Genomic DNA, 57,671 nt, shown 5'->3' on the forward strand with positions numbered 1-57,671 from the left:
TACTCACTTATCAAAAATTGATACTTCTGTAAATAGCTTCGAACTAGAGTTAAATCATCTGTATTTATACGCATAACAAAATATAAGATTTTGTCAACGAATTAGTTAACCTTTACAGTAATGACGTAAAAAAATATAGGGTGAGGTTTGTGACTGTGTGTATAGAAAAATGTTTGTTTAACAAACATTTTTACTGCACTTATGCTACATTGTTGGTATCGCCTACAATATCGTAATCTACACCATCTGGTCCATCTCCTATCTTATAGGTACTTACATCAAATAAGCCTTGACCTTCACAGTCTGGATTACACGGCAAACCTCCTTCATTTAATACTACAGAATCTGCCTGTAACACGGTTAACGTTGTTGGTACACGAGTTTCCCAAGCACCTTCTACTTCACCTTCAATAGTTTGCATTTCTTCTGCAACAGAAACATATAAATCGTCATCCATATCGGTAACCATTCCTTGACCATTCCAAATTTCACCAGTTTTCATATACCAGTTTACAGCTTCTTCAAAACCTGGACGTACCGGTACTACTGATCTTGCCATACCACTTTGTAAAAAGGCTTGAAAAATAGGATCGCTACCTTCGTTGTACTCAAAATTAGCATCCCAACTACCTTCTGCTCCATAGAAATAAGGATAGAATGTATACGCCATAATTTCCCAATCAAATGCTTGTTCAAAAAACTTAACTGTTTCAGCGTGCTTTTGAAATTTAGCCGTTCTTACAACATGTTTGGCATCCACTTCTTTACCTTCTTCTTTATAATTATCTTGAGCGGTAACAACATCAAAAGGTTTTGTCATTAAATCGATAGCAATACGTTTTAATTCACGCTTTTCAATACTACGGTTTATTTGAGAACTTAGTTCTTTTTTCTTTTCATTAGGCTCTTTTTCAGTTTCTTGAGATTTTTTTAAATCTTCATATTCTTTTAAACGCTCATTATAAGCATCTATAATAGCTTTATAAGTTTCATTTTGCCATTTTTCAATACCTTTTCTATCTACCCTACACTTTATAACTACATTTAAACTACCTGTAAAAAAATCAACTTGTGTAGCAGAAACAGCAACATTACCTGTATGTCCTGACATTGTTCTAGTAACCTCTTTATGCAACTTCGGTTGATTTTCTCTATCTGTTATTTTAATGCTTCCTACATTAATAAAGAACCCTTTTGCATTTGCAGCTTTATCATCCTCCACACCTGTATAACTTACATTAACTTCAACCGACTCATAACCCTCAGGTAATTTTACATCCCCTTCAATTGAAGATGATTCATAAGCGTTAATAGTTTTAGTCGAATCTAATTTAAAAGATTCACTAACATAAATCTCATTAACTGGTGCGGTTTCAACCTCTGCATTATAAATCGAAGCTAAATACTGATAATTGTTTTGGTTTAATTCTTTTGAGTTATTAATCGCATACATTCTTAAACCACTTGGATGAACAGGTTTTCCCAAAATATCAAATCCTGTTGGTGTTTTTTCATTTTCTCCGCCATTTTTCAAATATGATTCAATATAAAACTTCGCAGGTTCTGGTAACGCAAATTCATACATTAAGCGTTTACCATAATTTATCAACTTATTCTTATAAATCTTATCTACCCAACGATACACTCCTGTAACGTGTTTATCTCCTTTACGGTTATCAAATCCATGAGTATTATTCTCTTCATATTCTCGTAATATACGAGACGTACGTTTGGTACTAATTTTCTGAACCACACGTTCTAAAGCTCTTTCTGTTACCTCCTGAGCATACGTTTGCGCTTGTAAATTAGAATCAGAAGCAGAAGTTGATGAAGAGTTATTATAATTAGCTCCTGCAGAAAATCTAGTTTTAGCAAATTCAGCAGACACACTTGCATTTGCTCCAAAACTAGTAGCATTATCACTATTTACAATAGACGACGCTTCGTTTTGCATTTCATTACGTTCTGTTGAGGTAGTGTCCGTCAAGTTTTCTACTTCTTTTTCTGTTGTTGTTTCCGTAGTTGTTTCTGAAACTCTTAAGTCCCTAGTAGAACGTTCTTTATATTCGCGTGCCATGATATTTTCTATGTGCGACACTTCTCCGGGCACATAGCAACACACTTCTTGTTCTACTCGCCTAAAATCTGCTACTCCTAATTGAGATATTCCATAAAGAACATCTTTTCCATCATTACTTGTATCCCCTGAAGCATTACCACTAACTATACATTGACCAACAAAATTGTTAGTTATTTCATAGTACCCATCATCAAACTTAACCTGAAACATAATGTTTTTAAACTCTAACGACACTCCGTTACTTAAAACAAAACTACCGTTCAAACCAAATACAGGTCCTGAAATTAACTGTTGTAAATTTTCTGGAAATAACTCAATTCGTAACAACGTATCATCAAAACTAGCAGGACTACTCTTAAATGAAGTACCAGTATACGGTACCTGAGCATCAACATCATCTAAAGTATAACTTGCCTGTGTTACTCTTACATTAGTAGAATCTTCAACCTTTAAAAACATAATAATTTTTGATCCTTTCCCCATTTGACCAAAAACATCTCCCGAATAAGAGTACAGTGGTGTACTTTTACTAAGGTTATAATTTAGAGTACCTCCTTGAATAGAAACAGCTCTCACTTTTTCTGGAGTGTTTTCTAAAATTTTCTGATTCTCTTCTTTTATTTTTTGTCTAAGAACCGTTTTTGCCTCATAAAAATTATCATATAATTTGAGTCCTTCAGAATTTAATAAATCTTTAGTCCCTTCTGAATACTGAAAAGTAGTTGTCGTTGTACCGTCCGCAGCTCTACTAATCTCTTCTGCTTTTTCAAATTCAAACTTAGGCAATTCTAAATCTGGATATATTTCTAATCTTTTTTCAAATCCTGATTTAGCGTCTACAATTGTTTGAATCGTTGGTTGAGCTGCGTTTTTTATATCTTCTACAGCTAATTCATGAGCTTGTAAAGCTTCTTTATATCGTACCTGCTCACTTTTATTATAAACATACTCAGCTTTTTCAATTTCCTTTAAACCTAGTTCATATTGTTGTAAACGTGTTTTAGCCATCTCAACCTGTAAACTAGATGTCAAATACTCTGATGAACTAGGACTTATGTTTGTAGCTCCTCCTTCAAATTGTTGATCTGAAATAACCACTTCTTTAGGCACAATAACACTTGCATTCGCTCTACGTACAAATTCTTTTTCATTTTCTTCTGTAAAAACAATTTCCCCCTCTGTTTCTTGTGAAAAGCTGTTAGTAAATACATTAAATGCTTTTAAAAACTTATTCGCTACCAACATTTGAATCAGTCCTTCTCGAACAATAGCCGATTCCTTATTAATGGTTTGATGAAATAAGTTTTCCCATAAAACTAACTCTTCATCAACAGTAAGTTCTTGTGCTGCATATAAATTAGCATCAATACCAGCATACGATAATACTGTCTTATTGCGCACTAACCATCCAGAAAACTGATATAACGCTTCGTGTAAATTTTTAATCTCTACCCTACTAGCTATTGGTGTAAAATTCGTACTATAAGCTCCTTTTAATGCTGTTTTTCTTTCTTCATCTGTAGTAGCTCCTTGTATTGCTTGAAAAGCTAAACTTTCTGCTTTTTTTTCTTCTGGAAAGGAAACAAATCCAGTTTCTTTGTCTTCAATTAATTGTGGACTACGTAATGTTACAAACCTAAATAGGTTTGATTTGATTGGTTTTTTACTCATTTTTATAAAATTTAATTAATTTTTTAATCAAGCTCAAAAAGAGCCCTGTTTAGTTGCTTTTCTAACAGTTCTTTTTTCTTGATTTTGGTTTTATTCAAAAAAATGTTTGAATAAACGAGTATAGATTTCAAAAAAGTGAAGAAAATCAAGTTGAAATCTTAAAAACACAATCGCTAAAACCACACAAATGTTTGATTATTACAATTTTTTTGTATATTAGCAATTCATTAACGAGGCAAATATAAAACATATTACACATTCAAACAAACAAAAGTTTAATTATTTTTGCAATATGTAAAAACATAAAATGTTATGGGAATTTCCGAAAAAATAGCAGCAATTAGAGATGCTTTTAACTTAAATAACTTTTCTTTTTCAAAAAAAATAGGTGTTACTGGAACTACTATAGATAGCATTATTAATGGGAGACCTCAATCTGACGGTAGTAGAAAAAAAACAAAACCTGGTTACGATGTTCTTACTTCTATTATTAATGAATTTAACATTAATCCTGATTATTTATTTGGAAAAAGTGATATAATGCTAAAAACAAAACCTACAGATATTCAAACATATTCTGGAGTTCCTCAGGTTGTTTCTGTGAATTCTTCAGGTAATGAAAACGTGGTTTATGTTCCTATACAAGCAAGAGCTGGTTATTTAAATGGTTATGGAGATTCAAATTATATAGAACAACTTCCTTCTTTTAATATGCCTCATCTTAACAATGGCACCTTTCGTTGTTTTGAAGTACAAGGAAACTCTATGGTGCGTACTTTTTTTGATGGAGATTTAGTTTTTGGAAAGTATGTTGAGAATTTACATGATATTAAAGATGGTCGTGTATATATAATTGTAAGTAAAAATGATGGTATTGTTTTAAAACGTGTAATTAATAGAATAGAAGAAAGAGGTAAACTTATTTTAAAAAGTGATAATAAAGATGGTAACTACCCTACTTATACCATAAATGCTGAGGAAATTATGGAAGTTTGGTATGTAACTATGTTCGCCTCTAAACAAATGCCTGAACCTATTGATGTTTATGATAGATTACACGATTTAGAAAGTAAAATTGTTGAATTAGAAGAGCAAATTAGCAGTAAAAATTAATTTTTATGCTTAAAAAACTGCTTTTTTTAGTTCTTTTACTGCCTTTTTATACCACTGCACAATCCAACTGGCAACAATTTAAAAAATTACAAGGAGCTCAAAAAACATGGGTACTACTCCATCCTTTTAAAGCAAAAAAAGCTTTTATTGTTTCACGTGAAGCATCAAGAGTAAGTGACTCTCTAAGAGTTTCTCCCTTGTTAGATGGCGATCATGCAGGTGGACAAGTAGATGCATTTCGTCATGCTTTTTGGATGGCTTTATTAAAACAATCAATTGGTGAAAATGCTGCTCGTTCACTTGGCAAAGCTCACGAAAAAGACAACTACAAAACCTACAAAGAACGAAAGTTAGAAGATGGTGTTATTCCTGATCAAATTTCTTCAGAAATGGATTTATTTAACAACGAAGTTGGTTTAACACTTTCCAAAAAAGGTGGTAACCTTTCTAAAAATGGATTAATTTACAGAGTAATCAACGCTATTCATCAAGGAAAATTAAAAATTATTAAAAAAGATAAAAACGGTAATTTTCTAACTTGTAATAATGAGATGATTCCTAAAAAAACATTAATTGGCAAGTGGAAGAATAACAAATGTTTGGTTAGTTCTAATTATAATAGATAAATGCAAAAAGTATATGTAATTTCAGGCACCATGTGTACGGTAGATTTATGGCAATATGTTTTTCCTAAACTAAAAAACATACTTCTAGTCCATATTGATATTACTCCTGCTAATTCTTTTGAGGAAATTAATCAAATTATACTGAATCACATTGAAGAACCAGCCACTATCATTGGGTTTTCTTTAGGTGGGTTTTCTGCTATGAACTTTAGTGTTCATTATCCTGAAAAAGTGAAAAAATTAGTTATAGTTGTTGCTAACACTGATGGGTTGAATGAGTCGGAAATTCAATTACGAAAAAGCACTATTGACTTTTTAGAAAAACACACCTACAAAGGAATCTCTCAAGCAAGAATTCAACAATTTTTACACCCAGATAATCACTGTAATTCCGAAATTATTTCTGTTATAAAAAAAATGGATGCTGACTTAGGAAAAGACGTACTACTTCGTCAGTTAAAAGCAACTTCAACTAGATTAAATATTTCACAAGAAGTTTTAAATTTAAACATCCCTATCTTTTTTATTGCTGCCGAAAATGATGCGCTTATCAACCCAAAAAAACTAAAAGAGTTTGCCAATAAAACTGAAAGAGGAACATACGTAATGATTAAGAATTGTGGTCATATGGTTCCTCTTGAAAAACCTGAAGAACTGGCATCAATAATGAACCTAACCATCAACGAATAATATAAAATGTCAACCAGCCTTAATAATGTTATCAGTTACAACCCTAATTTTTTAACTGAAAAAGATGCTACAGAGTTATTTAAACAATTAATAAGCCTGTCTGAACTTACAAAAATGATGGAAATGAGACTTTCATCTGATGAGGTAATTAAATACAACTTTGGTAAATTAATGTTTATTGACCCTGATTTAATGGAGAAAAATATTTTTCAAAAATCAGCTTGGGGAAACACTATGATATGGCCAAAATATATGCTTCCTTTAAAAAAGCAAGTTGAAGAACACACTAGACAAGAATTTAAAACTTGTGTATGTATTTATTATCCTAATGGAAATTCTGGCATTGATTATCATTCAGATAAAGTTGCTTTTGGAAATACTGATATTATTCCTTCCCTTAGTTTAGGTGAAGAACGTATGTTTTATCTTCGAGAAAATAAAACTATGATTGAAAACAAGATACTTCTGGAGCATGGGAGTTTATTAGTTATGAAAAAAGATTGTCAAGAATACTACGAACACAGCCTACCCAAAAATCCTGAATATTTAAAACCAAGAGTCAATTTAACATTCAGAAAATATGGTTTTTGAAACCCCATACATCAAAAAAAGCTTAAATTCACTCTCATTTTTTCCTCTACAAATATCAAAAAAACTGTTTTCTTAATTCACTATTTAAACCCATTCTAAATATTTAAGAAAACAATTCGTAAAGTTTGTTCAAGTACTGTCATCCTCTTAAATTTGTGCTATTATTTAATCAATCAACAAAATAATGAGCGGATTACTAAAATCTTCTATCGGAAGAAAGTTTGCCATGGCACTTTCGGCATTCTTCCTGATGTTTTTCTTATTACAACATTTTGCAATTAACATCACCTCAATTTTTCCAGATAATGGAGCAACATTTAACAAATTGTCGCACTTTATGGGAACTAACGGTTTGGTACAGTATGTAATGCAACCAATCTTAATTTTTGGTGTTGTTTTTCACTTTGTAATGGGATTCATCTTAGAAATGAAAAACAACAGTGCACGTAAAGTAAGTTATGCTAAAAATAACGGAGCTGCGAACTCTACTTGGATGAGTAGAAACATGATTTATAGTGGAGCCGCTATTTTAGCGTTTATTGTTTTACACTTTATCGATTTTTGGTTTCCAGAAATCAACACCAAATTCATTCAAGGTGATATGTCTGGTTTAATAGACCCATACAACTCAGAAAGTGGGTTAAGATATTTTGAAGAATTACAACACAAATTTGTAAATCCACTTAGAGTAGGTGCTTATGTAATTGCTTTTGTTTTCTTAGCATTACATTTATTACACGGATTTAATTCTGCTTTCCAATCTGTGGGAGCAAATAATAAATATACTAAAGGATTGAAAACTTTTGGTAAGCTTTACGCAATCTTAATTCCGTTAGGATTCGTAATTATTGCATTATTTCATCATTTCAATCACTAATACGCAACAAGTATGGCAACTTTAGATTCAAAAATTCCAAAAGGTCCATTAAAAGATAAATGGACAACTTATAAAGATAAAATTGACTTGGTAAACCCTGCTAACAAACGTTTAATTGACGTTATTGTAGTGGGTACTGGTTTAGCGGGTGGTTCTGCTTCTGCAACGTTAGCAGAATTAGGATATAACGTTAAAGCTTTTGCTTACCAAGATTCACCTCGTCGTGCACACTCTATTGCAGCACAAGGTGGTATTAACGCAGCAAAAAACTATCAAGGTGATGGTGATTCTTTTTACCGTTTATTTTATGATACAGTAAAAGGTGGAGATTACCGTTCTCGTGAAGCAAACGTTTATCGTTTAGCTGAGGTTTCTGCAAATATTATTGACCAATGTGTGGCTCAAGGAGTTCCTTTTGCACGTGATTATGGTGGTCAATTAGATAACCGTTCGTTTGGTGGAGTATTAGTATCTCGTACCTTCTACGCGAAAGGTCAAACTGGTCAGCAGTTATTATTAGGAGCGTATTCGGCAATGAACCGTCAAATTGCTCGTGGTAAGATTGAAATGTTCAATCGCCATGAAATGTTAGATTTGGTAATTGTTGATGGAAAAGCTCGTGGTATTATTGCTCGTAACCTAGTTACTGGTGAAATTGAGCGTCACTCTGCACATGCAGTAGTAATTGCTTCTGGTGGATATGGAAATGTATATTTCTTATCAACCAACGCAATGGGATCTAACGCTACAGCTGCTTGGAAAGTTCACAAAAAAGGAGCATTCTTTGCGAATCCTTGTTACACGCAAATTCACCCAACTTGTATTCCTCGTTCGGGAGACTATCAGTCTAAACTAACCCTAATGTCTGAATCGTTACGTAACGATGGTCGTATTTGGGTTCCTAAGAAAATGGAAGATGTATTAGCTATTAGAGAAGGAAAATTAAAACCAACTCAAATTGCTGAAGAAGATAGAGATTACTACTTAGAAAGAAGATATCCTGCCTTTGGTAACTTAGTACCTCGAGATGTGGCTTCTCGTGCTGCAAAAGAGCGTTGTGATGCCGGTTACGGCGTAAATGCTACTGGTGAAGCTGTTTACTTAGATTTTAAATCTGCTATTGAGCGTTATGGTAAAGAGCAATGTAAATTACATGGAATTAAAAACCCTTCACAAGAGAAAATTATTGCTGAAGGTGAAAAAATAGTAGAAGCTAAGTACGGGAACTTATTTCAAATGTATGAAAAGATTGTAGATGACAATCCATACAAAACACCAATGATGATTTATCCTGCAACTCACTACACCATGGGTGGAATTTGGGTAGATTATAACTTAATGACTACTATTGATGGTTGTTATGCTATTGGTGAAGCAAACTTCTCTGATCACGGTGCTAACCGTTTAGGAGCTTCTGCATTAATGCAAGGTTTGGCTGACGGATACTTTGTGTTACCTTACACAATTGGTGATTATTTATCTAACGATATCCGTACAGGTAAAATTTCAACTGAAACTAAAGAATTTGAAGAAGCTGAAAAAGCGGTTAAAGATCGTATTGATTTCTTCATTAACAATAAAGGAGAGCATTCTGTAGATTACTACCACAAGAAATTAGGAAAAATTATGTGGGAAAAATGTGGAATGGCACGTAACGAACAAGGTTTAAAAGAAGCGATGGCTGAAATTAAAGCGTTACGTGAAGATTTCTGGAAGAATGTAACAGTTCCCGGAGGTGCAAATGAAATGAACCCAGAATTAGAAAAAGCAGGAAGAGTTGCTGATTTCTTAGAGTTAGGAGAGTTATTTGCTAAAGATGCCTTAAACAGAACTGAGTCTTGTGGAGGACACTTTAGAGAAGAGTCTGTTGAATTAGACGGACCTCAAAAAGGAGAAGCAAAACGTGATGATGCAAACTTTGCTTACGTTTCTGCTTGGGAGTATAAAGGAGAACCAGCTGATGCTGTATTACACAAAGAAAAATTAGAGTTTAACGATATTGAACTAAAACAACGTTCATACAAATAAGAAAAGAGATATGAGTAACATGAATCTTACGCTAAAAATTTGGAGACAAAAAGGAGCGAACGATAAAGGGAAAATGGTCGAATATAAGGTGACCGATATTTCCGAGCATATGTCTTTCTTAGAAATGATGGACGTATTAAACGAACAATTAGTTAATGCTGGTGAAGAGCCTGTAGCATTTGACCACGACTGTCGTGAAGGAATTTGCGGTATGTGTTCTATGTACATTAATGGTGAAGCACACGGACCAGATCGTGGAGTAACTACATGTCAGTTGCACATGCGTATGTTTAACGATGGAGATACTATTACAATTGAACCATTTAGAGCTGCTGCTTTTCCAGTAATTAAAGATTTAGTGGTTGATAGAGGTTCTTTTGAAAGAATTCAACAAGCAGGCGGTTATATTTCAGTAAACACATCAGGAAACACCACAGATGCCAATGCTATCTTGGTTCCTAAAGAAAATGCTGATAAAGCAATGGATGCTGCCACATGTATTGGTTGTGGTGCTTGTGTTGCTACTTGTAAAAACTCATCTGCCATGTTATTTGTTGGAGCAAAAGTATCTCAATATGCTTTATTACCTCAAGGACAGGTTGAAGCGACTGAGCGTGTTAAAAACATGGTTGCTCAAATGGATTTAGAAGGTTTTGGTAACTGTACTAATACTGGAGCTTGTGAAATTGAATGCCCGAAAGGAATTTCTTTAGAAAACATTGCTCGTATGAACTCAGAGTTCTTAAAAGCTAGCTTTAAAGGATAAAATAAGACACCTATACATAAAAAAACCGAGGCTAATGCTTCGGTTTTTTTATACCTTCTTTTATACTTAATATTTACACACTTATGCCTTTTTTAAATTTAAAGAAATGAAAAGCATATACATTTGTCTCCGATGATTACAATATGGTAATCCGGGGGGGCTATCTATTACTAAATCAATCATATCTCCAATTAGAGATAAAAAGCCTGAGCTTATAAACTCAGGCTTTTAAATTATTAAACTCTATCTTTTTCTTTCTCTTTTTCAACATGCCCTTTTATTTTTAACATTTTTCTAGATGCTTTAGCATTCGATATAATCGTAATGGCTTTTGAAAACCCTCCTACTCTTCTTGTATCATATGATACTTCTATTTGCCCTTTTTCACCTGGCATAATTGGTTTTTCTGGTTTTTTAGGAACTGTACACCCACAAGTGGATTTAATATCTTTTATAATCAACGGTTCAGTACCAATATTTGTAAACTCAAACACACGAACCCCATCAGCGCCTTGTTTAATTTTTCCGTAATCGATTGATGCTGTTTCAAATTGAAACTCTTGAGCGTTTGCCATAATTGCCATTAATCCTACAATTACACATAATACAGTATTTCTCATTTTTAATATTTTTTAGTTAGTAATAAATATTTTATTTCTTCGAATTTATCTTAATATATCCCCATAAAAAAACTAATCGTATACACTACTTTAAAACATGTACAAACAACTTATAACATGTTATTGATACAAAGAAAAATGTCGTTGGTACTTTCTGCTTTGATTACAGCTTATATTTTGTTTACTTTGAAATACACAATGAACCTTTTAAAAAAACATAGCGCTGAAATTTTAATCCACTTACTTTTTTGGGCTTTATTTATCTTTATCTCACTTTTTGTATTTACCCAATATTATTGGGCAGAAAACCCTTTTTTACAGTACTTTTTTATTCTTATCATTATCGTATATACTAACAATCAACTATTGTTACCGCTATTCGTTAAAAAGAAATGGTATGTGTTATACGGAATTGCTTTTGTTCTTATTTCTGTTTTAGCAACTCAACTATACTGTAATGTTTTTGCACGTTGTGGATGTTCTATTATGAAATGTTTAAGCGATTATTTATGGCAAACTCTAGTACCTCTATTATTTTTCTCTTTTATATGGATGTTGTTTAAGTTTTTAGACGGACAAGAAAAATTAGCACAAACAACCCAAGAACGAACAGAAATGGAGTTGAAGTTTTTAAAATCACAAATAAATCCGCATGTGCTCTTAAATAATTTAAACACGATTTACGCATATTCTATTGACAAACCTAACCAAACCCCTGATTTAATCTTAAAACTCTCAGAAAACCTTAAACATGTCTTATATGAGACAATTTCTGAAAAGGTTTCTCTTGAAAAAGAACTACTTTTCATACAAAACTATATCGATTTTCAAAAAATTCGAACTGAAGGAGTGAAAGAAATTGATTACCATTATAAAACTGATAGTAATCAATACCAAATTGCTCCACTCCTTTTAATTACCATTATTGAAAATGCTTTTAAACATAGCATTGCATATAGTAAGATTGGTATTTTTATCAACGTTACTAACCATCAATTACATTTAATATGTAGTAATCAATTCAATATAAACACAAATAAAAATACCAAAGCCATTGGCTTAGAAAACTTAAAAAAGAGATTGCTATTAATTTATCCAGATAATCATTCTCTTTACATTCATCAAAAAGGAGATGTTTTTACTATAGAACTGAAAATAGATCAATTATGAAATGTATAATTATTGAAGATGAGTTGCCTGCGCAAGCTATTTTGAAAAAGTATATCGGTAAAATTCCAGATACTGAAATTGTACATGCTTTTCAAACAGCTATACAAGCTAATGAGTTTCTGAAAAACAATACTGTTGATGTTATTTTTCTAGATATTAATTTACCTGATATTTCTGGATTAGACTTTATAAAAACAGTTAAAAACCCTCCTAAAATAGTTATTACAACTGCATACCCTGATTATGCAGTAAATAGTTTTGAGTTAGAAACAATTGTTGATTATTTGGTAAAACCCTTTTCTTTTGATCGCTTTTTAAAAGCAATTAGTAAAGTAGAAAGTCAATTATTAAAATCAAAAACTTCAGAAAAAGAAGCTACTTATTTGAATATAGATAAAATTATACATAAAGTATATCTAGCCGATATTTTATACTTAGAATCTGATCGAAACTATGTGCATTTTATCACCTCATCAAAAAAATTGACGATTATAGATTCATTAAAAAACTGGAAGGAAACTCTAAATTCAAACAAATTTGTACAAATACACAAATCATATATTGTAAATTTAGAAAAGATTGAAAAATATACAGGAACTTTTCTTTATGTAGAAAACATCAAAATTCCTATTGGTAGAACTTATAAAAATAACCTATTGACTCTTTTAAAAATTAAGAATCAATAGGTTATTGGGACTACTCCCAAGTATTTTCAGCTGCATCACCATTCCAAATAACCGTAGCTAAATACGGATTATCAATAAACGGATTTCTGTTTCCTTGCGCATTAGCAACTGCGTTGTTACGTTGTATCTCTAAATCAGATACAGGATCTTCAGCATTCCACTGTAACAATAAAGTAACCATATTACTATCAGAAGCTGTAACAGAACCGACAGCTACATTCTTTGGTAAACATCTATCTCCATATCGCAAGTACATGTACATCATCATACGAGCAACATCTCCTTTCCATTCATTACCAGGGTACCAGTTCCCTGAAACGTCTCCGGCATTCCCTGTACCTGCAGCAAATAATTTATTCCCTCTTTGAGAATTAAAAGTTACATCTGAAGGCCTTAAATGATGCGCATCTGCCCCTGGACCTGAAGTTCCTAAATTTGGATTTCCTAATGACTTAGGGTATACATGCTCTCTATTCCAATCTCCTGTATTCCCTCCATTGGCATCTTTACTACGAGTTCTATCTGTTACATAATTACCATCTGTATCGTCATGACCATAAATTAAAACTACTTTGCTATTATCGTTAGGGTCTAAGTCTGATTGTTTTAATACATTCCAAACATCTGGTGTATAATCTAAGAAGGTAGTATGACTATTAATAATTTCAGTAGCTAAAACATCTTTTAAAGAACTTCCTGTTAAGGTAAAGTCTACATCTTTATAATATTCTGATAATTCAGAAGGGATATTAAAACTTCCTGGATTACCATTGGCTGAAGAATTTACATTAATGATTACCGTTGCAATAGAACAATTACTTGGCGTAATTGTACTGCAAATAGTATACTTAAAAGAATCTGTACCTACAAAATCTTGTGCTGGCGTGTATATAAAAGCATTATTGCTCTTAACTATAGTTCCATTTCTTGCAGAACTAGTCTCAAACGTTACTTTTACATTTCCTGAAGTATAAGTATCATTCTCTAAAAAACTAGCTAATACATTCTCTTTATTTTCTTCAGCTTCAAAGGAATCATCAACAGCTACTACTTTATCTTCTGTTGGTACAACATCACTATCACTTCCTCCACAATTAATAAACAACATTAAAATTGTTATTATTCCTATTATTTTCTTCATGATTCTATCTTAAATAATTAGTCTTTTTTATGTTTATCATGCACTTTGGTAGGTACATTATCATTCCATACTGTTAAAATATCTGTCGCTACACTTGCTCCACTTCCTGCTGCAATTGCAAACTGACTTCTCCACCCAGCTAAGGTTCCGCAAACATATAACCCTTCTTTTATTAAGTGGTTGAAATTACGTAACTGAATTCTATCTTTCATAGCATTTGCTCTAATATGACGCTCTACATATTGTTCTAAACCAGCTATTTCAAAAGGTTTTGAATAGTTTAGGGCTATAACAACTTTTTTACTGTAATATTCATTTTTATTAGTGATTATCTTATATCCATTTTCATCATCCAAAACAGCTATCACTTTTTCATTTTCAATTTGAGATACTTCTGGGTATAAATTTTTTAACTGATTTCTACCGCTTTCTAGAATATCTTTTCCTAAAGTTTCTGGAGCTAAGCCTAGAACATTATTAAAGAGAGCATCTTGTAGGTGAGAAGAACGCTGATGCATTATAATTCCAACTGTTTTTCCTTTTGCATATTCTTTAGTAAGTGCAGAACCTAAAACTAAAGCGCATTGCATACCTGATACTCCTCCTCCAACAATAAGTACATCAAAAACCATAGTTAAGCTACTAACATTTTAAAGTTAGCCGCAAATAATTTAACTGCAATAGCTAACAAGATTACACCAAATATTTTTCTTATAATTTTTATTCCGTTTGGTCCAATTACTTTTTCAATTTTTCTGGACGTTTTTAACACAATATAAATTACAATTACATTTAATAAAACGGCTACAATAATATTTTCAAGGTTAAATTCCGCACGTAATGAAAGTAGTGTTGTTAAGCTACCAGGACCTGCTATTAATGGGAAAGCTAAAGGAAAAACAGTTGCACTTAATGCTTCCTCATCATCTTCTTTATAAAGAGTAATTCCTAATATCATTTCTAATGCTAGGAAAAACAAGATAAAAGCACCTGCCACTGCAAATGAGTGTACATCTATACCTATTAAATTTAATAGTCTCTGTCCTAAGAATAAAAACAGAATCATAATAAATCCTGCTATTACAGAAGCTTTTTCTGATTGAATGTGTCCTACTTTTTTACGTAAATCAATAATGATAGGAATGTTTCCAACAATATCAATTACCGCAAATAATACCATAAAGGCTGTGAAGATTTCTTTGAAGTTAAAGTCCATAGTTGCTATATTTTCGCGTGCAAAATTATATAAGTAATGTTACAATCTAGTATTTTTGCATTTAAATTTACAAGAAGTTAATATAAACTTCCCAATATTAAAGACATTTTATGTTTCAATTAGGAAAAACCATCGTTTCAGAAGACCTTATAGAAAAAGAGTTTGTTTGTAACTTATCTGCATGTAAAGGGGCTTGTTGTATAGATGGCGATGCGGGAGCACCCCTTGAAAAAGAGGAAACAATAATTTTAGAAGAAATATACCCAAAAATTAAACCTTTTTTACGAAAAGAAGGAATTGAAGCTATTGAAAAACAAGGTACTTGGGTTACTAGTGATTTTGGTGAACTGGAAACTCCTTTAATTAATGATGCCGATTGTGCTTATGTTATTTTTGATGATAAAGGCACTGCCTTATGTGCCATTGAAGAAGCATATAACCAAGGTATTGTAGATTGGAAAAAACCTGTTTCTTGCCATTTGTATCCTGTTCGTGTAAAGGATTATAGTGAATTTGCTGCCGTAAACTACCACAAATGGGAAATTTGCGACGATGCTTGTTCTTTAGGTAAAGAATTACAAGTTCCTGTATACAAATTTGTAAAACAAGCTTTAATTAGAAAGTTTGGCCAAAACTGGTATGATGAACTTGAAAAAACAGCAGAAAAATATTTAAAAAAATAAGATAAAAAACGACGCTAAATAGCGTCGTTTTTTATCTTATTAGTATATATACTTAACTAATATTTCCCATTATTTTTCTGTGTAAACGAATAGCATATCCATCAGATAAACCTGCAACATAGCTTGAAATTTGCATAATTCTATCATATAAGCTTTCTTTATCTTGTTGATATTCCTGTGGAATTAGATTAAGTACTAACTTATCATAATTAGATTGTTTATCATCAAATTTATTATTTAAAGCAGTTACAAAAACATCTAGAAGATCTGCTATGATTTTATATCCTGCAACTTCTTTTTCAACAACCTCTTTACTTCTGTAAATTTTATCAACACTTAATTTAATAATATCATTAATCTGAGCTTCATATTTACATTTATCTAATAACCCTTTATCAAAGGTTCCATTTAAAATAGCTTTTTCATTATCTAAAAAGATGGCTACTGCTTCATTAATTAATACTCCTATGGCTAAGGCACGTAAATAACTTACACGATCTTTAGTATGCTGTAATGAATGGTATTTTTTACTATCAATCGTATCTTTTACCAACTTAATCATATATTCTAAGGCATAATCTTCTTCAATTAAACCTAGATTGATTCCATCTTCAAAATCGATAATTGTATAACAAATATCATCAGCTGCTTCAACTAAGTATGCTAATGGGTGACGATAATAAGAAACTCCTTCAGATTCTTTTTTCAATAACCCTAAATCTTGCACAACATCTAAAAAAGCATCTTTTTCTGATTGAAAAAAGCCATATTTCTTATCTACTATATGCTTAGTAGGCTTCTTCGGCAAACTCTCTTTAGGGTACTTTAAAAAAGCTCCTAGTGTTGCATATGACAAACGTAAACCTCCTTGAATTCCTTCTCTATTTTCTGTTAGGATTTTAAACCCGTTGGCATTTCCTTCAAAATCTATTAAATCTTGATATTCTAAATCGGTTAATTGGTCTTTATACTGAAGTCCTTTTCCTGTTTTAAAATATTCTCCAATGGCTTTCTCTCCTGAATGTCCGAATGGTGGATTCCCAATATCGTGCATTACTGATGCCGCAGCTACAATAGCTCCAAAATCATTAAAAGTGTATCCTAGTTCTTTTAATTTTGGGTGGCGCTCTAGTAATTCTTTACCTACTCTTCGTCCCAACGTGCGCCCTACAACTGATACTTCTAAACTATGCGTTAAACGTGTATGAACAAAATCGGTTTTTGATAATGGAATTACTTGTGTTTTATCTTGCAAACTACGAAAAGCCGATGAAAATATAATTCTATCAAAATCTACCTCAAAACCTAAACGAGTTTCATCTTGTTTTGCACGTTCACGTTTTTGGGTATCACCAAAACGTTTTAAAGAAAGGAGTTGTTCCCAGTTCATCATTCGTAAATAAAATTTTGTCGAAAATACAAAATCTTTACCCTAAACCTAGTTTTTCTTCTATATCATATTCTCTAATAACCTCTCTATCCGACGCAGCTACTCCTAACCATTCTGTAAAATTTTTCACCTTGTAATGTAAACATCCATCCATATAATAAGCTAATGACCATTCATTATCCTTTCTCTCTTCATGAGTTAACCAACACCATGCTCCTCCGTTTGAGTCTCCTATCATTAAAGAAAGTAAACTTTCTGTCATAATCTTCTCCTCTCCTAAATAAACAAATTCGTTTAAAGTTTTATTGTAATCGTATTCTTTATAAAAGCCTCCATTTTGGATGCTATCTATATTTTGTACAAAAACCCAATCGCCTCCATCTCCAAAATATTTCAGAAATAGTTTATATGACTTTGGGAGTTTTAGATTTAACTTCTCTTCAATCATTTTAATTTCTTCATCAGTTAATGTTTTTCCAACATTCTCATGATAATGGTAGTTTTCTAATAACCTAACTATACTTTTAGAAATAGGATGATTGTAATCAGTAGAATTCCTAAATTTATCTAGCAAACTTTTTGCTTTACTCCTAACAGCTTTTTTCTTTTCTATTTTACCTGAATCAATTCTGTTATTCTTTCTTAAAATAGCAACAGCGGCGGAAAAAATGCCAAGAATTATAAAATATTTTATCTCCATAGACCTCTAAAATATTAAAAAAGAGAAGCCTATCGACTTCTCTTTATCACTTTTAATTTAATTCTAGCTTAAGATCCACACATTAAACAATCGTCTGGTCCTTCTGCATTTTTAGAAGCTTCAACCATCGCTTTGAATTCATCTGTACTCATTGGCTTGTCTTCTTCCTTCTTTTCTATATTTAACGTAAACTGCTTCGCATTTACAGCAGATTTGGTACGTAAATAATACATTCCTGTTTTTAATCCAGATTTCCATGCGTAGAAGTGCATTGAGGTTAACTTCGCATAATCAGGATCTTGCATAAATAAGTTTAACGATTGAGATTGATCGATGAAGTATCCTCTATGACGTGCCATATCGATAATATCTTTCATACTCATTTCCCAAACGGTTTTGTATAAATCTTTTAAGTTTTGTGGAATAGCATCAATATGTTGAATTGATCCGTTGGCACGCATAATATCTTCCTTCATATCATTATCCCATAAACCTAACTCTACTAAATCTTCTAATAAATGTTTATTTACTACGATAAACTCTCCTGATAATACTCTACGTGTGTAGATATTAGAAGTATATGGTTCAAAAGCTTCATTGTTTCCTAATATTTGAGAAGTAGATGCTGTAGGCATTGGCGCTACTAATAATGAGTTACGAACTCCATGTTTTTTTACGTTTTTTCGTAGTTTTTCCCAATCCCAACGACCGCTCAACTCATCGTCTTTGATTCCCCACATATTGTGCTGGAATTCTCCTTGTGACATTGGGGAACCTTCATAAGTTGAATAGGCTCCTTTTGCCTTAGCAACTTCCATTGATGAGGTTACAGCAGCAAAATATAATGTCTCAAAAATTTCTTGGTTAAGCTTCTTCGCTTCTTCTGAAGTAAACGGTAAACGTAACATGATGAAAGTATCTGCTAATCCTTGAATTCCTAATCCTACTGGACGGTGACGGAAATTAGAGTTTTCTGCTTCTTTTACAGGATAATAGTTACGATCGATTACTGTATCTAAATTACGGATTACTTTTTTCGTTACTTTAAATAACTTTTGATGATCGAAGAACTTATTTCCGTTTTCATCTTCTGCAACAAACATTGGTATTGCTATTGATGCTAAGTTACATACTGCCACTTCATCTTCAGCAGTATACTCCATAATCTCAGTACATAAATTTGAAGATCGAATCGTTCCTAAATTCTTTTGATTTGACTTACGGTTTGCTGCATCTTTATACAACATGTACGGAGTACCTGTTTCTATTTGTGATTCTAAGATTTTCTCCCATAAATCACGTGCTTTAATAGTTTTTCTTCCTTTCCCAGCAGCTTCATAACTTGTATACAAACGCTCAAACTCTTCACCATACGTATCGTATAAATGAGGGCACTCATGTGGACACATTAACGTCCAATCAGCATCTTCTTGCACACGCTTCATGAATAAGTCTGAAATCCACATTGCATAGAATAAATCACGCGCACGCATTTCTTCTTTACCGTGGTTTTTCTTCAAGTCTAAAAAGTCAAAAATATCTGCATGCCAAGGCTCTAAATACATTGCAAAAGACCCCTTACGTTTTCCTCCTCCTTGATCTACATAACGTGCTGTATCGTTAAATACACGTAACATTGGTACAATACCATTTGAGGTTCCGTTAGTACCTGCAATATAACTTCCCGTAGCACGGATATTGTGAATAGATAAACCTATACCTCCTGCAGATTGTGAAATTTTAGCTGTCTGTTTTAAAGTATCATAAATTCCATCAATACTATCGTCTTGCATTTGTAGCAAGAAACAAGATGACATTTGTGGTTTTGGCGTACCTGAGTTAAATAATGTTGGTGTTGCATGGGTAAAATATTTTTTACTCATCAATTCGTATGTAGCAATTGCCTCGTCAATATCTTCCTTGTGAATACCTATCGCAACACGCATTAACATTTGTTGTGGACGTTCAACAATGTTTCCGTTTAACTTTAATAAATAAGAACGTTCTAATGTTTTAAAACCAAAATAATCGTAATTAAAATCACGACTGTAGATAATTGTTGAATCTAATTTATCGGCATTATTCATGATAATTTTGTACACATCATCTGCTAGTAAAGGAGCTTTATTTCCTGTACGTGGATTGATATATTCGTACAAATCGGTCATTGTTTCCGAAAACGATTTTTTGGTATTCTTATGTAAGTTAGATACGGCAATTCTCGCTGCTAATTTCGCATAATCAGGATGAGCAGTTGTCATTGTCGCAGCAATTTCTGCTGCTAAATTATCTAATTCAGAAGTAGTTACCCCATCATACAGTCCTTCAATAACACGCATTGCTACTTTTACTGGATCAACTATATTGTTTAATCCATAACACATTTTTCTAACCCTTGCTGTGATTTTATCGAACATCACAGGCTCTTTTCTGCCGTCTCTTTTTACTACATACATATTGATATTGGTTTTTGTTGGTTAATAGCGTCGTCAAAACATAGTTGTTTATGACAACATGTAAAATGTTAATACTAGTTTGTTTCTTTTGAAACGATTATAACGCTAAAGCACTGAAAAAAGTGCTCTAGCTGAGTAATACTGCATGTAGGGGAAATAGCAGCTTATTGGTTCCTAAAAATCTGCATCAAAGCTGATGCTTCCTGTACCTCCAGATTTTACTCCGGCTTTTTGGTACTCTGATACTCTTTTTTCAAAGAAGTTAGTTTTTCCTTCCAAAGAAATCATTTCCATGAAATCAAATGGATTGGTAGACTCATACTCTTTTTCGCATCCGAATTCTAAAAGTAGTCTATCGGTAACATATTCTAAATACTGAGTCATTAACGTTGCATTCATACCTATTAAACTCACAGGTAAAGATTCCGTTATAAATTCTCTTTCAATATCTAAAGCTGAGATAATAATATCTCTTATTCTTTCTTTTGGAACTTTGTTTACTAAGTGATTGTTGTGTAAGTGTACAGCAAAATCACAATGCATACCCTCATCACGAGAGATTAACTCGTTTGAGAATGTTAACCCAGGTAATAACCCACGTTTCTTTAACCAGAAAATTGAACAGAAAGAACCTGAAAAGAAAATTCCTTCAACTGCGGCAAAAGCGATTAAACGCTCAGCAAACGAATCAGATTCAATCCATTTTAAAGCCCAATCTGCTTTCTTTTTAATTGCTGGAAAAACTTCAATTGCCTTGAATAACCTATCTTTCTCTTCTTCATCCTTTATATATGTATCAATTAATAATGAATACGTTTCTGAATGAATATTTTCCATCATGATTTGGAAACCATAAAAGAATTTTGCTTCTGAGTATTGAACTTCGTTTACAAAGTTTTCTGCTAAATTTTCATTTACAATTCCATCAGATGCAGCAAAAAATGCTAAAACATGCTTAATAAAGTAACGCTCATCGTCTGTTAGTTTAGTGTTCCAGTCTGTTAAGTCTGAATGTAAATCAATTTCTTCAGCAGTCCAAAAACAAGCTTGTTGCTTTTTATACCATTCCCATAAGTCATTATGTTGAATTGGAAAAATTACAAATCTGTCTTTGTTTTCTTGTAAAATTGGTTCAATCGATGCCATGCTTTTTAAGCTCTTTTTAGTGTGTTATTTTTATTCCCTGAGTACAGAAACAAAGATTGGAAAAATTGCTATATTTTGAAAGCTATACTTATTCACAAATCCCTTGAAGTTTTTAACAAAACACTTTTTTTCCTTCAATTTACAATATTTTTACATTTTACAAAAACCTACAAATCAAATACTTAAAATTAAAAAAAATGCTTGACAAGTGATACTCACTGAGTTTCTTATTTTGTGTTTAAACATAAAAAAAGTGACACTTTTTGCGCCACTTTTTAAACCTTTGTATTCTTCTTTTTTAGGTTATTTTTTAACCTTTAAAACATCCTCTATTATTTGTTCAATTTGTTTTTTTGGTAATGCTCCATGAGCCATTTGAGGTTCATCGTTAGCAGGACAAAATAACATAGAAGGAATACTTCTTATTCCAAAAGCAGCAGCTAATTCTTGTTCTGCTTCTGTATCTATTTTATAAATATGAACTTTCCCTTCATACTCTGCACTTAATTCTTCCAAAACAGGAGCTAATGCTTTACATGGTCCACACCAATCAGCATAAAAATCAATTATTGCAGGTAATTCTCCTTCAAACTTCCATTCTTTATTTTCTTCATAATTAAAAACCTTTTTTAAAAAAGCTTCTTTGTTTAAATTTTCAGTCATGCTTATTGTATTATAATTACGTAAAGGTAGTCGTTTTTATTTCAATAGATTTACAAAGCTGTTTTTGTTAAAATCATCTTAAAATAAATGACTATGAGTGTTTTTCTTCTAACTTTGGTCTAATTAACCAATTTTTTAATCATGAGAAAAATCCTTCTTCCCATTATTTGTGCAGGAACAATTTTAGTTTCTTGTAAAGAAGAAAAGCAATCTAAAAAAAATATTAGTGTGAACTATCCAGAAACAACTAAAAAGCCTGTTGTAGATGAATATTTTGGTACTAAAGTAACTGATAACTATCGTTGGTTAGAAGACGATAGAAGTACCGAAACTGAAGCTTGGGTAAAAGCTGAAAATGAAGTTACTTTCGATTACTTAGACAAAATTCCATATCGTAAACAGTTAAAAGACCGTTTATCTGAATTATGGAACTATGAAAAAGTAGGAACTCCATTTAAAGAAGGTGATTACACCTATTTTTATAAAAACAATGGATTGCAAAACCAATATGTTCTATACAGAAAAGATAAAGAGGGTAAAGAAGAAGTTTTCTTAGATCCTAATACGTTTGCTGAAGATGGAACTACATCGTTAGGTTCAGTAAGCTTTACCAAAGACGGAAAAACTGTAGCCTATGCAATCTCTGAAGGAGGAAGTGATTGGAGAAAGGTTATTATAATGGATGCTGAAACCAAAGAAATTAAAGAAGATACTTTAGTTGATGTAAAATTTTCTGGAATAGCTTGGAAAGGAAACGAAGGTTTTTACTATTCTAGTTATGACAAACCTAAAGGAAGTGAATTATCTGCTAAAACAGATCAACATAAATTATACTTCCATAAGTTAGGAACTCCTCAAAGTTCCGATGAAGTTATTTTTGGGGCTACTCCAGAAGAAAAACACCGTTATGTTGGTGGATATTTAACAGAAGACAACAAATATCTATTAATTTCTGCTTCAACCTCAACTTCTGGAAACAAGTTATTTATTAAAGATTTAACAAACCCTAATAGTAAATTAACACCTATCATTGACAATTTTGATAGTGATACTGGTGTAATAGACAGTAGAGGAAGTAAATTATACTTAGTTACTAACTTGAATGCTCCTAACAAGAAAATTGTTACTGTAGATGCTGCAAACCCAACACCTGAAAACTGGGTAGATTTTATTCCTGAAACTGAAAATGTATTATCTCCATCAACAGGAGCTGGATACTTCTTTGCAAAGTATATGGTAGATGCTGTTTCTAAAGTATTACAATATGATTTTGACGGAAAATTAATCAGAGAAGTAAAATTACCAGGCGTAGGTTCTGCAGGTGGTTTTGGAGGAAAAACTGATGCAAAAGAATTATACTTTTCTTTTACCAATTATAACACTCCTAGTTCTTCATATAAGTTCAACCCAGAAGATGGAACTTATGAACTATACTGGAAACCTGCTATTTCGTTCAACGCAGATGAGTATGAAAGTAAGCAAGTATTTTATACTTCAAAAGATGGAACAAAAGTTCCTATGATTATTACCTATAAAAAAGGATTAGAGTTAAACGGTAAAAATCCAACTATTTTATATGGTTATGGCGGATTCAATGTAAGCTTAACTCCTAGCTTTAGTATTGCCAATGCGGTTTGGATGGAACAAGGTGGTGTATATGCTGTACCAAACTTACGTGGTGGTGGTGAATATGGTAAAAAATGGCACGATGCAGGTACACAGTTAAAAAAGCAAAATGTATTTGATGATTTTATTGCTGCTGCTGAATACCTAATTAAAGAAAATTATACTTCTTCTGATTACTTAGCTATTAGAGGAGGATCAAACGGAGGTTTATTAGTAGGAGCTACGATGACACAACGTCCTGATTTAATGAAGGTAGCTTTACCTGCAGTAGGCGTGTTAGATATGTTACGTTACCACACATTTACAGCTGGAGCAGGTTGGGCGTATGACTACGGAACTTCTGAACAAAGCAAAGAAATGTTTGAATATTTAAAAGGATATTCACCAGTACACAATGTAAAAGAAGGTACTCAATATCCTGCAACTATGGTAACCACAGGAGACCATGATGATCGTGTAGTACCAGCTCATAGTTTTAAGTTTGCTGCTGAATTACAAGAGAAACAACAAGGAGACAACCCTGTATTAATTAGAATTGAAACCAATGCGGGTCATGGAGCTGGAACTCCTGTAGCAAAAACTATTGAGCAGTATGCTGATATTTTTGGATTTACTTTATTTAACATGGGATTTGAAACATTACCAAATGCTCCAAAATCGAAAATAAAAAGTTAAAACTGTAACATTTTTATAAAAACAGACTCTTATTAGAGTAAATTTACTACCTCGGGACAAAATCTCGAGGTAGTTTGTTAAAATTAAGATTCATTCAAAAAACATTAAAAATGAAAACCATTCACAAAATGCTGTTTACTACTGCCGTTGCTTCTTTTGGAGTTATTGCATGTAAAACAGATAAAAAGCCTGAAGAAAAAGTACAGGCAATTGTTTTAGAAAACATGGATACTTCGGTTAAACCTACCGATGATTTCTTTAGATATGTTAACGGTTCTTGGATTGATAACACTGAAATTCCTGCTGACGAAACTTCTTGGGGAGGATTTAATCAATTAAGAAAAACCACTACCAAAGATGTATTAGCTATCTTAAACAAGGCTATTGAAGAAGGTAACTTCCCAAAAATAAAAGATGCTGAAGGAAACGAAATAGATTCTGATCAAGAAAAAGCGGTAAACTACTACGAAACCATCATGGATACCGTAGCTAGAAATAAAGCAGGTAAAGCACCTGTACAACCTTTTCTTCAAAAAATTGAAGAAATTAAAGACTTAAACGACGTACAAACTTTCATTACCAATATGGCTCCTTATGGGGGTGCTGGTTTTTATGGTTTTGGAGTGTTTAACGACCTTAAGAACAGTAGTATGAATGCGGGTTACATGGGAGCTGGCGGACTTGGTTTATCAAGAGATTACTACGTAGATGAAAAGGTAAAAGACAAGCTTGAAAAATATGAGGTGTTTGTAGCTAAAATGTTACAAGAATTTGGTGATGATGAAGCTACAGCTAAAAAGAATGCAGCAACTATTGTTGCTTTCGAAAAGAGTTTAGCTGAACCTAGAATGACAAAAGAAGAGCGTAGAGATACACGTAAAATTTACAACCCAATGACTCTTGCTGAATTAGCTGAATTGGCTCCTGTAATTGATTGGGAAGCTCATTTAAAAGGAATTGGTGTTGATCTTGAAGGATTAGATGGTTCTAAAGGTCTTGAAAAGATTATTGTTACAGATCCAGGATATTTCAAAGCAATGAATGAAGTACTTAAAAATAGTCCTATTGAAACAGTTAAATTATCATTACGTTGGAATGCTATTAACAACTCATTAGGTTTATTATCTACTGATTTAGAAAAAGCTAACTGGGAATTCTACAGTAAAGAAATGCGTGGAGCTAAACAACAACGTCCAAGAGACGAACGTGCTTTAGCTAATTTAAATGGAGCTATTGGCGAAGCTTTAGGTAAGTTATATGTAGATGAGAAATTTCCACCAGAAGCGAAGCAAAAAGCTAAGGAAATGATTGATAACGTAATGTTAGGTTTTGAAAAACGTATTGCGCAATTACCTTGGATGAGTGCTGAAACTAAAGAAAAAGCTTTAGAAAAATTACACAAATTAACTGTTAAAATTGCATATCCTGATAAATGGAAAGACTACTCAACTTTACTTGTTAAAGGATTAGATGAGGGAGGTACTTATTTTGACAACGCTGTTAATGTTCGTAAGTGGAACTTTGAAAAAGATATGGATAAATTAGGTAAAGAAGTAGATAGAACTGAGTGGGGAATGTCTCCTCAAACTGTTAACGCTTATTTTAACCCTGTAAACAACGAAATCGTATTCCCAGCAGCTATTTTACAACCTCCTTTTTATAACTACAAAGCTGATGAAGCTGTAAACTATGGAGGAATTGGAGCTGTTATTGGCCACGAAATTTCACATAGTTTTGATGATTCTGGAGCTCGTTTTGACGGTGACGGAAACTTAAAAAATTGGTGGACAGAAGAAGATTCAGAAAAGTTCAAAGAAGCAGGAAGTAAATTAATAAAGCAATTTAGTGATATTGTTGCTATTGATAGTATGAACTTAAATGGTGAGTTTACTTTAGGTGAAAATATTGGTGATTTAGGTGGTGTACAAGCTGCTTATGAAGGATTACAAATTTTCTTAGAAAAGAATGGTCGTCCAGAAAAAATTGACGGATTTACTCCTGAACAACGTTTCTTTCTTTCTTGGGGAACTATTTGGAGAACTAAAATGCGTGATGAAGCATTAAAAAACCGTATCATGACTGATACACACGCTCCTGGAATGTACAGAGCTTATATGCCTCTTAAAAACGTAGATGCTTTTTATGAAGCATTTGATGTTAAAGAAGGAGACAAAATGTACTTAAAACCAGAAGATCGTGTAAGAATTTGGTAAATTCAATTAAAAAATAAGTACCTTTAAACCAGTGTATATACACTGGTTTTTTGTTTTCCAAAAATTAACAACAAGTTTTGTATATTCCAAAAAATAGTAAGTAATTCGCCCTCCTTAATTTTTAATAGAATGAGACTAATTGGAAGGATTGAAAAAATATCCTTTTTAAACTGGGAAATAGAAGATTTACCTGTAAAAATTGATACAGGAGCCTATACTTCTGCAATACATTGTAAGCATATTGAAGAAAAAGACGGAGTGTTAGAGTTTATATTACTCTGCCCAAAAACAGAAAAATATAATAATAAATTGCTCCAAACAACAAAGTATAAAGTTAAAAGCATAAGAAGCTCAAACGGAAAGAAACAAAAAAGATATGTTGTTTCCACCTCCGCTATTTTTTATGGTAAAAAATATAAAATAAAACTATCACTATCAGATAGAGGTAAAATGAATTATCCAGTATTAATTGGTAGAAAATTTTTAAACAAAAAATTTATTGTGGACGTTTCACAAAAAAACATCACATCAAAAGAAATATAAAAAATGAAAATTGTTGTTCTTTCTAGAAACCCTAAATTATATTCAACCAAACGCTTAGTAGAAGCAGGCGAAAAAAGAGGACATGAAATGGTCGTATTAGACCATACCAAATGTGATCTTATTATCGAAAAAAGAAAGCCTGCGATAGTATACAATCATGAGCTTGTAACCGATGTTGACGCTATTATTCCTCGTATTGGTGCTTCAGTTACTTTTTATGGTACCGCAGTTGTACGTCAATTCGAAATGATGAAAGTATTTTCTGCTGTAGAGTCTCAAGCTTTGGTACGCTCTAGAGATAAACTAAGTAGTTTACAAGTACTTTCAAGAGCAAATTTAGGACTTCCAAAAACGGTTTTCACTAATTATTCAAAAGACACTTCAGAAATTATAAAAAAAGTAGGAGGAGCTCCTTTAATTGTTAAACTTTTAGAAGGAACACAAGGCTTAGGTGTTGTGTTAGCAGAAACCAAAAAAGCAGCTGAGTCTGTTATAGAAGCTTTTAATGGTTTGCAAGCTCGTGTAATTGTTCAAGAATATATTAAAGAAGCTAAAGGTGCTGATATTCGTGTTTTTGTGGTAGATGGTGTTGTTGTTGGAGCTATGAAGCGTCAAGGAAAAGAAGGTGAATTTAGATCCAACCTACATAGGGGAGGAACTTCAGAAATTATAGAATTAACTGATGAAGAAGAAAATGCTGCTTTAAAAGCTGTAAAAGCAATGAAATTAGGTATCGCCGGTGTAGACATGTTACAGTCTGATAGAGGTCCTTTGATTTTAGAAGTTAATTCTTCTCCTGGTTTAGAGGGCATTGAAAAAGCTACTGGAAAAGATATAGCAAAAAGTATTATACGTTACGTAGAAAGAAGTGCTTAAAATCAAAACCGACATTAAATAATGTCGGTTTTGTTTTAATATTTAATCTGCTAATTCCATACAGTTAAATCCTTTTTCTTTTACTTTATTTATAATGTCAGCTTCTGTTATAATATCAGTTGCCTCTATTCTTAAAACATTATCAACATCTTCAAGATCAATAGATATATTAATTATATTATTATCTTTATTAAATAACTGACGTATAGAATCTTCTTTTTTCTTTGTGTCAATATCGGTTCCATAGATAAATAGTTTCATAACTCAATGGTTTTTATTCTTGTTCCGTTTCTTTATTTAATTTGTCTACATATTTTTGATAAGCTTCACTGCCTTCTTCTTTCCAAAACCTATCATAATGTTCCCATTCTGAAAACTTTCCTTTACAGTTCTTTTCATAATGTGATTTGAACTTGTGTTTTCTTCTTTTGTTAGAATATTTCTTTGATTTATGTTTTCCTCCACATTCACTAGAAGAAAATAAAATTTTAGCTAAAATAAATAACCCTACTGCTTGCCAGTAGTTAATAACTGGTAATCCAAAAATATCTGGCATAAGGTTATTCCAAAGCCACATAATTGCATATCCAAAAAGTATTGCAAGCATTAAAACTGCAATTATTCCGAATATTATTCTTCCTACAAATATTCCTGGAGATTCTCCATCTCTTCTTTCTTTAAACAAATTTTCCATCTTTTATTTTTATTTTTTGTTTTCAATTTTTCTAAGTAATATTCCTAATGCTCGATGTCTTCTTGACATTAATGTTCCAACAGGTACTTTAAGTTCCTCCGATAGTTCATTGTATGTGTACCCTTCAAAATCAATAGCTATAATTATTTCTTTATATACAGGTTTAAGGTTCATTATTCTTAATTCTAGTTCCTTTTTCATTACTTCAGAGTACGTATTATCAGGAGTACCATATAAAACCTCTGTAAATTCAATCAGTTTTATTTCATCAATATCTGAAGCTGAAGCTTCGTATTTCTTTCTTCTTAAATTATCAATGATTTTATTTTTTAGAGACCTGTAAACAAAGCTAGCTACATTGTTTATAGGTGAATTTCCATTAACTCCAGAAAACAATTTTAAAGCAACTTCTTGAATAATATCTTCTGCATCTTGATGAATACTTTGTTTAATTTTAGTTCCAACATAAGACTTAAGGGCACCATATTCTTTATCAAAAAAGGCTTTTAATTTCTTTTTATTTTCCGTTTCTTGGTTCATTTATAGGCTTTCTTTGAGCTCCTCAATTATAAAGACGTACTTTTTATTTTCTATTGCATTTTTTTAAAAAAACTCTTCATACCATTTATAACAAATATACTTAGAGCTAATTTTTAAAAAAGAAGACTATTTAAAGAGAAACTTGGAATGAAAAATCTTGTTTATAATTTATCTTAAACCTTTATGTATTTTTGCAACCATGCTACAAGTAAATAATATTTCATTCACTTATCCATCTAAAGAAAAAACCTTAGAAAACATCCATTTTACACTTCAAAAAGGTGAGCACTTGTGTGTAATGGGTGAAAGTGGTTGTGGAAAATCTACACTTTTAAAAATTGTATATGGTTTACTAGATGTTGATAAAGGGAACTTATATTGGAATGATATTCAAATTTTAGGACCTGAACATTATTTAGTTCCTGGGATGGAGTTTTTTAAATATGTAGCGCAAGATTTTGACTTAATGCCTTTCACATCTGTAAGTGAAAATATTAAAAAATTCTTATCGCGATTTTACCCTAAAGAAGCTGAAGAAAGAACACAAGAACTTTTGGAAGTTATTGAAATGACTGAATTAGCGAACGAAAAAGTTAAAAACTTAAGTGGTGGACAGCAACAAAGAGTAGCCATTGCTAGAGCGTTGGCTAAAGAACCAGAATTATTATTGTTAGACGAACCTTTCAGTCAAATAGATAACTTTAAAAAGAACTCATTAAGAAGACGATTGTTTGCTTATTTAAAAAAGAAAAATATTGCCTGTATTGTTGCTACGCACGATGGAAATGATGCTCTTTCTTTTGCTAATACCATGATGGTAATCCGCAACAACCAAATCATTGCGCATGACAGTCCAGCAAACTTATATAAAAACCCAAAAGAAAAGTATGTTGCTTCTTTATTTGATGATGTAAACGAACTTACCATAAATAAACAAACATTATTACTATATCCTAACTTACTTGAGATTACCAAAAAACCATCAAAACTAGAAGGAACTGTATTGAAATCTTATTTTAAGGGGGGGTATTGGCTAATAGAAGTTGCTTATAACAACCAATCCATTTTTATAAACCACTTTGAAAATATTGAGCATAAAAAAACAGTCTCATTTAAGTTAAAAGAGACCGTTTAAACCAATAATAACTATCTCTATAATTATTACTCAACTATCTTAAAATAAATTTTTTTTCTAAAAAAATACACCCTTACCATCTTAAACACCAAAAGATAAAAGTGTATTATAGCTTCTTTTTCTGTTCTGGTTATAACAACCTTTCCTGCATGTAAAACAAGTTATTTTTGTTTTACCCTACTTTTTCTTAAAAAATTTCTCTAATGACACTTTTTAATCCATTGAACTCAAAAGATTCTCCTTCCTTTTTACCTAAAATTAACTTTCCTATGGGTGAAGATGGAGATATTGCAAAGTATTTTTTATTTTCAAAAGTTAACAATCCTACACTCACACTAATGAAATAGTTTATAGTTGAGGTGGTTATAACTACACTGCCTAAATGAGCAATTTTTGAAGTTGAATTTATATTAATTTTTGCAAGCATTTCTTTCATTTGAGAAACTCCACTAAGTTGCTGACTCGCTTTTTCCATTTCTAACTGTAGCATTGCCCTACCGGTTTCATGTTTATCTCCTGCAGAACTTTTTGTTTCAGATTGTAATGCTTTTTGATGAGAAGAAATTGTTTCTTCTACAGTTTGTAAACGTTTATTTACATACAACTCACATTGTTTGTATAGTTCTTCTTTAATATTCATTTCTTACTTTTCTAAGTAATACTAATTTACAAGTTGTGCTAAATCTTTTCCTACCAAACTTCCTATAGCAACTCCCATTCCTCCTAATCGTACACCACAAAACACATTATTTGAAAGCTGTTTTACAATCGCTTTTTTCTGATTTCCAACCCCCATAATTCCACTCCAGCGATGTTCTATTTCAACTTTAGTATTCGGTAAAATTGTTGTTTTTAAAATTTCTTCTAATTTGTTTTGAATAAGCAATGTTTGTCCAAACTCATCAGTTTCTTCACCTTTAAAATCCAAATTTCTTCCTCCTCCAAACAAAATTCTATTATCAATATTTCTAAAATAATAATATCCTTTATCTAGGTGAAAAGTTCCTTTTATATGTAAATTTTCAATCGGTTTCGTAATTAATACCTGTGCTCGTGCAGGTTGTACATTTTCTTTCAATAATTTATTTGCAAATCCGTTGGTAGCAATGAATAATTTTTTAGTAGTAAACTCAATCTGATTCGTTTTTACTTCTACTTCATCGTTGTTTTCTATAAATTCTTTAACTTGAATATTATTGATAATTTTTATTCCTGAAGACAATGTCTTTTTTAACAAATTAGCCGCCATTTTACCAGTATCTATTTGCCCTTCAAACTGGTTGGTTATATATTGTTGATGAATATTTTGAAACCCAAACTTGTTATCATCAACCGAAAAAACATCCTTAGAAAACAACGGCTTTAAAAGCTCATTTATCGATGTTTTTTGCTCTAAACACGATTCGTATAATTCTGTTGTTAAGAACAATTCATATCCTTTATTTTGTTGAAAATCTATGTTTTTATCGCCCAGTGTGGTGCGTAAAAGCTGTAAACCTTGCCAACGTTTTTTTACCAAGCTAAAAACCTCTTCTTCGGTATGTGTATTTAAATCATCTATCAGTTCAGATAAACTTCCAAAACAAGCAAAACCTGCATTTTTAGTGCTGGCTCCTTGTGGTAACACTCCTTTTTCTAAAACTAGAATTTTTGCCTTGGGGTATTTTTCTCTTAATTGTAATGCACAATTTAACCCCACAATTCCACTTCCTACTACAGTAAAATCAACATTTGTAAACCACTCTTTTAGTTCCCAGTAACTGAAATTCAACTTCATATAAATCTGATTATATTTGTGACTTGGCATACTCCTTGAATGTCTAAATTTAAACATTAAAAAACAACTCTATGAAATTAATTGGAATCTTAATTTTAGCTCTAAGCTTTACGAAATGCGCAAGTGTAAAAATGGAGAACAATCATCCTTTCAAAATAGAATCTGCAAGTTATTCTCATGTAACAGGAGGTGTAAAAGGTAGTTATAACTCTACTAACTTGATTATTAATTTTACTGCTGAGAAGCCAGTTGACTTTCAAAAAGTATATTTTCAAAATAGGATTACCAAAGCTGTTGTTGAGCAACATAACGATAAACAATACATTGCTGCTCGTTATAAAACCTCATCTAATGAGTTAAATGATCTTATTTTACATGCTGATCCTAAAAAAGAGTTTGGTAACACTCCTAAAGAAGAATTTCCTTTTGAATTAAAAGAAAATGAAGCAATGGTTTCTTATATTATTGAAGGGAAAACACACTACGTTAAAATAGAAAACATTATAAAAAAAGATAAGGTCTTTATGCAATAAAAACCTTAGTATAGAATAACTTTAAACACCTCAAAAAAGAGGTGTTTTTTATTTTTGGCACGTAATTTGAAAACATATAAGCATAACCATAAAATGAATGCTTATGAAACGTATAAAATTACTTTTAATACTACTTATTGGTGGTGTAACACTTACGTCATGTGTTGTAAGAAATGAAATTGTAGATGATGGTTTTTCTTTAAACGAATATATTTCAAGTTATGATTTATGGTATGTAGATTATCACAGAACAACTGGTAGTGGCGAAGTTCCTTTTTTATCAAGAGCTTTTACTATTTCTTTTTTAAACGGAACCATGTATGCAAATAATAATATTGTTGATATTGGTAAAACAGGAAATGGTTTAGGTATAGCTGTTGGTAACTATAGTACATACGGAACAATTTTAGAAACGCGTCATGATATAGATGGATATTTTGAATTTGATGTAGTACAACTTTCTAATAACGAAATTAGAATTGATGATTTATCACAAAATTTAAGTTATTATCTAGTAGGGTATCAAACAGATACATTTGATTATAACATGTTGTTTTATGAAAATATTGAGTATTTCTTACAAGAATTTAAAGCTTGGGAAAGAACTGATGAAACTGGAGGTACTCCAAATCCTTTTGATAACGAGCATTATCTAAAATTTACTCATAAAAATGATGTGACATTCTATTCATCACATGACCCTTTTGGCACAAATGTTGATTATATAAATTGGGATTTTGAAGGAAGTTATATTGTTAGAAATGTTATAGGAGAAAACAATCTAAAATATTTAACACTTAATTATGATAACGGAGATACTGAAGAGTTTGATTTAACCGTTATAAATGACGAAACAATACGATTAAAGCACGTAAGTTCAAGAACAACATATATTTTTTCTGGTATAGAATTTATCCAGTATTTAAAAGCAGAAAAAACAAGTACTACAAAACCAGCTGTAAGGAGTAGCGGTAGAAAACGTACTAAAATAAAAAGAGAAACAGTTCCTAAAAGGAAATAAAAATAAAGTTTGGTTAGTTGATTTTTGGTTGGTGTAGTAGCCAACTAAAAGAAACCGCTCCGCTAGGGGCGGTTTTTCATTTTATAATGGTGGCTTAACATAAAAAATATTACCTTTATACAAAACAAAAAACCATGCAACAAACTGCTTTAATTACTGGAGCAACCTCAGGTATTGGTAAGGCAACCGCTCAACTTTTTTCTAAAAATAACATCAACTTAATTCTTTGTGGTAGACGTGTTGAAAAGCTACAAAAACTGCAACAAGAATTATCAAAATTTACCAAAGTACATATACTTCAGTTTGATGTTCGTTATAACGAAGAAGTACAAAATGCGATCAATAGTTTACCTGACGAATTTAAACATATTGATATTCTTATTAATAATGCTGGAAATGCTCATGGATTAAACAGCATTCAAAATGGAAATATTGACGATTGGGACGCTATGATTGACGGAAACGTTAAAGGCTTATTATACGTTTCAAAAGCTATTATTCCTCAAATGGTAGAACGAAACAATGGTTTCATTGTAAATATTGGCTCTATCGCAGGAAAAGATGTGTATCCTAACGGAAATGTGTATTGTGCGTCAAAGTTCGCTGTAAACGCTTTAAATAAAGGAATGCGTATTGATTTGAATCAACACAATATTCGCGTATGTGCCATTCACCCAGGATTGGTAGAAACTGAGTTTTCTGATGTTCGTTTTAAAGGAGATTCTGAAAGAGCTAAAACTGTATATCAAGGATACAAAGCACTACAACCTGAAGATATAGCAGATATTATTCACTTTGTAATTACTCGCCCATACCATGTAAATATTGAAGATTTAATTGTATACCCTACAGCGCAAGCTAGTGCAACTATTGTGAACAAAAACGCTTAAGTTGTGATTAACAAACGTCTTTTAATTAAAAACTTACTGTCTCATAACGACGAGAATAGTTTTTATGATAAAAAACAAAAATTATCCTTTGGTTCTAAAGAAGGAAAAGCTAAGTTTATAAAACACGTTTGTGCACTTTCTAATTCAAACCCTAACAACAACTCATATATTGTTATTGGTATTGAGGATGAAGAAAATAAAATTATAGGAGTTGATTTTTATGATGATAGCAAAATTCAAAATTTGGTAAATGCTTATCTGAATAATCCACCAAAAATAGAATATGAAAATGTTCCTTTTCCACGTTTGCAACGCCACAAAGTAATTGGATTAGTAACTATTTATCCTACCAAATTAATTACCTCTTTAGCCAAAAATGTCTGGAAATATCGTAAAGGAACTATTTTTTATCGTAGAGGTAGTAATTCTATGCCTGCTGAAGAAGGTTTTATTTTAAAGAATAACAACAAAGCTATTGTTGAAGCCATTGAAAAAAACGCAAGTAACAATATTCAACTTACCCTTGATGGCGTTTTCGACTTTATTAATAGGCACAAACCAGAATATAATCCGCAATACAAAGTATTTAACGAACAGTTTGTGCTTTGTTGGGCAGGAAAAAAGAAAATTATAAATAATGAAGCGTTTTTTACTCGTGTTGATATTGAGTTGGTAAACGAACAAGTACGTTTGTTTTTTTCTTCGTTAGATGATGTACAAATTAGTTACAACGAACAGTCTTTTATTATCACCGAATACATTGTTTTAGGGATTGATAAGAGTGAAAAACGCTATCCGTTAGAAAAAACAATTATTAACTTTAAAGATAACGGAAAGCATGATATTGTTACGGAATTTTTATTTGAAGCTCCTCAATACCATAACGATATTTTACAACTTATTTATGATAATAATAATAGTATCATCGCTAAAATTGTGAACAACAAACCTCTTTCTGTTATTGAACATGAAGATGTATATCGACTACCTACTACCTATCTAATCTGTTATTTAAATGGATTTGAAATTGCTCCTCTACAACTTAAAAAAGCAAAAAATTATATCAAAAACTTAGAAGATAAAACTACCTATATTAAATACAAAGAAGCTATGCGAGTAATACGAAAAGTAAAATATCATTAAGAGATTTTTAAGACCTTATCTTAAATAATTGTTAAGTGTCTGTTTTTGGTGAAACGTTTTGTTTTTATAGGCGTCTTTTAGCTGTAACCTAATCATAAAAACACAACATCATGAAAAAATTAATTTTATCAGCTTTAGCAATTACTTTATCCTTCGGAACTATTACTGCTACTTCAACTCCATATGAAACACCTGTTAAAACTAACCTAGAATACCCTAATGTAAGTACTTTTTGTAAATTAATTAGAGCTGGAAACTTTGAGGCTGTAAAAGCTATGGTTGAAAACGGAACAGATATTAACAGAAAGTCTACAGGACTAACTCCTTTAATGTTTGCTGCTAGATATAACAAAGCAGATATTGTTCAATTATTAATTGATAACGGAGCAAAATTAAAAACAAAGTCTGAAAGAGGATATACTGCCTTAGAATATGCTAAAATGTCAAAAGCACATGAGTCTTATAAAGTTATTGCTAAAGCTTTAGGAAAGTAATGTATCCTACTTAATTAAAAACAAAAAGTCACATCTTTCGATGTGACTTTTTTATGTTTTGAAAATTATATTTTCTTATAAATCAAACTTAATTCCTTGTGCTAAAGGTAACTCATCAGAATAGTTTACCGTGTTAGTTTGACGACGCATGTATACTTTCCAAGCATCAGATCCAGACTCACGTCCACCACCTGTTTCTTTTTCACCTCCGAAAGCACCTCCGATCTCAGCACCAGAAGTTCCTATATTTACATTTGCAATTCCACAATCAGATCCTGCAAATGATAAGAATTTTTCAGCTTCTTTCATTTCTGCTGTCATAATTGAAGAAGATAATCCTTGCGCTACTCCATTTTGTAATTCAATAGCGTTTTCAACATCTCCTGAATACTTCATCAAGTATAAAATTGGAGCAAATGTTTCATGTTGAACAATTTCATAATGGTTTTCAGCTTCAATAATTGCTGGTTTAACGTAACAACCACTTTCATAACCTTCTCCTTCTAAAACGCCTCCTTCAACTAATACCTTACCTCCTTCAGCTTTTGCTTTTTCAATAGCAGCTAAATATGTATTTACAGAATCTTTATCAATTAATGGACCAACGTGATTGTTTTCATCTAATGGGTTTCCAATCTTAATTTGACCGTAAGCTCCAACAATCGCATCTCTTACTTTATCATATACAGATTCGTGGATGATTAAACGACGTGTTGATGTACAACGCTGACCACAAGTACCTACAGCACCAAATACAGCTCCAGGAACTACTACTTTTAAATCAGCAGTTGGAGTAATAATAATTGCATTGTTTCCTCCTAATTCTAATAATGATTTACCGAAACGCTCAGCAACTTTAGCACCAACAATACGTCCCATTCTTGTAGAACCAGTAGCTGATACTAAAGGAATACGAGTATCTTCAGTAATGTATTCACCAACCTTGTAATCTCCATTAACAATACAAGAAATTCCTTCTGGTAAATCGTTAGCTTTTAAAACCTCAGCTATAATATTTTGGCAAGCTACTGAACATAAAGGAGCTTTTTCTGAACCTTTCCATACACATACGTTACCACAAATCCAAGCTAATGCTGTATTCCAAGACCAAACAGCCACAGGGAAATTAAATGCTGATATAATACCAACCACTCCTAATGGGTGCCATTGCTCTCTCATTACGTGTCCTGGTCTTTCTGATGGAATTACTTGTCCGTTTAACTGACGAGATAAACCTACAGCAAAATCACAGATATCAATCATTTCTTGAACCTCACCTAAACCTTCTTGGTAAGATTTTCCCATTTCGTAAGAAACTAACTTACCTAATGGTTCTTTTAATTCTCTTAACTTGTTTCCAAATTGACGAACAATTTCTCCACGTTGAGGTGCAGGCATTGCTCTCCACTCTTTAAAAGCAGTTGTAGCTACATCCATCACCTTATTATAATCTTCACGAGTACTTGCTACTACTTTACCAATTAACTTACCATCAACAGGTGAATAACTTTCAATAACTTCTCCATTTGCAAAGTTTACTGAACCTGTAGAAGTTCCGTTGTTTATATCTTTTAAGCCTAATTGAGCTAAAGCTTCTTTAATACCAAAATCTGCCATGTTTTATATTGTAATTTTAGTTTTTATATTTAAAACTCAAAACTACGAATAATTTTACAATTAATAAATTAAACAAAAACAACTTAGTTTGTTTAAAAATTAACAAAATAATGAAAAATATTTACAACTACCTTGCTTTAATTTTGTTACTATTTTCTTGCAATCAATCTAAAGTAACTTCCAAAGAGCTAAATAATACTCCTACTAATGAGTTCGCTATTATTATTCATGGGGGTGCTGGTACCATTTTAAAAGAGAATATGACTCCCGAAAAAGAAACTGCTTATAAAGCTAAGCTAGAGGAAGCTATAAAAACAGGATATGAGATTTTAAAGAACGGTGGTTCTAGTGGTGATGCCGTTGTAAAAACTATTCAAGTTATGGAAGAGTCTTCTCTTTTCAATGCTGGAAAAGGAGCTGTGTTTACACATGAAGAAACTAATGAATTAGATGCTTCTTTTATGGATGGAAAAACATTGAATGCTGGTGCAGTAGCCGGAGTAAAAGATATAAAAAGCCCTATTGAAGCTGCTAGAACGGTGATGACAAACTCTGATCATGTAATGCTTTCAGGAGTTGGAGCTTCTCAATTTGCTAAAGAACAAGGGTTGAAGATTGTAGACCCGAGTTATTTTTATACTGAGAATCGCTTTAAATCTTTACAACGAATTAAAGACAAAGAAAAAACGGAGTTAGATCATGATGATAAAGAAGCTGCTTTTTATGATATTGACATTAAAAATAGTAAATTCGGTACAGTAGGTTGCGTTGCTCTGGATAAAAAAGGAAACATTTCTGCAGGAACTTCTACTGGAGGTATGACTAACAAACGTTGGGGACGAATTGGAGATTCTCCTATTATTGGTTCAGGTATTTATGCAAATAATAAAACCTGTGGTGTTTCTTCAACTGGTTGGGGTGAATACTTTATAAGATCTCAAGTAGCGTATGATATTTCTGCTCAAATGGAATATCAACAAAAATCATTAAAAGAAGCTACCAAAGATGTGATTCAAAATAAATTAACCAAGCTTGGTGGAACTGGTGGTGTTGTTGCACTTGATAAAAATGGAAATATGTCTTTTGAGTTTAATACTGCAGGAATGTATAGAGCTTCAATGGATGATAAAGGTAATTTAGTAATTAAAATTTACAACGATTAAAACTGATAATTTAAACCTGTATAAACACCAATAAAGTATGGCTGAAACCCATTTGAATCATTTTTAAATGTATTTAATTGGGTTTTTAACATTGGATTAATATTTAAAGACCATTTTTTACTGAACTTATAACTAAAATCTACCCCTAAATTTCCACTAAAGTTAACGCTATTTAAGTTGTTTGCTTCTCCTGATGTTGAAAAATCGGTAGTTTTTAAGTTTACATCATTCTTATTTAAAAACAAAGAACTAAAACCCATAACTAATTGTGTTTTTAGCTTTTTTCCTTCTAATACACTATACTTAACTTCTACTGGAACTTCAATATATCCATAACTTTGATTCAACTCACCATCTAGACTACCTGAGCTAATGGATACTGAATTTGTACTAAAATTTATTTGAGAAGTATCATTTAACTCATAACTTTCTCCTGAACTAAAAGCTACACTTGCAGTACTTGAATTTGCAGGATTAACAGCTACGTTGGTATTAGAATACTCCATTTCTTGGAGGTGTACTCCTGACTGAATAGACCATTTTTTACTTAATTGATAAGCAATTTGAACACCATAAGAATAACTTGTACTTCCTTTTGTAGAGTTTGATAAACTTGCATCTATTGGAGATGATTTAGAAAAAGAATTTGAGTTTAATACTGCTACTGTTGGAGAAACGGTCCAAAGTTTCTTTATCTTATCCTCTTCTTTTTTATCCTTTTCAGCATTTACAACCGCTAAAAAATCTTTTTTTGGTTTTATAATCTTACGAATTGTATCATTGTTTTTTTTGAAAAAACTTTTTTCTTCTTTTTTAAGAACTGGCAAGCTATTTTCAAGCTTGCCAGCAGAATTTTCTTCTTTCACAACATCATTTTTAGCCAGTAAAGCCCCTTCAACTACTCTACTTGACACGTTATTGCTATCTTTTTCTTGCAATTCTTTTTTACTAACCTTCACAACATGATTAGCGGTTAAAACTTCGTTTTTACGATGTTTTTCTTTCAAATTATTTTTCTTTTTCGTTACTTCTTTTACAACAAGTATTTCCCTTATATTTTCTTTTGTTGGTTTTATTAATAAATTATCTTTTAATTCTTCATTTTTATTTTCTTGCTCTTTAGTTGCTGGTTTTGGTGATTCAACTATAATTACATCTGTACCATCTATATTTCCCTTTTCATAAGTAAATGGATAAAACAAAAAACCTAAAACAAGCATAGCTGCAACCCCTCCAGAAAACCACCAAATAGGAAAAACACGCTGTTTTTTCTTTTTTTTGAGCTTTTCTTCAATAGCATTCCATACATTTTCATTTGGAGTTACCTCCAAATCTTTAAGTTTTTCTTGAAATAGTCTATCGATATTTTTTTCTTCCATCAGTTATGCTTTTGCCTCTTTCGCTTGATACAATTCCATTTCTTTTTTCAATATCTGTCTTGCTCGTGATAAGTTTGATTTTGATGTTCCTACAGAAATATTTAATAATTCTGCTATTTCTTTATGTGAATAATTATCTAATACATACAAGTTAAAAACTAAACGATACCTATCTGGTAAACTTTGAATGAGCTCTAATAAAACATCAATATTCACATTTTCAGTTTCAAGCTCTATTTCTTCTACTATTTCCTCATCAGGAGCTTCTGAAACTAACTGTAAAGGTGATTTTTCTCTATACTTTTGTAATGCTGTATTTATAGTTATTCTCTTCATCCATCCTTCAAAAGAACCTTTATGCTGATATTGAGGCATCTTTTTAAAAATAGTTAAAAAACTATCTTGTAATGTATCTTCTGCATCTTGATAATTACGTGAATACTTTAAACACAGCGCAAAAAGTTTACCAGAAAACAACTGGTAAACTTGCGCTTGCGCTGTGATATTTTGATGACAGCATCCTTGTATGAGTTTTTCTAAATTGATGTTACAAATTTACTGGAATTACCACTTCTTCGTATACATCTTCTCCTTCATCATTTTTACCTTTCCAAAACTTAAAAACATAATCTTCTTCTTGTGTTGCCTCAACAGGAAAAGCATATTCTTCTTGTCTTACATCTTGAGTACAAGCAACATCAAGAGCTACTATTGCTGTACCAGCTACAATTCTAGTTGTATCCACTTTTTGATAATACAATCCATTAAAAGAGTAACAACTATTGGGTAGTGTATACTTTATCTTAATTGTATCAACTTCTCCGAATGTAAAACTTTCAGGAGTTGTGGCACTATCAACCTTTAAAAACTCATATCTAACATTAGGGCTGTCATCATCTAAACAAGAATAAAACGTAAATACACTTAAAAAAAGGATTAAAATTTTTTTCATGACATATATAATTAGGGTTATTATTTTAACTTTCCATGGTTTATATAGTAGATGAAAAAAAATTAAAAAGGTTGCGTCGAATACTCTTACTTTTGTAAAAGTTTATGAAGAACACCATTTTTAACATACAGTCTACAGAAGATTTTAATAAAACTGCACTACAAGTTTTTAAACATCAGTTTACAAATAATAAAGTGTATCGTTCTTTTTGTGATTTGATATACGTTCATCCTTCTGATGTACATACTATTGAACAAATTCCGTTTTTACCTATTCAGTTTTTTAAAACTCGAGAAGTACTTTCGTCTACAAATGAAATTCAAGAAACCTTTACAAGTTCTGGTACTACAGGAAGTACAACCAGTAAGCATTTAGTTACCGATTTATCTTGGTACGAAACCAGCTATTTAAAAGGTTTTGAACATTTTTACGGTAATATTGAAGACTATGTTGTACTAGCTTTGTTACCCAATTATTTAGAACGTAAAGGATCTTCTTTGATTTATATGGTTGAAGACTTAATTAAACGTTCTCAACATCCTGAAAGTGGATTTTACCTCAACAATTTAGATGAACTTGCTCAAAAGCTTACAAATTTAGATTCACAAGGAAAAAAAGTATTACTTATAGGCGTTTCTTTTGCTTTATTAGATTTGGTAGAACAATATGAATTCAATCTTTCTAATACCATTATTATGGAAACAGGTGGAATGAAAGGAAGAAGAAAAGAGCTTATTCGTAACGAATTACATGCGATTTTAAGCAATGGTTTTGGAGTAAATGAAATTCATTCTGAATATGGAATGACAGAATTATTAAGTCAAGGATATTCAAAAGGAAATGGTGTTTTTAACTGTCCGCCTTGGATGCAAGTCTTAACTCGTGATACTGAAGATGCTTTGACTATTTTACCTAAAGGAAAATCAGGCGGAATTAATGTAATTGATTTAGCAAACTACAATTCTTGTTCTTTTATTGCTACACAAGATTTAGGAAAGGTATACCAAGACAATAGTTTTGAAATTATAGGACGTTTTGATAATTCAGATATACGCGGTTGTAATTTGATGGTTTTGTAATCCTTTTTTATTTTTTACTATCTTCCCAGTCAATTAACCTCTATTATTTCAAGGTCTTATGAAAAACTGGGCAGAAAATGTACGGTGGAATCCATCTGCAGTTGCATTTCCTCATTCGGAAAATGAAATTCAACAACTTGTTTTAAAAGCTATACAATTTAATCAAAAAATTAGAGTCATTGGTTCTGGTCACTCTTTTACTTCTTTATGTAGTACTGACGAAATATTAGTAACTCTCGATAACTTTCAAGGACTCATTTCAATAAACAAAGAAAAAAATCAAGCTACTGTAAAAGCAGGAACGAAACTTTCTTTATTAGGCGAACTACTTTTTAAAGAAGGATTAGCTATGGAAAACATGGGAGACATCAACGTTCAATCAATTGCAGGAGCCATAAGTACAGGTACACATGGAACAGGTATCGAACTTAAATCTATCAGTAACCAAGTCGTTGGATTAAAATTTGTGAATGGAAAAGGTGAAATCATTGAGTGTTCTACCGAAAAAAATATTGAGTTATTTAAAACTGCTCAAGTATCATTAGGTTGTTTAGGCATTATCACTGAAGTTACTTTACAATGTGTTCCAGCCTATAAACTAAAACTTCAAAACAAAAAGGAGAAATTAAGCGATGTGTTGGCTACTTTGGACAAAAGAAATTCTCAAAACCGTAATTTTGAGTTTTACTGGATTCCATACACAAATACTGCTTGGACAAAAACTTCAAATATTGTTGAATATTCTGAGCCTGATAAAGTAAACTTTTTTAATTATTGGACAGAATATGTACTCGAAAACTATGTTTTTAAGTTGATGTGCGAGTTTGCAAAAGTTTTTCCTTCACAAAACAAAACAGTTGCTAACATTACAGCAGCTAGTATAAGTAACGTAAAAAAAGTATATCATAGTCATAAAGTATATGCAACACAACGAATGGTTAAGTTTCATGAAATGGAGTATAATATTCCTGCAGAAGCCTATCAAGATGTATTTAAGGATGTGCAAAAAATTGTCAACTCAAAAAAGTTCAATATTCATTTTCCTATTGAAAATCGCTGGGTAAAAGGAGATGATGTTTTTATGAGCCCTGCCTACAGAAGGGATTCGGCATATATTGCTTGTCACGTATACAATAAAAAAGATAGTAGTGCTTATTTTGCTGCTTTAGAAGAAGTTTTTAAAGCCTATGACGGAAGACCTCATTGGGGTAAAATGAATACATTTACTTCGGATGATATTGCTAGAATGTACCCTAAATTCACCAAATTTATGACTTTCAGAAAAGAACATGATCCAGAAAATATATTTGTGAACCCGTATCTTCAAAAACTATTAGGTATTTAATATTATGGATGCTTATTTTAAAATCTTAAATAAAGAACTTAAAAACTACCAACGGGCCATTCCTTGTTTGTTAGTAGATTTAGATATTCTAGATGAAAATATAGCAGAAGCACTTTCTAATTTTAGAAAAGATGCATCACTCAGAGTTGTGATAAAATCATTGCCTTCGGTCCAATTAATTGAATATATATTAGAAAAAACACATTCAAGCAAGTTGATGGTTTTTCATCAACCTTTTTTAACTGATTTAGTTGCTCGATTGGGGGACAAAGCTGATATTTTATTGGGTAAACCCATGCCAATAAAAACTGCGGAATATTTTTACAACAACTTACCTCAAGAGTACAACGGATTTAACCCATTTACTCAAATTCAATGGTTAGTTGATACCAAAAAAAGGATTGAAGAATACATCAATTTAGCCAAACAACTCAATCAAAAATTACGATTGAATATTGAAATTGATGTGGGTTTACACCGCGGTGGGTTTTCTTCTTTAAAAAGTTTAACAAAAGTACTATCACTTATTGAAAACAATCAAAATTTTGTTGAATTTTCTGGGTTTATGGGTTATGATCCACATGTAGTAAAACTTCCAAAGATTATTCGTTCTCAAAAGAAAGCACTACGATTAGCGAATCAATATTATGAAGACTGTAAAACCTTAGTTAAAAATGATTTTCCAGAGCTATGGAATGAAAATTTAACCTTTAACGGAGCCGGAAGCCCTACTTTAAACTTACACAAAGAACAAAATTCTCCAATAAACGATATTGCCATTGGTTCATGCTTTGTAAAACCTACAACATTTGATATTCTTTCATTAAAAAACTATAAACCAGCAACGTTTATAGCAACACCAGTTTTAAAAACTTTTTCAAATACAACGCTTCCAGGTTTAGAAAAAGTAAAACAAATTTTTAGTAAGAAATCTGCTTTTATTTATGGCGGTTTTTGGAAAGCTGACTATTACTACCCTATAGGGGTAAAACAGAATAATTTGTTTGGTTCTTCTACTAATCAAACAATGATTAATGTTCCTAAAAACATACCTTTACAAGTAGATGATTTTGTCTTTTTAAGACCACACCAAAGTGAGTTTGTTTTTTTACAATTTGGAGAAATTTTGCCTATTAAAAACGGTAAAATTCAACAGCCTTGGCAATTATTAAATAATTCTTAATTATTCAATTGTAATGTTTTTTGTTTTTCATCGACTACTCATAAAATCTACAAACAATGAAAAACTTTATTACACTACTTTTAGTAGTAGTCTCTACTGCATTATACGCTCAAAAAACTGACTACAATACAAAAAAAGGTTATGTAGCTGAAGGTTACGATGTTGTTTCTTACTTTACAAATAGTGAACCTGTTGAAGGAATAAAGAAGTTTCAAACAACTTATGATGGAGCTAAATTCAAGTTTTCTTCAAAAGAAAATTTATCCCTTTTCAAAGAAAATCCAATAAAATACATTCCTCAATATGGTGGATATTGTGCATATGCTGTAGCTGCTAAGAAAACTAAAATGTATATTGATGCAGAAGCTTATGAAATTAGAGATGGTAAATTATATCTTTTTTATAGTTCTTGGCTTTCTAGCAAACTTGATGATTGGAAAAATGGTGATACTAAAAAGTTACAAAATCAGGGAGATATAAACTGGGAAGAACTAAAACATAAAAAAAAATAAAATGAAACATATATTTATCTTCTTTCTATTTTTTTCAAGTATTGTCTTCTCACAAGAATACAATACCAAAAACGGAGTTATTGCTAAAGGTTACGATGTAGTAAGTTATTTTCATAATAAAGCCGAAAAAGGAAATAAAAAAATTACAACTAAATATAATAACGTTTCCTTTCGTTTTTCGTCAAAAGAAAATTTAGCTACTTTCCTTAAAAATCCTCAAAAATATAATCCACAATATGGAGGGTACTGCGCCTATGCCATTGGAAAAACTGGTGAAAAGGTGGATATTGATCCGAAAACTTTTGAAATACGAGATGGTAAACTGTATTTATTTTATAACTCTTGGGGAACCAATACTTTAAAAATGTGGTTAAAAGAAAATCCAGAAGAGCTCAAAAAACAAGCAGATACTAATTGGAAAAAATTGAATCGTTAGTTTTAGATTTAATAGTTGTGGGGGCGACTTCTAAAAGGGCTGATAATTTCAGCTCTTTTTTTATGCTTATCGTTTCTTTTTATTCTTATTTTTGGTTAATAAAAACAGCTCTATGAATAATTTCTCTTCTTTCAATAGAAAAAACATTCAACAAGAATTACAAACTACCGAATTTGATATTCTAGTGATTGGTGGTGGTATTACAGGTGCAGGTATTGCTTTAGATGCTGCCTCACGTGGAATGAAAGTCGCTTTAATTGAAAAAAATGACTTTGCTTCGGGAACCTCTAGTAAATCTACCAAACTAATTCATGGAGGTTTACGCTACTTAAAACAATTTGATTTTTGGTTGGTAAAAGAAGTGGGTACTGAGCGTGCTATTGTTCATAAACTAGCGCCACATTTGGTAATTCCTGAAAAAATGATTTTACCATTAATTGATGGCGGAACTTACGGTTCATGGCTAACATCTATCGGATTAAAAGTATACGATGTGTTAGCTTCTGTTGAAGGAGATGATAAACGTAAAATGCTTGATAAAAAAGAAGCGTTAGAAAAAGAACCTTTATTACCTAAAAGTATTTTAAATGGTGCTGGTTTTTATGCAGAATATCGTACTGATGATGCTCGTTTAACTATAGAGGTTTTAAAAACAGCAAGTCAATACGACGCACAAATATTAAACTACACGCGTGCAGACGAATTTATTTACGAAAATAAGCGTGTGGTAGGTGCTAAAGTAACGGATGCTTTTACTGAAGAAAGTTATGATATTAGAGCTAAATATGTAGTAAACGCAGCTGGACCATGGGTAGATGAATTGCGACAAATTAACAATTCTAAAATTGGAAAACGTTTACATTTAACCAAAGGAGTTCACTTAGTTGTTCCGCATGAAAAATTACCCGTAAAACAATCTGTGTATTTCGATATTCCAGACGGTCGTATGATGTTTGCTATTCCTCGTGGAAAAGTAACCTATTTTGGAACTACCGATACCAATTATCAAGAAGATAAAGACACCGTTGAAACCTCAATGGTGGATGCTTTGTATTTAATTGAAGCAGTAAATAACATGTTTCCTGATATTCAATTAACCATAGATGATATTCAATCATCATGGGCAGGATTACGCCCGTTAATTCACGAAGAAGGAAAATCGGCTTCAGAATTATCTAGAAAAGATGAAATTTTTGTTTCTGATACCAAGTTAATTTCAATTGCTGGAGGAAAATTAACAGGTTATAGAAAAATGGCAGAACGGATTGTGGATATTGTTGCGAAAAAAATGAAACGTCGTTTTGAAGTTGAATTTGATCCAATTCAAACTGAAGAAATTGTTTTATCAGGAGGGCCTTTTCAAAATTATAAATCAGTAAAACTATACATTAATCAAATTTATAAACAACTAAAATTACATGGTTTTACTGAAAAAGATGCCAGTTATTTAGTATATAACTATGGTAAACAAACCGAACTTATTTTAGATAAGTTTGATGAGCTTAATGAAGAAAATATACAAGAGCGCTTATTAAAAGCTGAAATATGGTTTGTAATAAAGCATGAAATGACCTGTACTCCTACCGACTTCTTTATGAGAAGAACTGGTCGTTTATTTTTTGATAAACCTAGTGTTGATCTTTATAAAAACTTTGTTATTCAAGAATTTACAAGCCGCTTTAATTGGGATGAAAATACAACTTTAAAACATCAACAAGAATTGGATAAAAAAATAGCTTTAACCTTAAAATTTAACTAGTTTCTTACATAGAAAATTAATCGAGTATTATATCTTTGGCGACTGCAAAACCCTCGTTCTTCGAAAGGGTTTATACAATTAATTTTTAAGTAATATGAAACAACTAATACTAGTATTTTTTCTATTAACCGCGTTTATAGCAAAAAGTCAAACTAATATTATTTCGAACTCTGATTTTGATAATATTAAAATAAATAATATTGCCTTAACTGATATTAAAAAAACTTTAGGTAAACAAGCTAAAGTAGAGTCTTTATTAGGTGCAACTGTTTCTTTTGAAGATAATGGTTTTTATTACTATTTTAAGTTTAATGGTTTAAAACTAGATTTTTCTACTTCTGGAAGAAAACCATATATCGAGTCTTTAGATGTTTTAAGTAATGAAGCTACTTTTACTATTAAAGGAATAACAATTACTGTTGGTGATCCAATAAGTAAGTTAGGAGAAGTTGCTTTAACAACTGGTAGAAATGGCTCTAAGAGTATTTTATATGCTGAATGTGATAGTTGTGATGTTTTTATTAATATTAATTTTGATCAAACTACTAAAAAAATTACAAAAATCAATTATTTTGATATGTCATAATTGATTTACTTTAAAAAGTATATTAAAAATGCCTAGAAAATTATTTCTAGGCATTTTTATTTATATCTATAGAACATCAGTTTACTTATCATTCTTCCTTCTCATGCTCTTCCAAATCTTTAGTTAAATCTAACTTTCTAAGCGTTGGATTTAAAACTCCAGTAGTAATAACGGTAATTAAAGTCATAGTACCACCAAAAACCACTGCTGTTACTGTTCCCATTAACTTTGCTGTTACCCCACTTTCAAAAGCTCCTAATTCGTTAGAAGAACCTACAAACATAGAATTTACTGAAGCTACTCTACCACGCATATGATCAGGTGTTTTTAATTGTAAAATGGTTTGACGAATTACCATAGAAACACCATCGGTTACACCACTAAAAAATAGGGCTACAATAGAAATCCAAAAAACGGTTGATAAACCAAATACTATAATACAAATTCCGAAACCAAATATAGCTGTTAAAAGCTTCATTCCTGCATTTCTACTTATAGGTATATATGCAGTAACTAACATCGTTAAAAAGGCTCCTATGGCTGGTGCTGCACGCAATGCACCAAACCCTTCTGGTCCAACTTTTAAAATATCTTGAGCATATACTGGTAATAATGCTACTGCTCCACCAAATAATACCGAAATCATATCTAATGTAAGTGCTCCTAAAATAGCTTTTGTTTTATATACAAAACGTACTCCTTCTTTTAAACTTTTCATTACGGGTTCTCCAATTTTTGGATTTAGAATTGGTTTCTTTTTTATAAAAAATACCGTAAAAAATGATATTGAAACTAAACCAAATACAACACATAAAGACCAATGTACTCCAATCCAAGAAATAGTAAACCCTGCAAAAGCTGGTCCTAATACTGAAGCTATTTGCCAAGTTGAACTACTCCATGTTGCAGCGTTAGGATATAATTTTTTAGGTACAATTAAAGCAATTAATGAAAAAATCGTAGGTCCGAAAAAAGAACGTAATAATCCACCAAAAAAGACCAGAGCATAAATAGCATATAGCACAGTATTTTTATTCCAATCTTCAATAAAACTAGGCAATGTTAAAAAGAATAGTCCTAAACTTATGAGTGAAAATAGGCCAATACACAAGGCTAGTAGATTTCTTTTTTCTTTTTGATCTACAATATGACCAGCAAACAACGCCATGGATACTGCAGGAATTACTTCCATTAGTCCAATAATTCCTAATGATAATGGATTTTTAGTGATACTGTAAACCTGCCATTCGATAATAATAAATTGCATAGACCATGCAAATACTAAGGCAAAACGTACTAAAAGAAAAATATTAAATTCTTTAATTCTTAAGGAAGCATAGGGGTCTTTTTTTTCCATAAATTAATTTAATTTCAAATCCATTAAAATTGCAAATGTTTCATTTACATCTCTTTCTTTTACTACTATAGTCATTTCATGTGTTGTAGAAATTACTTCTTGTACCGCTATATTTGCCCAAGCAAATTGTTTTAAAATAAAATAGTATATACCTGATTGATCTAAGTTTCCTTTTGGTAGTTTTATAGTTATAGAAGCTAAATCGTTTACATTATTAATTAATGCTTCTTTCTTAAAAATTTCTTCAACAAAAGGGTGTAAGTTTTTACTTGTTACAATATTTGTTTCAAAAATACCTTGTGAAACCGTTAAGAAATAATCTTTACTATCTGCTGATTTACTTAAAATTTTAGCAATTTCTTTTAATAAAGACGTTGTATTTTTGAATGTAAAATCACATAAATCAGAACGGACAATCACGTCACCCAAATTTAAAGCAAGTCTTTTAATATTTTTTCTAACTCTCAATTCATTTGCTGGAGATAACCTGTTAATAGCCATCATTACAGCACCTACTTTTACTTCTTTTTTTAAAAGTTTAGAAACTTCAGGTAAAATTTCTCTTGCTAACGATGACACATTAATTAACTTTTCATTAAGAGCCTCCTCTATGAAAGGAGTTTTTCTGATAGTTATTTCAACAGCTTCTTGAATTGTTTTCATTTTTTGTTTAATTTTAAACCAAAGAAACAAAAATAAAACTTATAGTAAAATTATTTCATAATTAAAATATCTAATATTTTTAATTAAAAACTTTGTTAATCAGAATTTTAATCTAAATTTGTTACTATTGTATCTTGTATACAAGACCTATACACAACTAAATATAGGAGCGATTGATGGGGCTTCTTAATTTTTATTAAGAAGGATTATTTGTACAAATGCAAACAACTAATCTAATCTATTTGTTAACTTTAAAAACTCATCTTTCGCTTCTTTCTTGTCGTATAAAACGTTATAAACAGCGTCGATTATTGGAGTTTTAGCTTTGTTTTTTTGATTAATTTTATAGGCACTTTTTGTAGCATAGTATCCTTCAGCAACCATACTCATTTCTAACATTGCAGATTTTACAGTGTAGCCTTTTCCTATCATATTTCCAAACATTCTATTTCTACTAAATGTAGAATATCCAGTAACTAATAAATCACCTAGGTATGCTGAATTGTTAATATTGCGCTTCATTTTATGAATCTTTTTAATAAAGCGTTTCATTTCTCTAATACCATTACTCATTAATACCGCTTGAAAATTGTCTCCATAGCCTAAACCATGAGCAATTCCTGCTGCTATAGCATAAATATTTTTTAACATCGCTGCATATTCAGTACCAATAATATCATCAGATATTTTAGTTTTAATATAGCGTCCTGCAATAGCTTCACTAAGTTTTTTTGCTTTTTCTTCATCTTGACAAGCAAGTGTTAAATACGATAAGCGTTCCATGGCTACTTCTTCTGCATGACATGGTCCAGATATTACCCCTATATTTTCATATGGTATATTGTATTTTTCATGAAAATGTTCACCAACAATTAATCCTGATTCTGGTACAATTCCTTTAATGGCTGAAAAAATAACTTTATTCTCTAAAGAAGCAGTAAGTTTTTCTAATTCTCCGTTTAAAAAAGCAGAAGGAACGGCAAAAATTAACACGTCATAATTTTCTACAATGTAATTTATATTTTCAGACAAATCTAACTGTTCAGGATGTAACTCTGCAGAACTTAAATAACTAGGATTATGTTTGTTACGTTTAATATGTTCAATAGCATATATGCTGCGCATATACCAACCAATAGTTTCTAAGTTTTCAGATAACATTTTAACAATAGCTGTTGCCCAACTTCCACCTCCTAAAACGGCTATTTTAGTTTGATTGTTCATAAGTAGTATTTGTTTGTATTACAAAATTAAGAAATCTATAATCGACTCTCTAAACTTAAAGCTTATTATATTTGAATTTTAAAAACTATATGAAACATATGAACGTACAAATCATAAACAAATCCAAACATCAAACACCAGCTTATGAAACCGAGGGATCTGCAGGAATGGATTTACGTGCAAATATAGATGCTGCTATTATTTTAAAACCTTTAGAGAGAGCTATTATTAAAACAGGTTTATTTATTGCGCTTCCTGTTGGGTATGAAGCTCAAGTTCGTCCACGTAGTGGACTCGCAGCCAAAAAAGGGATTACCGTATTAAATTCTCCTGGTACAGTTGATGCTGATTATCGTGGAGAAATTGGGGTGATTTTAGTAAATTTATCTAACGAAGATTTTACAATTAACGATGGTGAGCGAATTGCGCAATTAGTTATTACAAAACACGAACGTGTAAACTGGCAAGAAGTAGAAGTTTTAAACGAAACTGAACGTGGTGCTGGTGGTTTTGGTAGTACTGGAATTTAAACACATATCTTATTCTTTCTAAAGAAAAAAAGCTGTTGAAGTTTTCAACAGCTTTTTAGTAATAGTTAGAACTTTTAAATTTAAAACTTAATCTTGATTTTCAATAGCATCTTTTATTTTATTTTCTAACTCTTCCATTAATTCAGGGTTGTCTTTAATAACACCTTTTACAGCATCTCTACCCTGACCTAATTTAGTGTCTCCATAACTAAACCATGAACCACTTTTCTTTATAATTCCGTATTCTACTCCAATATCCAAAACTTCACCAACTTTTGATATTCCTGCACCATACATAATATCAAATTCTGCTTGTTGAAATGGCGGAGCAACTTTATTCTTTACAATCTTAACTTTAGTACTGTTACCAATTACTTTATCGCCATCTTTAATTTGTGTTCTACGACGAATATCTAAACGAACAGATGCATAAAACTTTAAAGCGTTACCACCTGTTGTAGTTTCTGGGTTACCAAACATAACCCCAATTTTTTCACGTAATTGGTTAATAAATATAACTGTACAGTTTGTTTTACTAATAGTACCTGTTAATTTACGTAGAGCTTGTGACATTAAACGTGCATGTAATCCCATTTTAGAATCACCCATTTCACCTTCAATTTCAGATTTTGGTGTTAATGCTGCAACCGAGTCAATCACTACAATGTCAATAGCTCCCGAACGAATTAAATTATCAGCAATTTCTAATGCTTGTTCTCCATGATCTGGTTGGGAAATAATTAAATTATCAACATCTACACCTAAACTTTCAGCATAAAAACGATCAAAAGCATGTTCCGCATCAATAAAAGCAGCAATACCTCCTGCTTTTTGAGCTTCTGCAATTGCATGTATTGTTAAAGTTGTTTTACCTGATGATTCTGGTCCGTAAATTTCTATAATTCTTCCACGAGGATACCCTCCTACTCCTAAGGCTAAATCTAATCCTAAAGAACCTGACGATATTGCATCTACATCTTCTACTTGGCTATCTCCTAACTTCATTACGGTTCCTTTACCGTAAGTTTTATCTAACTTATCTAGTGTAAGTTGAAGCGCTTTTAATTTCGCTTCTTTTTCTTTATCTGCTGCCATAAATCGTACTAATTATTTTAAGTAATAAGAACGGCTAAGTTATGAAAAACTAGCTTTAGTATCCTATCTTTTTATGTTACATTTTGTAATATTGTACTTCTTAAAAAAGAAAAGATGTCAAACCATCGTCACTTCATGATTTACAAACCTTATGGTTTTTTATCACAATTTATTACAAATCAAAAAAAAGGAGGTAAACACAAATTATTAGGTGAATTATACAATTTTCCTGAAAAAACAATGGCTGTTGGTAGATTGGATGCAAAATCGGAAGGTTTATTGTTGTTAACAACCGACGGAAAAGTAAGCGACTTTATCACTACCAGAGGTGGAGTTGAAAAAGAATATTATGTCCAGTTAGACGGAGCAATTACTTCAGAAGCTATTGATCAATTAAAAAATGGGATTGAAATTGGTTTTGACGGAAAGAAATATATAACTAAAGCTTGCAAAGTTAAGTCAATTGATACACCAGATTTACCAGAGCGTTCTAAAAAAATTAGAGATGCTCGTCACGGTCCTACTCCTTGGATATCAGTTACATTAACCGAAGGAAAATTTAGACAAGTACGTAAAATGACCTCAGCTGTTGGTTTTCCTACACTCCGTTTAGTACGCGTTCGTGTAGGTAACATTTTACTAGGTAACATGCAAGTTGGTGAAGTTAAAGAAGTTGAAGAATTGATTTAGTTTGTTACTTTTACAGCTTTATAAAAAGCTATGAAAAAATATATAACTCTTTTACTTTTCTTTTTTACTTTATTTTCTTACTCACAAAATGCTTATGTTCCCGATGATGGTTTTGAACAATATTTAATTGATTTAGGGTATGATTCTGGTCCTTTAGATGATTATGTTCCTACTAATAATATCAGCACTGTAAACGACCTATCAATATCAGGAAGTGCTGATTATATAAACGGAATCAAATCCTTACAAGGTATAGAAGACTTTATTGCTTTAGAAAAATTAACAATTGAATTAAATGAGGTTGTAACTATTGATCTTTCTAGTAATACTAATTTGATAGATTTATATATTTATAGTGATTCAATGCTTCAAAATTTGAATATTTCAAATAATAGTAAACTAGAAAATTTTCACTGTATTAACACTAGTATAAGTTCAATTGATTTATCAAATAATATTAACATTAAAGATTTAACTATAGGTAATTCTAGTATTACAGAATTAGATTTATCAAAAAATATTAAAATTGAACAACTTAATTTAAGTCACGGAATTTTAGAAAAAGTAAATTTTAAAAATGGTAATAATTCATCTATTACTCAATTTTATTGCATTGATAATCCTAATTTAACCTGTTTTCAGGTAGATAATGAAAATTATAGTAAAACTAACTGGATAGATATTGATGACAACTCTGTGTTTAGTACTAATTGTGCTACTCCTCTATTAACCTATGTACCCGATGATAATTTTGAACAAGAGTTAATAAACCTTGGATATGATTCTGGCCCTTTAGATGACTATGTGTTAACTAGTAATATTGAAAACATACTAGAATTAGAAATTCAAGAAAAAAATATTGCTGACTTAACAGGTATACAAGATTTTAAGAATTTAACAAAACTTATATGTTATACTAATTCTATTACCTCTATAAATCTCGATAACCTTAAAAATTTAACACATTTAAATATATCAGAGAATAATATTACAACACTAAATGTTAGTAATAATTTAAAATTAGTAGATTTATTTTGTAGTGATAACTTTCTTGATGAAATAAATGTTAGTAATAATATCAAGTTAGAAAGGTTGGTGTGTTCTCTAAATAAAATAAAGGATTTAGACATATTTAGGAACTTAGAGCTATATCTTTTATGGTGTGAACATAATCTACTAAATCAATTAAATTTATCATTAAATAAAGATTTAAAAAGATTAAGTTGTGGAGGTAATTTATTTACTAGTATAGATGTATCAAATAATATTATTTTAGAAGAATTTTATGCTCCTGATGGAAATTTAGAGTCATTGGATTTATCTAATAATCCAAAAATAAATTACTTCGTTGTATCTAACAATAAACTAACTTTTTTAGATTTAAGAAATGGTGCTAATCAAAATATACCAGGAAACAGTTTTAATACAACAAATAATAATTTGGATTGTATTCTTGTTGATGATAAAAATTTTAGTGAAGTAAATTGGATTTCTATTGATGCTACATCTACTTTTATTAATGATGAATCAGAATGTAAACAGACTACTTGTAACATAACTGTTGATACTTTAAATGATGTTATCACCTGTGATAATTACTCTTTACCTAGTTTATCTGATGGAAAATACTATACTGAATCTAATGGAAATGGAAATCGATTGAACCCTGGAGATATTATAAATAAATCTCAAACAATTTTTATTTATAACGAAGATTCAAGTAATCCTTCTTGTTCAATTGAATCTTCATTTATGGTTACTATAAACAATTCACCTGATGTTGATATTTTAAATGATGTTTTTGCTATTAATGAATTTACTTTACCTAATCTAATAAATGGAAATTATTATACTGAATCTGGAGGAAATGGAAATCAATTAAATTCTGGAGATATTATTACTGATTCTCAAACAATTTTTATTTATAATGTAAACCCTATAAATACTAGTTGTAATAATGAAAGTAGTTTTACCATTCTTATAGAGGAAGAAAGAGATGTTACCATTCCAAACTTTTTTACTCCAAATAACGATGGTAACAATGATACTTGGATTGTAAACGCTAATAACAATCTTATTAAAGAAATTTATATTACTGATAGATTTGGAAAGATAGTAGGTAAAATTAAACCAAACACTATTGGTTGGAATGGTTTATACAATGGAAAACCACTTCCAAGTATTACATACTGGTATCAAATAATTTTTACAAACGGAGAGGCTAAAAATGGTGCTTTTGCTTTAATTAGAAACTAATTTCTAACCATTCTTATATGCGGAATACCATCTTCTAAATAACCTTCACCTATTTGTTTAAATCCGTGGGATTCGTAGAATTTTTGCAAATAGGTTTGTGCAGAAATCGTTATGGTAGTTTCATTGTAGTTATCAACAATAGCTTTTATGGATGCTTTAATCAAATCGTGTCCGTAACCATATTTACGTTCCGTTTCTTTAACTACTACCCTACCAATACTTGGTGTATCAAAATATTCACCACTATTAAATAATCGTGTATAAGCTACTATTTTACCTTCTTTAACTCCTATAACGTGTAAAGCCTTTTGATCTTTACCATCAATATCTTGATACACACAATCTTGCTCAACAACAAAAACTTCAGAACGTAATTGCAAAAGCTCATACAGTTCTGAAGTTGTTAATTCTTGAAATCTTTTTACTATAAAATTCATTAACAGCAAGCTATTTTATTTACTCTATTCGCGTGACGACCTCCTTCAAATTCGGTAGATAAAAAAATCTTTACAAAACCTAAAGCTTGTTGTAACGATACAAAACGAGCTGGAATTGTTAAAATGTTAGCATCATTGTGCTGACGTGTTAATTCAACCAATTCGTTATTCCAACATAAAGCAGCACGAATTCCTTGGTGCTTATTAGCAGTCATTTGCGCTCCATTACCACTTCCACATAAAATAATTCCCATTTCTGCTTGTCCTGTCTCCACAGCTTCAGCAGCTGGATGAATTGTATCTGGGTAATCCATACTATCGGTTTCATTCGTACCAAAGTTGATTACTTTATGTCCTAATTCTTCTAAAAGCTTAACTATTTCAAATTTGTATTCGGTGCCTGCGTGATCGTTTCCTACAGCGATTGTCATAATTTGTTGATTTTAATTCAGTTGTGAATTACAAAAATACAGTTATTCACGGTTATCAACAGTAATTAACAATGCTTTTTTTAGCATTCTTAATAACCTATTTAAAATTAAGAAGTTAAGCTATATTATCAAATTATTAAGAAGTAATAGTATATTCTGAAAAGAAAATTTGATTTTCTAGATATTTTTTACAATACAAGAACAAGAATTAATTATGCAACTTTTTTTTTGAGATTTTAATGAACATTTATCAACATTAAATTAACCCTTTTTTTACATTGAAAAGAAAATTAACTATTCAAAATTTTCAGTGAATTGCTGTTTATAACTTTTGTTAATAACTCTATTTTATAGTTGATTTTTAAAGTTTTATTTAACTAATAACTTGTTTATTTATTTTAATAAGTCACTTAACCAAAAATAAAATCCACTTTTTATGCTACATATTAACACACTATAATAACAATCATTTCTTTTTTTAAATTTTTAAAATCTCTTTTATTA

The 57,671-nt window shown here is 31.2% G+C and carries 56 protein-coding genes; 31 read left to right on the forward strand and 25 right to left on the reverse strand.

Annotation, left to right across the window (positions count from 1 at the left end; all coding sequences use genetic code 11):
* Positions 1–199: 199 nt before the first annotated feature.
* Complete coding sequence (locus tag ABMY20_RS13985) at positions 200–3,751, reverse strand: hypothetical protein (protein WP_349265590.1); 3,552 nt, start codon at positions 3,749–3,751, stop codon at positions 200–202.
* A 312-nt stretch (positions 3,752–4,063) separates the two neighbouring features.
* On the opposite strand from ABMY20_RS13985, the gene ABMY20_RS13990 reads away from it, so the two are divergent.
* From ABMY20_RS13990 to ABMY20_RS14020, 7 genes are all read left to right on the forward strand, one after another.
* Entirely contained in the window at positions 4,064–4,864 is an 801-nt protein-coding gene (locus tag ABMY20_RS13990) for a LexA family transcriptional regulator (RefSeq protein ID WP_349265591.1), read from the forward strand.
* A 5-nt stretch (positions 4,865–4,869) separates the two neighbouring features.
* Positions 4,870–5,490 carry a hypothetical protein gene (locus ABMY20_RS13995; RefSeq protein WP_349265592.1) on the forward strand — a complete coding sequence of 207 codons (621 nt, stop codon included), beginning with the start codon at positions 4,870–4,872 and terminating at the stop codon, positions 5,488–5,490.
* The gene (locus tag ABMY20_RS14000; RefSeq protein WP_349265593.1) at positions 5,491–6,180 is read left to right on the forward strand and encodes an alpha/beta hydrolase; all 690 of its coding nucleotides are present in this window, start codon (positions 5,491–5,493) and stop codon (positions 6,178–6,180) included.
* A gap of 6 nt (positions 6,181–6,186) precedes the next feature.
* The gene (locus tag ABMY20_RS14005; RefSeq protein ID WP_349265594.1) at positions 6,187–6,771 is read left to right on the forward strand and encodes an alpha-ketoglutarate-dependent dioxygenase AlkB; all 585 of its coding nucleotides are present in this window, start codon (positions 6,187–6,189) and stop codon (positions 6,769–6,771) included.
* A gap of 184 nt (positions 6,772–6,955) precedes the next feature.
* A complete protein-coding gene (locus tag ABMY20_RS14010; RefSeq protein WP_253055548.1) occupies positions 6,956–7,648 on the forward strand; it encodes a succinate dehydrogenase cytochrome b subunit in 693 nt (230 codons plus the stop codon).
* Positions 7,649–7,660: 12 nt separating this feature from the next.
* A complete protein-coding gene (locus ABMY20_RS14015; RefSeq protein ID WP_159610641.1) occupies positions 7,661–9,676 on the forward strand; it encodes a fumarate reductase/succinate dehydrogenase flavoprotein subunit in 2,016 nt (671 codons plus the stop codon).
* A 10-nt stretch (positions 9,677–9,686) separates the two neighbouring features.
* The gene (locus tag ABMY20_RS14020; RefSeq protein ID WP_047788102.1) at positions 9,687–10,442 is read left to right on the forward strand and encodes a succinate dehydrogenase/fumarate reductase iron-sulfur subunit; all 756 of its coding nucleotides are present in this window, start codon (positions 9,687–9,689) and stop codon (positions 10,440–10,442) included.
* A 236-nt stretch (positions 10,443–10,678) separates the two neighbouring features.
* Here ABMY20_RS14020 and ABMY20_RS14025 read toward each other — a convergent pair whose 3' ends face one another.
* Positions 10,679–11,062 carry a DUF1573 domain-containing protein gene (locus tag ABMY20_RS14025; protein WP_125066371.1) on the reverse strand — a complete coding sequence of 128 codons (384 nt, stop codon included), beginning with the start codon at positions 11,060–11,062 and terminating at the stop codon, positions 10,679–10,681.
* Positions 11,063–11,260: 198 nt separating this feature from the next.
* Here ABMY20_RS14025 and ABMY20_RS14030 point away from each other — a divergent pair, with 198 nt between their 5' ends.
* Positions 11,261–12,232: a histidine kinase gene (locus tag ABMY20_RS14030; RefSeq protein ID WP_349265595.1), complete on the forward strand. Its 972-nt coding sequence runs from the start codon at positions 11,261–11,263 to the stop codon at positions 12,230–12,232.
* Positions 12,229–12,918, forward strand: coding sequence for a LytTR family DNA-binding domain-containing protein (locus tag ABMY20_RS14035; RefSeq protein WP_173360506.1), 690 nt, complete (start codon positions 12,229–12,231; stop codon positions 12,916–12,918). The genes ABMY20_RS14030 and ABMY20_RS14035 overlap by 4 nt, the downstream gene beginning before the upstream one ends.
* 10 nt (positions 12,919–12,928) lie before the next feature.
* On the opposite strand, the gene ABMY20_RS14040 is transcribed toward ABMY20_RS14035, so the two are convergent.
* The 3 genes from ABMY20_RS14040 to ABMY20_RS14050 are packed head-to-tail and all read right to left on the reverse strand — an operon-like array spanning position 12,929 to position 15,275.
* Positions 12,929–14,059, reverse strand: coding sequence for an endonuclease (locus ABMY20_RS14040; protein WP_349265596.1), 1,131 nt, complete (start codon positions 14,057–14,059; stop codon positions 12,929–12,931).
* A gap of 17 nt (positions 14,060–14,076) precedes the next feature.
* On the reverse strand, positions 14,077–14,691 hold the full coding sequence (locus ABMY20_RS14045) for an FAD-dependent oxidoreductase (protein WP_159610635.1): 615 nt from the start codon (positions 14,689–14,691) through the stop codon (positions 14,077–14,079).
* A gap of 2 nt (positions 14,692–14,693) precedes the next feature.
* Positions 14,694–15,275, reverse strand: a complete 582-nt coding sequence (locus ABMY20_RS14050; RefSeq protein ID WP_047788084.1) for a MarC family protein — start codon at positions 15,273–15,275, stop codon at positions 14,694–14,696.
* Positions 15,276–15,385: 110 nt separating this feature from the next.
* Here ABMY20_RS14050 and ABMY20_RS14055 point away from each other — a divergent pair, with 110 nt between their 5' ends.
* On the forward strand, positions 15,386–15,958 hold the full coding sequence (locus ABMY20_RS14055; RefSeq protein WP_349265597.1) for a DUF3109 family protein: 573 nt from the start codon (positions 15,386–15,388) through the stop codon (positions 15,956–15,958).
* A 52-nt stretch (positions 15,959–16,010) separates the two neighbouring features.
* Here the strand turns inward: ABMY20_RS14055 and ABMY20_RS14060 are convergent, their stop codons facing one another.
* The 5 genes from ABMY20_RS14060 to trxA all read right to left on the reverse strand — a co-directional run bounded on the left by ABMY20_RS14060 (position 16,011) and on the right by trxA (position 22,313).
* Entirely contained in the window at positions 16,011–17,348 is a 1,338-nt protein-coding gene (locus tag ABMY20_RS14060; RefSeq protein WP_073182733.1) for a deoxyguanosinetriphosphate triphosphohydrolase, read from the reverse strand.
* A 37-nt stretch (positions 17,349–17,385) separates the two neighbouring features.
* Positions 17,386–18,048, reverse strand: coding sequence for an SMI1/KNR4 family protein (locus tag ABMY20_RS14065; protein ID WP_349265598.1), 663 nt, complete (start codon positions 18,046–18,048; stop codon positions 17,386–17,388).
* 68 nt (positions 18,049–18,116) lie between these two features.
* Positions 18,117–20,504 (reverse strand): ribonucleoside-diphosphate reductase subunit alpha, encoded by a 2,388-nt coding sequence (locus tag ABMY20_RS14070; RefSeq protein WP_349265599.1) that lies wholly within the window; start codon positions 20,502–20,504, stop codon positions 18,117–18,119.
* A 174-nt stretch (positions 20,505–20,678) separates the two neighbouring features.
* Positions 20,679–21,650: a ribonucleotide-diphosphate reductase subunit beta gene (locus ABMY20_RS14075; protein ID WP_047788089.1), complete on the reverse strand. Its 972-nt coding sequence runs from the start codon at positions 21,648–21,650 to the stop codon at positions 20,679–20,681.
* Between the two features lie 303 nt (positions 21,651–21,953).
* Positions 21,954–22,313, reverse strand: coding sequence for a thioredoxin (trxA, locus tag ABMY20_RS14080; RefSeq protein WP_047788090.1), 360 nt, complete (start codon positions 22,311–22,313; stop codon positions 21,954–21,956).
* 141 nt (positions 22,314–22,454) lie between these two features.
* Here trxA and ABMY20_RS14085 point away from each other — a divergent pair, with 141 nt between their 5' ends.
* The 4 genes from ABMY20_RS14085 (at position 22,455) to rimK (ending at position 28,246) form a co-directional block, all read left to right on the forward strand.
* Positions 22,455–24,614, forward strand: a complete 2,160-nt coding sequence (locus ABMY20_RS14085; RefSeq protein WP_073182376.1) for a prolyl oligopeptidase family serine peptidase — start codon at positions 22,455–22,457, stop codon at positions 24,612–24,614.
* A 110-nt stretch (positions 24,615–24,724) separates the two neighbouring features.
* Complete coding sequence (locus ABMY20_RS14090; protein ID WP_253055557.1) at positions 24,725–26,827, forward strand: M13 family metallopeptidase; 2,103 nt, start codon at positions 24,725–24,727, stop codon at positions 26,825–26,827.
* A gap of 129 nt (positions 26,828–26,956) precedes the next feature.
* Complete coding sequence (locus ABMY20_RS14095; RefSeq protein ID WP_047788093.1) at positions 26,957–27,370, forward strand: RimK/LysX family protein; 414 nt, start codon at positions 26,957–26,959, stop codon at positions 27,368–27,370.
* 3 nt (positions 27,371–27,373) lie between these two features.
* Positions 27,374–28,246: a 30S ribosomal protein S6--L-glutamate ligase gene (gene rimK, locus ABMY20_RS14100; protein ID WP_047788094.1), complete on the forward strand. Its 873-nt coding sequence runs from the start codon at positions 27,374–27,376 to the stop codon at positions 28,244–28,246.
* 42 nt (positions 28,247–28,288) lie between these two features.
* Here rimK and ABMY20_RS14105 read toward each other — a convergent pair whose 3' ends face one another.
* From ABMY20_RS14105 to ABMY20_RS14115, 3 genes are read right to left on the reverse strand one after another with little or no spacing between them, the layout of a single operon-like run.
* The gene (locus ABMY20_RS14105; RefSeq protein WP_047788095.1) at positions 28,289–28,507 is read right to left on the reverse strand and encodes a hypothetical protein; all 219 of its coding nucleotides are present in this window, start codon (positions 28,505–28,507) and stop codon (positions 28,289–28,291) included.
* 13 nt (positions 28,508–28,520) lie between these two features.
* Positions 28,521–28,940: a hypothetical protein gene (locus tag ABMY20_RS14110; protein WP_073182380.1), complete on the reverse strand. Its 420-nt coding sequence runs from the start codon at positions 28,938–28,940 to the stop codon at positions 28,521–28,523.
* A gap of 9 nt (positions 28,941–28,949) precedes the next feature.
* The gene (locus ABMY20_RS14115; protein ID WP_047788096.1) at positions 28,950–29,480 is read right to left on the reverse strand and encodes an RNA polymerase sigma factor; all 531 of its coding nucleotides are present in this window, start codon (positions 29,478–29,480) and stop codon (positions 28,950–28,952) included.
* 199 nt (positions 29,481–29,679) lie between these two features.
* On the opposite strand from ABMY20_RS14115, the gene ABMY20_RS14120 reads away from it, so the two are divergent.
* On the forward strand, positions 29,680–30,615 hold the full coding sequence (locus tag ABMY20_RS14120) for an ABC transporter ATP-binding protein (protein ID WP_349265600.1): 936 nt from the start codon (positions 29,680–29,682) through the stop codon (positions 30,613–30,615).
* 187 nt (positions 30,616–30,802) lie between these two features.
* Here the strand turns inward: ABMY20_RS14120 and ABMY20_RS14125 are convergent, their stop codons facing one another.
* Both ABMY20_RS14125 and ABMY20_RS14130 read right to left on the reverse strand, forming a co-directional pair.
* Complete coding sequence (locus ABMY20_RS14125; protein ID WP_173361117.1) at positions 30,803–31,255, reverse strand: GreA/GreB family elongation factor; 453 nt, start codon at positions 31,253–31,255, stop codon at positions 30,803–30,805.
* A 21-nt stretch (positions 31,256–31,276) separates the two neighbouring features.
* A complete protein-coding gene (locus ABMY20_RS14130; protein ID WP_349265614.1) occupies positions 31,277–32,386 on the reverse strand; it encodes an FAD-binding oxidoreductase in 1,110 nt (369 codons plus the stop codon).
* Between the two features lie 77 nt (positions 32,387–32,463).
* Between ABMY20_RS14130 and ABMY20_RS14135 the strand changes: the two genes are divergently transcribed.
* The 5 genes from ABMY20_RS14135 to ABMY20_RS14155 all read left to right on the forward strand — a co-directional run bounded on the left by ABMY20_RS14135 (position 32,464) and on the right by ABMY20_RS14155 (position 36,473).
* Positions 32,464–32,925 (forward strand): hypothetical protein, encoded by a 462-nt coding sequence (locus ABMY20_RS14135; RefSeq protein ID WP_159610621.1) that lies wholly within the window; start codon positions 32,464–32,466, stop codon positions 32,923–32,925.
* Positions 32,926–33,028: 103 nt separating this feature from the next.
* The gene (locus tag ABMY20_RS14140) at positions 33,029–33,946 is read left to right on the forward strand and encodes a hypothetical protein (RefSeq protein ID WP_349265601.1); all 918 of its coding nucleotides are present in this window, start codon (positions 33,029–33,031) and stop codon (positions 33,944–33,946) included.
* 134 nt (positions 33,947–34,080) lie between these two features.
* Positions 34,081–34,836, forward strand: coding sequence for an SDR family NAD(P)-dependent oxidoreductase (locus tag ABMY20_RS14145; protein ID WP_349265602.1), 756 nt, complete (start codon positions 34,081–34,083; stop codon positions 34,834–34,836).
* A gap of 3 nt (positions 34,837–34,839) precedes the next feature.
* Complete coding sequence (locus ABMY20_RS14150; RefSeq protein ID WP_281979497.1) at positions 34,840–35,979, forward strand: ATP-binding protein; 1,140 nt, start codon at positions 34,840–34,842, stop codon at positions 35,977–35,979.
* A 110-nt stretch (positions 35,980–36,089) separates the two neighbouring features.
* The gene (locus ABMY20_RS14155) at positions 36,090–36,473 is read left to right on the forward strand and encodes an ankyrin repeat domain-containing protein (protein WP_047788101.1); all 384 of its coding nucleotides are present in this window, start codon (positions 36,090–36,092) and stop codon (positions 36,471–36,473) included.
* Positions 36,474–36,548: 75 nt separating this feature from the next.
* Here the strand turns inward: ABMY20_RS14155 and ABMY20_RS14160 are convergent, their stop codons facing one another.
* Positions 36,549–38,090, reverse strand: coding sequence for an aldehyde dehydrogenase family protein (locus tag ABMY20_RS14160; protein ID WP_167712591.1), 1,542 nt, complete (start codon positions 38,088–38,090; stop codon positions 36,549–36,551).
* Between the two features lie 110 nt (positions 38,091–38,200).
* On the opposite strand from ABMY20_RS14160, the gene ABMY20_RS14165 reads away from it, so the two are divergent.
* Positions 38,201–39,253: an isoaspartyl peptidase/L-asparaginase gene (locus tag ABMY20_RS14165; RefSeq protein WP_349265603.1), complete on the forward strand. Its 1,053-nt coding sequence runs from the start codon at positions 38,201–38,203 to the stop codon at positions 39,251–39,253.
* Here the strand turns inward: ABMY20_RS14165 and ABMY20_RS14170 are convergent.
* Genes ABMY20_RS14170 through ABMY20_RS14180 form a run of 3 tightly spaced genes read right to left on the reverse strand, consistent with a single transcriptional unit; the run spans position 39,250 to position 41,584 of the window.
* Positions 39,250–40,632, reverse strand: coding sequence for an outer membrane beta-barrel protein (locus tag ABMY20_RS14170; protein ID WP_349265604.1), 1,383 nt, complete (start codon positions 40,630–40,632; stop codon positions 39,250–39,252). The two genes, ABMY20_RS14165 and ABMY20_RS14170, sit on opposite strands and share 4 nt — an antisense overlap.
* A gap of 3 nt (positions 40,633–40,635) precedes the next feature.
* On the reverse strand, positions 40,636–41,187 hold the full coding sequence (locus tag ABMY20_RS14175) for an RNA polymerase sigma factor (protein ID WP_317039777.1): 552 nt from the start codon (positions 41,185–41,187) through the stop codon (positions 40,636–40,638).
* Complete coding sequence (locus ABMY20_RS14180; protein WP_047788073.1) at positions 41,180–41,584, reverse strand: hypothetical protein; 405 nt, start codon at positions 41,582–41,584, stop codon at positions 41,180–41,182. Before ABMY20_RS14180 ends, ABMY20_RS14175 begins: the two co-directional genes overlap by 8 nt.
* A gap of 104 nt (positions 41,585–41,688) precedes the next feature.
* On the opposite strand from ABMY20_RS14180, the gene ABMY20_RS14185 reads away from it, so the two are divergent.
* The 7 genes from ABMY20_RS14185 (at position 41,689) to ABMY20_RS14215 (ending at position 48,484) form a co-directional block, all read left to right on the forward strand.
* Entirely contained in the window at positions 41,689–42,663 is a 975-nt protein-coding gene (locus tag ABMY20_RS14185; RefSeq protein ID WP_073182365.1) for an acyl transferase, read from the forward strand.
* A 58-nt stretch (positions 42,664–42,721) separates the two neighbouring features.
* Positions 42,722–44,008, forward strand: a complete 1,287-nt coding sequence (locus ABMY20_RS14190; RefSeq protein ID WP_349265605.1) for a D-arabinono-1,4-lactone oxidase — start codon at positions 42,722–42,724, stop codon at positions 44,006–44,008.
* Positions 44,009–44,012: 4 nt separating this feature from the next.
* Entirely contained in the window at positions 44,013–45,191 is a 1,179-nt protein-coding gene (locus ABMY20_RS14195; protein WP_349265606.1) for an alanine racemase, read from the forward strand.
* A 56-nt stretch (positions 45,192–45,247) separates the two neighbouring features.
* Positions 45,248–45,703 (forward strand): YHS domain-containing (seleno)protein, encoded by a 456-nt coding sequence (locus ABMY20_RS14200; protein ID WP_073182368.1) that lies wholly within the window; start codon positions 45,248–45,250, stop codon positions 45,701–45,703.
* A 1-nt stretch (position 45,704) separates the two neighbouring features.
* Complete coding sequence (locus ABMY20_RS14205) at positions 45,705–46,139, forward strand: YHS domain-containing (seleno)protein (RefSeq protein WP_073182369.1); 435 nt, start codon at positions 45,705–45,707, stop codon at positions 46,137–46,139.
* Positions 46,140–46,251: 112 nt separating this feature from the next.
* Positions 46,252–47,898 (forward strand): FAD-dependent oxidoreductase, encoded by a 1,647-nt coding sequence (locus tag ABMY20_RS14210; protein WP_073182370.1) that lies wholly within the window; start codon positions 46,252–46,254, stop codon positions 47,896–47,898.
* A 94-nt stretch (positions 47,899–47,992) separates the two neighbouring features.
* A complete protein-coding gene (locus ABMY20_RS14215) occupies positions 47,993–48,484 on the forward strand; it encodes a hypothetical protein (protein WP_047788080.1) in 492 nt (163 codons plus the stop codon).
* An 88-nt stretch (positions 48,485–48,572) separates the two neighbouring features.
* On the opposite strand, the gene ABMY20_RS14220 is transcribed toward ABMY20_RS14215, so the two are convergent.
* The 3 genes from ABMY20_RS14220 to ABMY20_RS14230 all read right to left on the reverse strand — a co-directional run bounded on the left by ABMY20_RS14220 (position 48,573) and on the right by ABMY20_RS14230 (position 51,728).
* Positions 48,573–49,841, reverse strand: a complete 1,269-nt coding sequence (locus ABMY20_RS14220) for an MFS transporter (protein ID WP_047788068.1) — start codon at positions 49,839–49,841, stop codon at positions 48,573–48,575.
* Positions 49,842–49,844: 3 nt separating this feature from the next.
* Positions 49,845–50,504: a hypothetical protein gene (locus tag ABMY20_RS14225; protein WP_159610605.1), complete on the reverse strand. Its 660-nt coding sequence runs from the start codon at positions 50,502–50,504 to the stop codon at positions 49,845–49,847.
* 228 nt (positions 50,505–50,732) lie between these two features.
* Positions 50,733–51,728: an NAD(P)H-dependent glycerol-3-phosphate dehydrogenase gene (locus ABMY20_RS14230; RefSeq protein WP_073182362.1), complete on the reverse strand. Its 996-nt coding sequence runs from the start codon at positions 51,726–51,728 to the stop codon at positions 50,733–50,735.
* A gap of 98 nt (positions 51,729–51,826) precedes the next feature.
* Here ABMY20_RS14230 and dut point away from each other — a divergent pair, with 98 nt between their 5' ends.
* The gene (dut, locus tag ABMY20_RS14235) at positions 51,827–52,258 is read left to right on the forward strand and encodes a dUTP diphosphatase (RefSeq protein WP_239178312.1); all 432 of its coding nucleotides are present in this window, start codon (positions 51,827–51,829) and stop codon (positions 52,256–52,258) included.
* 87 nt (positions 52,259–52,345) lie between these two features.
* Here the strand turns inward: dut and recA are convergent, their stop codons facing one another.
* Positions 52,346–53,353 (reverse strand): recombinase RecA, encoded by a 1,008-nt coding sequence (recA, locus tag ABMY20_RS14240; protein ID WP_047788064.1) that lies wholly within the window; start codon positions 53,351–53,353, stop codon positions 52,346–52,348.
* 114 nt (positions 53,354–53,467) lie between these two features.
* Between recA and ABMY20_RS14245 the strand changes: the two genes are divergently transcribed.
* Positions 53,468–54,043: a pseudouridine synthase gene (locus tag ABMY20_RS14245; RefSeq protein WP_159610599.1), complete on the forward strand. Its 576-nt coding sequence runs from the start codon at positions 53,468–53,470 to the stop codon at positions 54,041–54,043.
* Between the two features lie 30 nt (positions 54,044–54,073).
* Positions 54,074–56,299: a T9SS type B sorting domain-containing protein gene (locus ABMY20_RS14250; RefSeq protein ID WP_349265607.1), complete on the forward strand. Its 2,226-nt coding sequence runs from the start codon at positions 54,074–54,076 to the stop codon at positions 56,297–56,299.
* Here ABMY20_RS14250 and ABMY20_RS14255 read toward each other — a convergent pair.
* Together ABMY20_RS14255 and rpiB are read right to left on the reverse strand one after the other, a co-directional pair.
* Positions 56,296–56,736, reverse strand: a complete 441-nt coding sequence (locus ABMY20_RS14255; protein ID WP_073182359.1) for a GNAT family N-acetyltransferase — start codon at positions 56,734–56,736, stop codon at positions 56,296–56,298. The two genes, ABMY20_RS14250 and ABMY20_RS14255, sit on opposite strands and share 4 nt — an antisense overlap.
* Positions 56,736–57,167, reverse strand: coding sequence for a ribose 5-phosphate isomerase B (rpiB, locus tag ABMY20_RS14260; protein WP_047788060.1), 432 nt, complete (start codon positions 57,165–57,167; stop codon positions 56,736–56,738). Before rpiB ends, ABMY20_RS14255 begins: the two co-directional genes overlap by 1 nt.
* Positions 57,168–57,671: the final 504 nt, after the last annotated feature.

Source organism: Tenacibaculum sp. SSH1-16 (assembly GCF_040104435.1).
Classification (GTDB): domain Bacteria; phylum Bacteroidota; class Bacteroidia; order Flavobacteriales; family Flavobacteriaceae; genus Polaribacter; species Polaribacter mesophilus.

What these genes read in the sequence shown, in the direction of transcription:
- ABMY20_RS13985 (WP_349265590.1), bottom strand. Translation starts at nt 3,751, where the DNA reads ATGAGTAAAAAACCAATCAAATCAAACCTATTTAGGTTTGTAACATTA.
- ABMY20_RS13990 (WP_349265591.1), top strand. Translation starts at nt 4,064, where the DNA reads ATGGGAATTTCCGAAAAAATAGCAGCAATTAGAGATGCTTTTAACTTA.
- ABMY20_RS13995 (WP_349265592.1), top strand. Translation starts at nt 4,870, where the DNA reads ATGCTTAAAAAACTGCTTTTTTTAGTTCTTTTACTGCCTTTTTATACC.
- ABMY20_RS14000 (WP_349265593.1), top strand. Translation starts at nt 5,491, where the DNA reads ATGCAAAAAGTATATGTAATTTCAGGCACCATGTGTACGGTAGATTTA.
- ABMY20_RS14005 (WP_349265594.1), top strand. Translation starts at nt 6,187, where the DNA reads ATGTCAACCAGCCTTAATAATGTTATCAGTTACAACCCTAATTTTTTA.
- ABMY20_RS14010 (WP_253055548.1), top strand. Translation starts at nt 6,956, where the DNA reads ATGAGCGGATTACTAAAATCTTCTATCGGAAGAAAGTTTGCCATGGCA.
- ABMY20_RS14015 (WP_159610641.1), top strand. Translation starts at nt 7,661, where the DNA reads ATGGCAACTTTAGATTCAAAAATTCCAAAAGGTCCATTAAAAGATAAA.
- ABMY20_RS14020 (WP_047788102.1), top strand. Translation starts at nt 9,687, where the DNA reads ATGAGTAACATGAATCTTACGCTAAAAATTTGGAGACAAAAAGGAGCG.
- ABMY20_RS14025 (WP_125066371.1), bottom strand. Translation starts at nt 11,062, where the DNA reads ATGAGAAATACTGTATTATGTGTAATTGTAGGATTAATGGCAATTATG.
- ABMY20_RS14030 (WP_349265595.1), top strand. Translation starts at nt 11,261, where the DNA reads ATGAACCTTTTAAAAAAACATAGCGCTGAAATTTTAATCCACTTACTT.
- ABMY20_RS14035 (WP_173360506.1), top strand. Translation starts at nt 12,229, where the DNA reads ATGAAATGTATAATTATTGAAGATGAGTTGCCTGCGCAAGCTATTTTG.
- ABMY20_RS14040 (WP_349265596.1), bottom strand. Translation starts at nt 14,059, where the DNA reads ATGAAGAAAATAATAGGAATAATAACAATTTTAATGTTGTTTATTAAT.
- ABMY20_RS14045 (WP_159610635.1), bottom strand. Translation starts at nt 14,691, where the DNA reads ATGGTTTTTGATGTACTTATTGTTGGAGGAGGAGTATCAGGTATGCAA.
- ABMY20_RS14050 (WP_047788084.1), bottom strand. Translation starts at nt 15,275, where the DNA reads ATGGACTTTAACTTCAAAGAAATCTTCACAGCCTTTATGGTATTATTT.
- ABMY20_RS14055 (WP_349265597.1), top strand. Translation starts at nt 15,386, where the DNA reads ATGTTTCAATTAGGAAAAACCATCGTTTCAGAAGACCTTATAGAAAAA.
- ABMY20_RS14060 (WP_073182733.1), bottom strand. Translation starts at nt 17,348, where the DNA reads ATGAACTGGGAACAACTCCTTTCTTTAAAACGTTTTGGTGATACCCAA.
- ABMY20_RS14065 (WP_349265598.1), bottom strand. Translation starts at nt 18,048, where the DNA reads ATGGAGATAAAATATTTTATAATTCTTGGCATTTTTTCCGCCGCTGTT.
- ABMY20_RS14070 (WP_349265599.1), bottom strand. Translation starts at nt 20,504, where the DNA reads ATGTATGTAGTAAAAAGAGACGGCAGAAAAGAGCCTGTGATGTTCGAT.
- ABMY20_RS14075 (WP_047788089.1), bottom strand. Translation starts at nt 21,650, where the DNA reads ATGGCATCGATTGAACCAATTTTACAAGAAAACAAAGACAGATTTGTA.
- trxA (WP_047788090.1), bottom strand. Translation starts at nt 22,313, where the DNA reads ATGACTGAAAATTTAAACAAAGAAGCTTTTTTAAAAAAGGTTTTTAAT.
- ABMY20_RS14085 (WP_073182376.1), top strand. Translation starts at nt 22,455, where the DNA reads ATGAGAAAAATCCTTCTTCCCATTATTTGTGCAGGAACAATTTTAGTT.
- ABMY20_RS14090 (WP_253055557.1), top strand. Translation starts at nt 24,725, where the DNA reads ATGAAAACCATTCACAAAATGCTGTTTACTACTGCCGTTGCTTCTTTT.
- ABMY20_RS14095 (WP_047788093.1), top strand. Translation starts at nt 26,957, where the DNA reads ATGAGACTAATTGGAAGGATTGAAAAAATATCCTTTTTAAACTGGGAA.
- rimK (WP_047788094.1), top strand. Translation starts at nt 27,374, where the DNA reads ATGAAAATTGTTGTTCTTTCTAGAAACCCTAAATTATATTCAACCAAA.
- ABMY20_RS14105 (WP_047788095.1), bottom strand. Translation starts at nt 28,507, where the DNA reads ATGAAACTATTTATCTATGGAACCGATATTGACACAAAGAAAAAAGAA.
- ABMY20_RS14110 (WP_073182380.1), bottom strand. Translation starts at nt 28,940, where the DNA reads ATGGAAAATTTGTTTAAAGAAAGAAGAGATGGAGAATCTCCAGGAATA.
- ABMY20_RS14115 (WP_047788096.1), bottom strand. Translation starts at nt 29,480, where the DNA reads ATGAACCAAGAAACGGAAAATAAAAAGAAATTAAAAGCCTTTTTTGAT.
- ABMY20_RS14120 (WP_349265600.1), top strand. Translation starts at nt 29,680, where the DNA reads ATGCTACAAGTAAATAATATTTCATTCACTTATCCATCTAAAGAAAAA.
- ABMY20_RS14125 (WP_173361117.1), bottom strand. Translation starts at nt 31,255, where the DNA reads ATGAATATTAAAGAAGAACTATACAAACAATGTGAGTTGTATGTAAAT.
- ABMY20_RS14135 (WP_159610621.1), top strand. Translation starts at nt 32,464, where the DNA reads ATGAAATTAATTGGAATCTTAATTTTAGCTCTAAGCTTTACGAAATGC.
- ABMY20_RS14140 (WP_349265601.1), top strand. Translation starts at nt 33,029, where the DNA reads ATGAAACGTATAAAATTACTTTTAATACTACTTATTGGTGGTGTAACA.
- ABMY20_RS14145 (WP_349265602.1), top strand. Translation starts at nt 34,081, where the DNA reads ATGCAACAAACTGCTTTAATTACTGGAGCAACCTCAGGTATTGGTAAG.
- ABMY20_RS14155 (WP_047788101.1), top strand. Translation starts at nt 36,090, where the DNA reads ATGAAAAAATTAATTTTATCAGCTTTAGCAATTACTTTATCCTTCGGA.
- ABMY20_RS14160 (WP_167712591.1), bottom strand. Translation starts at nt 38,090, where the DNA reads ATGGCAGATTTTGGTATTAAAGAAGCTTTAGCTCAATTAGGCTTAAAA.
- ABMY20_RS14165 (WP_349265603.1), top strand. Translation starts at nt 38,201, where the DNA reads ATGAAAAATATTTACAACTACCTTGCTTTAATTTTGTTACTATTTTCT.
- ABMY20_RS14170 (WP_349265604.1), bottom strand. Translation starts at nt 40,632, where the DNA reads ATGGAAGAAAAAAATATCGATAGACTATTTCAAGAAAAACTTAAAGAT.
- ABMY20_RS14180 (WP_047788073.1), bottom strand. Translation starts at nt 41,584, where the DNA reads ATGAAAAAAATTTTAATCCTTTTTTTAAGTGTATTTACGTTTTATTCT.
- ABMY20_RS14185 (WP_073182365.1), top strand. Translation starts at nt 41,689, where the DNA reads ATGAAGAACACCATTTTTAACATACAGTCTACAGAAGATTTTAATAAA.
- ABMY20_RS14190 (WP_349265605.1), top strand. Translation starts at nt 42,722, where the DNA reads ATGAAAAACTGGGCAGAAAATGTACGGTGGAATCCATCTGCAGTTGCA.
- ABMY20_RS14195 (WP_349265606.1), top strand. Translation starts at nt 44,013, where the DNA reads ATGGATGCTTATTTTAAAATCTTAAATAAAGAACTTAAAAACTACCAA.
- ABMY20_RS14200 (WP_073182368.1), top strand. Translation starts at nt 45,248, where the DNA reads ATGAAAAACTTTATTACACTACTTTTAGTAGTAGTCTCTACTGCATTA.
- ABMY20_RS14205 (WP_073182369.1), top strand. Translation starts at nt 45,705, where the DNA reads ATGAAACATATATTTATCTTCTTTCTATTTTTTTCAAGTATTGTCTTC.
- ABMY20_RS14210 (WP_073182370.1), top strand. Translation starts at nt 46,252, where the DNA reads ATGAATAATTTCTCTTCTTTCAATAGAAAAAACATTCAACAAGAATTA.
- ABMY20_RS14215 (WP_047788080.1), top strand. Translation starts at nt 47,993, where the DNA reads ATGAAACAACTAATACTAGTATTTTTTCTATTAACCGCGTTTATAGCA.
- ABMY20_RS14220 (WP_047788068.1), bottom strand. Translation starts at nt 49,841, where the DNA reads ATGGAAAAAAAAGACCCCTATGCTTCCTTAAGAATTAAAGAATTTAAT.
- ABMY20_RS14225 (WP_159610605.1), bottom strand. Translation starts at nt 50,504, where the DNA reads ATGAAAACAATTCAAGAAGCTGTTGAAATAACTATCAGAAAAACTCCT.
- ABMY20_RS14230 (WP_073182362.1), bottom strand. Translation starts at nt 51,728, where the DNA reads ATGAACAATCAAACTAAAATAGCCGTTTTAGGAGGTGGAAGTTGGGCA.
- dut (WP_239178312.1), top strand. Translation starts at nt 51,827, where the DNA reads ATGAACGTACAAATCATAAACAAATCCAAACATCAAACACCAGCTTAT.
- recA (WP_047788064.1), bottom strand. Translation starts at nt 53,353, where the DNA reads ATGGCAGCAGATAAAGAAAAAGAAGCGAAATTAAAAGCGCTTCAACTT.
- ABMY20_RS14245 (WP_159610599.1), top strand. Translation starts at nt 53,468, where the DNA reads ATGTCAAACCATCGTCACTTCATGATTTACAAACCTTATGGTTTTTTA.
- ABMY20_RS14250 (WP_349265607.1), top strand. Translation starts at nt 54,074, where the DNA reads ATGAAAAAATATATAACTCTTTTACTTTTCTTTTTTACTTTATTTTCT.
- ABMY20_RS14255 (WP_073182359.1), bottom strand. Translation starts at nt 56,736, where the DNA reads ATGAATTTTATAGTAAAAAGATTTCAAGAATTAACAACTTCAGAACTG.
- rpiB (WP_047788060.1), bottom strand. Translation starts at nt 57,167, where the DNA reads ATGACAATCGCTGTAGGAAACGATCACGCAGGCACCGAATACAAATTT.